Source organism: Aporhodopirellula rubra (assembly GCF_014192335.1).
GTDB lineage: Bacteria > Planctomycetota > Planctomycetia > Pirellulales > Pirellulaceae > Rhodopirellula > Rhodopirellula rubra.
Map to the genome: position 1 here is coordinate 101,816 of NZ_JACHXU010000010.1, position 57,671 is coordinate 159,486.

Here is a 57,671-nt window from a genome sequence, read left to right on the forward strand (position 1 = left end):
GCGACACATGGTCAACTCCTCAACCTCAAGATGTGTCGGCCTCCGGCCTTGGTCGGCTCGAGCTTTGAAACCGGTGGCTGACGCCACCGGAACGGATTCTGTCGGGCTCCGCCCGTGAGTTGACTGCATAGCCCCGAGGGCGAAGTAATCATTGCCGGAAGCCTGTGCCACGAATCCTCGCACCGAGCGATTTAGGTAGCGGCGACACCAGGCGTTTTGGAGTGGGCGTTCTGCGGGAAGTCGAAGGTCAACACCAGCGGTTCGGTTCCAGTGTTTTCGATTGGCACGCCACCGTTTGACAACGCCGCCTGAGTGATGAATCCGATCTCGGGGTAGAGCTCGCCGAGCTTCATGCCCTGGTGATATTTTACTTCGAGCTTTCCAACTCGGCCGCTTCCGCCATTGGTGTGGAACAGCGCGGGGCTCTCCGGGCAAAACTGAGTCTTACCGCCAGGCTGCACTGTAAGCCGCAGCATTGAACACTTCTGATCACCAAGGAAATCACCGTAGATGATCCACTTCGCATCGACACCATCACCTGTAAATTCTTCGGCGGTGATCGCAGGACGCCTGTTCTTCATGACGAAATCGGGATCCTGGTTGGCCGTGAAGTCGAACTTTTCAACCAGATACTCCCAGTCTTCATGACGATCCTTCGGATAGTCTTCGTCGCGGCAGGCGTAGAACGCATCCGCTGCGCCGATCTTTCCGTCGAGCGTCAGGTCTTCGGCCAGGAAGTGTTCGTCCATCGTGACGTGCAGTTCGTGCGTGCAAAGATCCGTCGGCGAGTGCAGCACGCCGTTGGGCATCACGAAGCCGTTATCAATATGCATCATCGTGTGCGGTGACAAATGCCGAACGCCGTTGTACTCGCCCTTTCCGAAACTCTTCATGCAAGCAAGAAATTGATCCTTGGTCACGAACGGGTACAGCCCCATTGCGGTGGTGTGATAGTGCGACGGACTGACACCCGGATTGTCGAACGAATTGATGTCGTACACTTCCCACTTTGACCAGTGAAGATGATGTGGGATCGGATTCAGGTTGTCGAACTTCTTTGAAACAATTGGCCAGGTCGGATCTCCGTACAATGATTTGGCAAACGCCGTCACCTTCTCACCCATTACGGATTCTGGATTCGCAGTGATCAGATCCTGCAACGAGATGACCTGCCCACTTGGAGTCAGCACGTGTGATTCACCTTCACGAAATGGTGCTTTGTTCGTGCGAGTATCGATGACGCCCGTGACGATCGGCACGGTGCAGCACATCCAGAGTTCATCCAGGCCCGTCCCGTTCATGTAATCTGGGTAGTACGATTTTTCATCAAGGCGAAGCCGTTTGCCCGGCGTACAAAATGTCCTGCCCGCGTAGCGGTGGATGAGCTGCAAGACCCCGTCGTTCTGATTGAGGCAGTCGTCGAGAATCGAATCTGAGCTTCCGCCGGATCCGTCAATTACTTCTTGCTGGGGGTACTCGTGCAGTTTGTCCGCGAGAATTGACACCATCGGTAATGGACCTCAATGAATTTAAAGAAGTGTGAGGCTCCAAGAAGTTCTTGGAGATCTGATAGGGGGCTGATTTGCTGACGCAAAACGGGACTGTCCGGCAGTCAAATGATCCAATGCGATAGCAGCGCCCGATAGCTTAAGGAAAAGAGGGGCAGGAGGGAATCAAGGGCCCTGCGACACTTCGTTTGTTTTTGTCGCTGAATGATGTCATCCGTAGCGGCAAAACCGACGGAATTTTGTTCACTTAGGCCATGAACAGAGGGGGCAATCCGAAGCGGCTCCACATCAATCGCAGAGAGATCGATCGTCATTCAACGTTCCAACAGACCACGTTGCAGGACGCATTCGCTCTTGCGATCAAGCAAGGTACGGGCGACGAGATGCTTCGTCGGGCAACCGTCGCAGAGAGTCTTCACGAAGAGAGTTGCGTCCGCCGTATTCTTCTTACGTCATCGACCCCGGATACGGTGCTCCTCAGCATGCTTCGAGAGGCAGACGACGATCGTCGTCTCGAAATCATGCGACCTACCCGGGACAACCGGCGTGCGGTTGTCCCGGCATCGCGAGACCTATTTCTTCAGTGTGATCGTCACCTTGTCGATCTTGCCGGTGTACTTGCTGCCCTCGCGGTCGTACTCGTCGGAAACTGTCGTTTCCATGTCGATGCCGACGCCAGCCGATTCGTCGGCAGAGAAGACAGAGAACTCGGTCTTTGGGACCTTCACGGAAGCCACCGACGCGCCATCGACGTACAGAGTTGCCGTGCCTCCTGCCCCTGGGGTCTCTCCGCCTTCGTAGGCAAAGTCCATCTTGATGGTCGACTTCCCGGTCGGCAGTTTCGCAGTGCTCGCGGCGACCGAATGTTCAAGACCGAGATAGTTGTACGTGTAACGCGGAACTCCGTCTTTGACGTGCAACGCCCAACCTCCGAAACGTCCGCCTTGCGCGACGATGACGCCGTTGGCCGGTTTGTCTCCGCTTTCAACTTCGGCCACGATCTCAAACGACGTGTTCTTGACGTTGATGAAATCGTTTTCGAGCAAACCATTCATGCCCTCATAGAGTGTCAGGCTGGTGCGTCCGAACATCAGGTCCGGCCGGCCGGCGATCTTGGGATTGAAAAGCTCTTGTCGGCGATCGTCCAAAGGCAACACTTTGTATTTGACGGCTTCGGCGAGAAACACCTGCTGCAGTTTGGCCAGAATGTCGGGGTGTTGTTTTGAAAGATCCGTCGACATGCTGAAGTCTTTGGCGACATGATAGAGTTCCCACGTGTCCTCGGTAAATCGAGTTTCGGGATTCGCCCACGGTTTGACGTGCAACGTGCCGGCGAACCAACCGTCGAAGTAAACACCGCGGTTACCGAACATTTCAAAATACTGGGTCGTGTGTTGACTCGGCGCGTTCGGGAAGTCCCACGTGTACGCCATGCTGGTTCCCTCGATCGGCCGCTGAGGCGTGCCATTGACGATTCGCGGTTCGGGCAGACCGGCGGCTTCCAAAATGGTCGGTGCAACGTCGATCACGTGGTGCCACTGATTACGGATTTCGCCCTTCGCTTTGATCCCGTTCGGCCAATGAATCGCCAATGCATTGCGGGTGCCGCCATAATTCGATGCGACCTGTTTGGTCCACGTGAACGGCGAATCAAATGCAACCGCCCAACCCGCAGCCATGTGCGGATACGTGCTCGGGTCACCCCAGTTATCGTAGTACTTCAACATGAAGTCGATGTCTGAACCCTGTGGTTCGTTGTTGAAGTACGTCATTTCGTTGTACAGTCCCGACATCCCGCCTTCGGCACTCGTGCCGTTGTCGCCTGCGATATAAAAAATCAGCGTGTTGTCGAGTTCGCCCATGTCTTCGATCGCCTGGATGACGCGGCCCGTCTCGTGATCGGTCATGTCGAGGAACGCGGCGAAGACTTCGGCCTGACGGGCATAAAGTTTCTGCTCTTTAGGTGAGAGGTCTTTCCAGTCCTTGATGTCGTCGGGCTTTTTGGCGAGCTTGGTGTCTTTGGGAATGACGCCGAGTTTCTTTTGCTGTTCATAGATCCGCTCGCGAATCACATCCCAGCCTTCGTCAAAATTTCCTTTCTGTTTTTCGATGTAAGATTTTGGAACGTGGTGTGGCGCGTGCACGGCGCCCGGAGCAAAGTAAACGAAGAACGGTTTGTCTGGCGTGAGTGCCTGTTGGAAATGTATCCATTCGATCGACTTCGTGGCCATGTCGTTCATGAAGTGATAATCCGGATCTTCCGGCGTCTCGACACGGTTCAGATTGTGATAGACCGCCGGCGACCATTGATTGGTTTCGCCACCCAGGAACCCGTAGAACTCATCGAAGCCTGTAAAGTTTGGCCAGCGTGTGAACGGTCCCGAGGGGCTGATTTCCCAAACCGCCGTTTCGTGGTGCTTGCCATATGCGGCCGTGCTGTAGCCGTTGAGTCGCAACGTCTCGGCGATGGTCGCGACGTCGTTGGGCAGCATCCCGGTCGCGCCGGGAAAGGCCGTCGCGACTTCCGTGATCTTGGCCTGGTTGCACGAGTGGTGGTTGCGGCCGGTGATTAGAGCCTGCCGAGTCGGCGAGCAGAGTGCCGTGGTATGGAACTGGTTGTACAGCAAGCCGTTCTTGGCAAGCTTGTCGAAGTGCGGCGTTTGCATCACGCTGCCGGTGGCGCTGGTGCCACCAAAGCCAAGGTCATCGAGCAGGATTACGACGACGTTGGGTGCATCCTTCGGTGCTTTCACTTCAAAAACCGGTGGCGCTACCGCATCGCGAGCGTCCACCGTGGTGATCGGAGGATACCAGGGCGCCTTGATGGGGAGTTCGGTGCGGTCGGCTTGTGACTTCTCCTGAGCCATGGCGTTCGTCGTGGCCAGGGCTGACACGAAGAGAACTGCAATGACCGCAATGATGCTGACACCGCGTACGTCGCACGCTATACGTTTCATGCGATTCCCATGATTCGCTAGACGGGTTGGTGCCGTTTGCTGTTTCATATCCATCTTGATCTTTCCCCGGAGTTCAATTGGTTTTAGAAGTTCATTCGCTCGGTCACTAATTCGTTCTGTCGAGATTTCCTGCTTCCGCATGAAGGTGTCAGGGTGGGTGAATGGTTCGTGATAGGGGGAGCCGATATCGAAATGAAATACAATTGGTAGCGGGGCTGGGGATTAAGTGTGCCCATGAAGTCGGCTTGGTTGCGTACCTCCTGATCGAAAATCGTGACCGGAAATTGGTCCTGTTCTTCGCTGCACGCGATCCGTATTGAGCCCAAACGGCCAGACCATTTCTACTCATCCAAGCATCCCTGAAATGCGATGCGGTATCAGGTTGGGTGACGCGAATGAATCGGTGACCTTTCGCCGTTGCCGAGACCAGGGTGAGAGGACGGCGTGTTTTTTTCCGAGTCGTTCCGCTATCGGCTTACGAGCAATGAAACCATGCGTTTGCTCAGGCGGGCGTAACTTGGTCAGCAGATCCGTGGTTGTGGCGGACTGGTAGATTGTCGGAGATTGCGTTTCCGCATCGCTTGCGTTGATCGTGACTTGCCTCTTCACGTTTTGTCGCCAATTTTGGTCGCATACCGCATGGTCTCGCGACGGGGAGTCCCCGCTACCCAAGAATGTCATTCTAGAGTATTTCGATGGGCGGCGTGCCCGATCGCTGTGGCTCGACACGCCAGGGTTCGTTTCCTCCAAAGCGTGAGGCACATCGACGTCGTCTTGTTAGAAGTTCTCACTGCGACAAAATGCCTTGGCAATTTTTAGTTCTAACGACGCCGCGTTCTGCTTTACGCAACCGAATTTCCGTCTTGCGTGATTCGTTTTTCTGTGGCGATTTCACGAAACTGAGATTAGCTACCTCGATTGCCCGACGAACGTTGCTTGCTGAAGATGCTTTGATTCGACATCGCAACGACGTGAACACTCATCGCATTGAACGTTTCGGTTCAGGGGCCTAGAGCGAAGGTGCAGAGCTGCTTCCGCTGTGCCAGATTTAACGCCGCATCAAAGAAGCGGGCTCACCAGCCGTAGTGAATTTTCTAGCAACCGATGAACGAACGGACGTCGTCTCCAGGTTTCGGTGTCGAGTCGATCGGAGTCGTCGATGTAAGTTTGCTGCATTGATCGGAGCTGTTTCGCAAACTCAGGTTCGTAAACGAACAAAGCAACCTCGTAGTTCAGCCAAAGGCTTCGCATGTCCAGGTTCACGGTGCCAAACATCGACATCGCACCGTCGACCATGATCGATTTGGTGTGCAGAAGGCCGCCACGAAAGAGATAAATCTCGACACCAACGTTCAGTAGATCGTCGTAGTAGGATCGGCTCGCAAAACGTGTCAGAAACGAGTCGACCTTTTCAGGCACGATCAAGCGTACGGTCACACCTCGCGCCGCGGCACCACGAATCGCTCGAAGCAGCGACTCGTCAGGCACGAGATAAGGCGTGGTCATCACCAACTCGTCTTTCGCTGCGTTGATCAGTGAAAGGATCATTTGCAGCAGCCCGTCACCGGATTGCCCCGGCCCCGACGGGATGACTTGGATGTCCGCAGGGCCTTCCGGTTTCACCAGGCGAAGGTCCGCTCGTGCGATCAGTTTCTCGAGTTGTTCGCCGGATTCGAGCATCCAGTCGCCAATCATGGTCACGGCCAGCGGCACGACCACGGAACCTCGCAATCGAACCATCGCGTCGACCCATTGGCCGACTCCAGAATCTTGTTTGAAGAACGCAGGGTCAACCAAATTCATGCTGCCCGTCCACGCCACGTCACCGTCAATCACCACGATTTTTCGATGCAAACGCAAATCCGTGCGTCCTACCAAAGTTCGAAACAGACCAACCGGCAAGGCGGGTTTCAGCTCGACACCGGCCTCTCGCAATCGTTTCGGTTGAGCGCTCTTCCACCAAGGTCGTGCGCCGAGGGAATCGATCAAGACGCAACAATGAACACCACGCTGGGCCGCCCGGATGACCGATTCCATGACCTCGTCGGCCAACCCGCCTTCGTTCCAAATGTAGAACTCCATTAGCACGCTCTTCTCGGCGGAGTCCACATCACGGGCAATCGCGCGAAGAATGGAGGGCGTATCCGAGAACATCTCAAAACTGCTGCCGGATACCGTGTGGCTGCCCGTCATTGTGAGCCCGAGTTGATCCATGCCCTCGGCGGCCGGAGCGTGACGTGACCAGTCCACGCGAGTCAGCCCCTCATCGATCGCGGCGTCGGCGATTTTGCGATAGTCGTTGTTGAGGAGTTCGATGCCCGTCGTGCGGCTACGCCCGATCCTGCGTTCGCCGATCAGCAGATAGATTATCGCGCCGCCGAATGGGAACGCGGCTATCAGCAGCAGCCAAGCAAGTGCCACGCCCGTCGCGGGACGCTTCATGATGACGCGAACACTCAAAAGCAAAACGGTGATCGCGTGGGCAATCCAAGTGATCGTCGATGGGTGAAACACAAAATCTTTGAGCATGCGACTGCGTTGGTGTTTTCGCGTGGAATGGCCGGCATGGAGTGCCACTGAGTGAAAAGCGTGGACTCAATCCGTCATCAACGTTCGCGCTCAACGGGACTCCGCAGGGGGAATCGTATCGCAATTGCGCGCGAGCGTTGCTCATGTGTACGCAAAAACACTCGTATCCGCATTCGCCAAAAAGTGACGTGGTCCACTCAAATGCTCTGCATTTCTGCAAAACACGTAGGTCGTCAAGGGTAGCTACGTTTGCGAGAACGTGGTCCACCTCCGAGTGGCTACAGCAAAATGGAAATGCTCTAAAACGAACATATCTGGGCAGAGAGAGGAAAGCACTCACAGGAGCGATTCGAGCAACCAACCTAACGAGAACGCTGCACGCGGCGTTATTGTTGATCCGGACCACGCACCCGGAGAGAAGGCTTCGTCGCTAGAGAGTTCTATGTGATGGTGGGCACGCTTGAATGAAAAATGTCGCCAAACTTAAGCTTTGAAAGACTGGCGACTTTTAAGAATTCGAGCCGTGGCATGCACGCTATTCGTAGGCGCCCTGCATTTTGGCAACGACTTTGCGAGTCAAGCTGCGCGGGATGAACCCGGTGGACGTAACGAGAAGCCGATTCTTCCAGCCTGGAATGACGACGTCCTCATTGTTGACATATCCTTCGTAGCCAGCCTCAGCCACAGCCGCGGCTGACATCGCTTGTGTCGAAAACGACTTGAGGCGACCCATCCCCGAGTCGTCACCAAAACCGGTTTCAGTCGGACCTGGTTCGAGACAGGTGACATGCAGTCCCGTGCCGCTGAGTTCTTCACGCAAGCCTTCGGTCAGCGATAGCACATAAGCTTTGCTCGCGTAATAGACCGACATGTTCGGGCCCGCTTGGTGTGCGGCGATCGAACCGACGTTCAAAATGCCGCCGCGTTTTCGCTCGATCATTCCGGGCAACAGTTGCCGGGCTAGACGTGTGAGTGCAACGACATTGACCATCAGCATGTCGGTTTGACGGTCAGCGGAGAGTTCGGCGAATTTGCCGAGTGCGCCAAAGCCAGCATTGTTGACGAGAGTGTCGACGCGAATCTCTCTTTCACGCAACTGATCGCACAACGCGTCAACCGCATCGGGCTTGGAAAGATCGCTGACGATGACGTTTGCGTCGACATGATGTTCACGTCGGATTTGTTCCGCGAGTTCATTGAGCTTGCCTTCGCTGCGAGCGACAACGACGACGTCGTTCCCACCGCGTGCGAATTGTTTCGCAAGCTCCCATCCGATGCCTGAGGAAGCACCCGTTACTAGAGTTGTCGGCATGAAGAGTCTTCCCTGAGCGGCGTTCGTCCGTAAACGGCCGCAAATATTGAGGCATTGGAATGGTAAATAGTTGCGTGTGCGATCAAGCAACGGGGCCGCGGCGTCCCATCAGCAGTCCGATAACGAACAGCACGAGGAAGACAACGAACAACACTTTCGCGATCGATGCTGCCGTACCAGCGACGACACCGAAGCCGAGGACGCCGGCGATCAACGCGATAATCAAAAAAGTCAAAGCCCAGCCTAACATGGCAATCTCCAAAGTTGAAAAGGGGTATCGCGTAGTCGTGAACGCCACTTCTCACGCGGTTGACTCACCTAACGCGATTGCTGTGCCAAGACGAAAGAGATAAGCGACGCAAGAAGACGCCGGTGCGTGTCCGTCAATAAGAAAAACACGCGAATTACGACGCCAAATGCCAGGAGAAGCATATTGCGAGGCAACGCAAGAAAACGAAATTGGCTCGCGATCAAGCAATCCGGTCGGTTCAACGCCAACCGAAGCTTCATCCGAACGCTGTTCCGAAAAGGAAGTAGGTTCTTAGAAAGTAGCTACGTTCACCAGAACGTGGGCCACCGTCCGGCCACGGTGGCTACATTAAAAATGGAGCTGCAATCTAAGCGATTACTGCTCGCGCACCCTGAGCGGATTCAGTGCACGCCGTTGGCCGAGACGCTCATCGGTTCGAATCCCCATCCCCGGAGTTTCATCGTCGCGAACTCGCTGAACTGTCCCGCCTCGATCGCCGCGCGAGCTTCACGCATGAGGCGACCGTAGTACATCAAGTTGTGATGCGATAGCAGGATCGGGCCGAGCATCTCGTTGGCGTTGAACAGGTGACGCAGATAACCGCGGCTATGCCGACATGCTAAGCAAACGCAGTCTTCCATCACCGGGCGTGTGTCTTCTCGGTGCACGGCATTGCGTAGCTTGATCGGACCTTCGTCCGTGAACGCCAACGCGTTTCGTCCGTTGCGCGTGGGCATCACGCAATCGAAAAGATCGATCCCGCGTGCAATGTTCTCGAGCAAGTCTCGAGGTGTTCCCACGCCCATCAGGTAGCGAGGTTTCTCCGGCGGCAAATACTCCGTCGTGATTGCCGCCGTGGCGTACATTTCCTCGGGAGTCTCGCCGACGCTCAGTCCGCCGACCGCGTACCCTTCAAACGGCATCGACGCCAGTTCGGTGGCGCACTGCCGACGCAAAACCGGATCGAGTCCACCCTGCACGATCGCAAAGAGCGCCTGTTCGGGACGATCGGCAACGTCGCGACAACGTTTGGCCCACCGGATCGATCTCGCCAAAGCATCTTCGACTTCCGTCGCCGATGCCGGCAGCGCGATTACGTGATCGAGCACCATCGCCACGTCACTGCCGAGGGCCTGCTGGATCTCGATCGAGTGTTCGGGCGTGAGTTCGATCTTCGCGCCATCGAGGTGCGACCGGAACGTCGCCGCGTGCTCCGTGACGCGATTGAGCGCGCCGAGCGAGAAGACTTGGAAGCCCCCGGAGTCGGTGAGAATGGGGCCGTCCCAGCCACACATTTTATGCAGGCCACCGAGTCGGGCGACGGTTTCGTGTCCGGGGCGTAAACGCAGGTGATACGTGTTGCCGAGGATCATGTCGGCGCCCGTCGCGGCGACCTGATCAATCGTCAGGCCTTTGACCGTGCCGACAGTACCGACGGGCATGAACCCGGGCGTTTGAACATCGCCGCGGGGCGTATGAAAAACACCCCGGCGGGCACCGTCGCATTCATGCTGCAGATCGAAGCGAAACACTCCGATCAATCGCCACGCATTTTCAAGCCGAGATCGCCGAGTTTCTCGCGAACTTCGTTCAGGCTCGTCACGCCGAAGTTCTTGCACTCGAGCATGTCGTCACCGGTCTTGCGGATCAGTTCACCGATCGTGTTGATTTGCAAACGAGTCATGCACTTGCGAGCACGGACCGAGAGGTTCAAATCGGCGATCGGTCGTTCGAGCAACGCTTGCTCGTCCGGCGACATGTGCGATGTGTCGATTGGCGGATCGTTGCTCTTCTTCTCGCCTGCGAATTGGCCGAGCGACAATCCCTTTTGGCTCAACATCTCGCGGATTTCCACGAGGCTCGTTTCGCCAAAGTTCTTACTGCCGAGCAGTTCTTGTTCGCTGTGGCGGGTCAATTCGCCGATCGTTTCGATGCCCATCTTCTGCAGGCAGTTTCGGCTGCGAACGCTGAGTTCGAAGTTCGAGACTGGCATGTTGAGGATTTGAGCCAAGCGATCGTTGCGACGTTGGGCTTCTTCGTCGTAGAGCATGTTGCCCGTGGCCGACGCGTCCTTCATGTACAACGCGGTGCGAGGGTGGCCCGGGAAGCAATCGAGAATCCGCTTGTAGCACAACTGTGCCTTGTCGTATTCGTTGCGATCTTCGTACATCACGCCCAGGTTGGTCAGGGCGCCGAGTCCGGTTGGGAACGCCTTGGCGGCCCGCTCGTACAACTGAAGGGCTTCGTCGTCGTTGCCCAAACGGTCGTTTTCGAGAGCCAAACCGAACAACGCACCGGCGTGGTTTTCGTCCGTTGCGACCGCACGTTGGTAGAGGTTGATTGCCTCTTCCATGCGTCCACCGATCAACGCTGCCGTTGCGGCACGTTGGTACATGTAGTCGGCGGTTTGTTCGGCGGGACCGAAAATGTCGTCGAGGATCGCCATCGCTTCTTCGATGTCGCCCGCATAACGCTTGGCTTCGGCGATGCCGATTTTGCACTGGTCTTCGTTGTAGCCCGAGATTTTTGCTTTCTCGTAGGCTTCGATCGAGTCGGCGTATTGGCCCAGCTCGAATCGGCAACGGGCGGCGTAGAACAACGCCATCGCGCTGCCGTCGGCCGACGAAAGGGTTTCGAGCGAATCGCTGAAACGTCCGAGCAAGAATTGGCAAACGCCCATCTTGGTGCGGTTGGCCGGAGTCAGGGCCGAATCCTGCTCCATTTCCTGAGTCGCGTCTCGCAGTTCACTGAAATGACCATAGTTTTCAGTGATGGCTTTGCGGATCTCAGCGACGTCGTTCGGGCCGAACGCGTTGCTAGCCAAGACCATTTGTTTCAAGTCGAGCACTTCGAGATCGACTTCGCTCATAGGTGAGATTCCCATACGGAGGAGACTTCGCGAGAAAACGGCGACAAGTCAGCCAATCAATCGACGAACAGAAAACGGATCCAGGAGGCACAAATGCCCCGAGAAAGACACTGTCGACCGAAATCGCACCCAGGTCAATCTGCCTGGGGGAGAGGTTTCGACAGGTTCAAGCCAGCGGCCGGATTTGAACCGGCAACCCTCGCATTACGAATGCGATGCTCTGCCAATTGAAGCTACGCTGGCGACTATTTCGGACAGATTATCGACATCGCAGCGAACACGTCAAGCGGTCCCTTCATTCAGAGAATTCCCTCCCACCGACGCCACCCTCCCCCGCATCGGAGCGAGGCGAGCGAGCTTATCAAAAAATTCACTCAAACGAGCCCATCCCCCTTGCCAAGGATCCCCTGAATCTTTACTCTTCCCCCCGCACCAGCACCCCTAGCTCAATTGGATAGAGCATCGGTCTACGGAACCGAAGGTTAGAGGTTCGAATCCTCTGGGGTGTATTTTCACAACGTGCCATCCAAGCCCCGGCACAGCGACAATTACCCGGCTAAGCCGGGTTTTTTTGTGCGCCGACGGAATCAGACCAGCATTTGGCGGCACCTTCCGTCTTTTTTGTGGCGTTCGTCCCATCTTGGAGAGCTCAAGGAAGAGCCGCCGTCAGCCGCGACGCGGGCAACGTCCGCGTGACGCCAACGCTAATGGTGTTCGTCGATGACAAGCTCCAACGCCTACTTCGCGGCGACGGCTTGCGAGCGTTCCTCGACCGCCGCAGATTCGGTGACAACGAAGCTCAGCCTGATAACGCCGATCTCAACCCGTGGGGCAATCGGAAGCGTTGGGAACGAGGCCCTCATCCACGACCGCATCGACGCCAAAAACGCTTTGCATGGTGCTGCTGGCCAAGTGGCTCGCCTTTGGCGCCAGGTCCGTCGCGATCATCCTTCCGTGGCTGATTGATTTGGCGAACCGTCCAAGCGACATCACTCCATAAGGGCGGTCCACGTAGTAGGACTCGACAGCGGACAAAAATGGCCGCGAAGCGGAATCTTAAGCGGAAACGTAGCGTTTAGACCGTTTCTTTCTTTCGGTAATGAAACGTTGTTGCTTTTGATCTAGATAGCGGTACTGCTGAGGAGGCTGGAAGCCCGCCCAGCGTTGTCGCAATTCTCGCAAGGAAACGGGTTTTGCGAAACTCTCGAACCCTTTGATCTCAATGCCGATGGCTTTATCTGCTTCGGCGTAGTAGGCATCAAATGCCTGGCGCGTCACCGAAGCCTGTTTGCCGTGGCTTCGCCAAATCTCAGTTGGCGTTTCAACATGGATTGCCTCGATGGTTGCCACACCGACAACTTCACACTCAGGTGTCGTTGCGTAGATCACGACGCGGGATCCGGGCTCAATGCTTGGCTTCCGCTTGCGCAACTCCACAGTTTTTCGCCCAGCAGCGATCGACCTGACATGTTCTGGATGTATGGAGAGAAAGAGCATGTCAGACCTTCTGTTCTGTGGATCGCGTATAAATCTCGTAGAACACCTCGGCAGGAATCGCGAACGCTCCCTGGAATGTTTGTCGCCTCATTCCATGCGACTCTAGCACCATGTTTACGTCATCGAGCGTCAGCATGTTCCGAAATAACTCAGTACCTGTAAATTCCATCGCAAGCCCTTCCGCTTCGGGGCTACCGAAATGCTCAATAAGGTGTTGATACTCGTAAACGCCAAAACGATTAAACTGGCGGTATAGATTCTTCACCCTTCCCGTGACACGTCTGGTCAAAGCGGAGCAGGCTCGGATCCGGCCACCGCCTTTGATTTTCTTTCCACTGACATACCAAAGGATTCTCCCGACGTCCTCGGTAGGGCTGTTTCGCGGCTTTTTGTAAAATACAGAATCCGGGTTGATGACGAGCGGCGTATCTGGATCGAATAGTGATAAATCCCACAGGCGAAAGTCGAAAAGTTCCTTCGCCCAGCGAGGCCGAATGGGAACAATCCACGTTTTCAGGTGGCCGAACGCGGCTTTGCCCGGGTGGATGAGACGTTCAATCTGCTGTGTTTCAGCCTCGCTCCCAACGGCAGCGTGATTTCTGTTCACGATGCTAAGTAAGCTTTCGGCACATTTCCCCACGTCTGCCTCCGCCTTCAGCTGAGACAATTCGTCAATCAGCTTTTCTTTCGGCCAAATTCCCGGTAGGGATATCCGAGCGTGCTTTTCTTCGGATTGAATCCAGCCACGGCGCGACAATGCATCCATCACAAGCGGCTCGGGGTTCGGATCAGTGATCGTCACGATCCGTCGCTCATCACTTTGCCAAGCTCCAAGTGGTTGATCCGCAATGTATTCGGCAAGAACCCGGCCCAATCGCGTACCTCTCAAAGTTCTGTTTATTCGCAAGCGGAAGATCTGGCGAAATCCGCCTTCCAAAACATGAATAGAGAACAGTGCGACGCTGTCATTCGTTGACGAGCTGACGCGATAGAGCTCCCACTCCTTGGGGTTCGCAAGCATATCCTTGAGCTGTGCCCGAAAGGATCGCAAGCCCTCACCGTTTTGTTGGTCGAGAAACGCTTCAAGGTTAAACTCATCGGTTGACTTGACCCTCGTTCGCTCAAGTCCGGAATTGGTGAGTTCGCGGTACTCGTAGCGATGAGCATTGATGACGGCGTCGTGCTGCGTAACCAGTTCTTCTGGCGATAAGATTCGCAATCCGAGTTGATTGAATAGTTCATCCCGGAAACCAATTACCGGGCCATCGCGTGTCACAAAAGCCGCTGCTTCAATCGCAGCCGATATCGCAATATGGCGTTGATCCGACTTGCTCGACTCGTCTTTCGGACTACCCATCACGTTGCAGACGATTTTCAGTAGTCGCTCGACTTCTTTATGATCCGCTGTAACTTGACCCCAGTGGTCGTCGATTGCATCGATAATGGCCGTCTTAAGAGATCCTTCCTGCCGAGCTAAATCAGCGAAGATTTCTGGTGTGACAGACAACGCGACTTGGTCAATTAACCAGTCCGCCTTCAATCCCATACTTCGTTCATGGCTTGGCCTCTTCGGAAACTCAATGTCAATAACGACATTAGCGTCGCATACAACGGTTGCGACATCGGCCTCTTGCTCGATGCTATCGAACAGTGGCATTTCGCTGATTGCCAAACTGAAAGCTATTAACTCACTTCCGTCGATCTTTTTGCCGGTAAAACGTCGAACAGCTTTGAATCCAAGACATCGCCACGCGTCCGCAGCTTCGTAGTCTACCCGGCAGTTCGCACGTATTCGTGCGTGCGTTGGGTGCGCATCTTTAAGGGTTGCAACTAGCCGCCGAGCAATCCCTCGCCTCCTGTGATGTTTAGCTACGCAAAGATGTGCGACACGCACTTCGTAGTTCATGTTCGTTGTGAAGAGCACGTACCCAGCGATCTCACTACTGTCACTCGCAATGAAAATTTGGCGTGATTCGGCTCTCTGTTCAAATGCGCCGTCCGGCATGAAGCCCAAGACATCTTTCTGTGTCTTGTAGAGTTCCATGACCGCTTCTAACTCGCTCGCAGTCTCAATTGGTTTGATCGCAACATCACCGCTGCTCACGAGGTTGCTCCCCGCATGTGACGCAACTCATTCTCAGCGACCGGATTGATTGGCCATTCGCGGAGCCGAACCTCGATTCCGTAGCGTTCGAAGCAGACCACTTGCCTCTTGACTTTGTGCTCCACCACTCGCACCAGTTTCGTGTAGCTGTTACCTGACCTAGGTATTTCTGAACGTTTCTCGTTCCAGCAATTCAGCATGTTGCGTTGACTACTCAATTAGGTGATTGAAGCGGTTCTGTCACAGTGTACTGATTGGAAGCATCCTGTTGGAGCCTGTATGTCAAAACGGCGTTGCCTCGGGCACCATCGAATGTGACGACGCTTTAGAGCAGGAAGCGTCTTAAATAATTGTTAAAAGTTGAAAGATGGTCTCCCAGAGGGCAGAATCTGCCCTTCGCAATTTTCCAATTTTCGTCGGGTGCAACCGACGGGGAGACCATCATGAATGAAGTTAGTCTTTTGCAATCTCTTGGGCAAGTTTCAGCGTCAGAAACCGGGGGAGTCTTTCGTGACTTCATCCGTGGCCACGTCCGCGTGATGATCAGTGTAGTGATGGCTGCTGAAGTCACGCAGCTCTGTGGTCCCAACCAGCGAATCTAACCCGACCTAGTAATGGGCGTTCAGGAAATTGCCAACGAGTGAGCCTTGGTTGGCCACGAGGTCGTTTCTAAATTATCACGAGATGAGGTGATCAGGAAGACTCTCCGAGCATCTCGACAACGTCATCGATCCACGAACTGGAAAGGTCACGAACCCGCTCGCCAGCCTCCTCTTCATGACCGGTTGTGCGGTCATCGCTGGTGCAGACATTTTCGTCGCCATTGCTCGCTTCGCCAACGCCGAAAAGGATTGGTTGGAGAAGTCTCTGAACTTGAGTTCGGTGGCCTTCACACGACCGATATCGTTCGATCTTGAAACCTATGAAGTCGGAAGAATTCGAACGCAGTCTGCTCGCAGGGTTGCCCGGCCATGCAGGGCTAACCCTGCCTCTCGGTGTCGGAATCTTCGCATATTACGTGCTCGGCATTGAAACGTTGCGGCACGATTTGCTCGTTCCCGCCGCAACTCTCGGTCTTCGGACTGGCCCGCCTGAGCAGGCAGGGGCCCTTGGTGGAGGGGGGTGGCGTCTCTCATTGCGGACTGGGGCTTTGGGCGAAGGGTGGGTTTTCCGTCATTTCGTGGGTTCGCTTGAGCGATGTGGCGAGAACGTCGTAACCGCGACTTAGAGTTTTTCGTTACATCGCTTTCGATGTGGGTACTGGAACTGAAAATGAATGACTGGGGCAAACCAACACTAACGGATGACGTTTTTGTCGAATCGACAAACACGGAGGTTCTTCGTGCGCGGAGGGTTTGGCTGTTCGCGTCTGTGATGAGCGCGACCTGGCTCTTCTTTGCCGTCTTTCTGTGGTTGCGTCAGTTTTCAATCGCGGCTCAGGAGTGCGTGTTGGCGTTCCTCGTGATCTCGGTCATCAATTTTGTGTATCGAAGAAGCGACAGGTACAGTCGCGTGATGAATCTGAATCTCGCGACCAGTGCAGTGGGGTTGTTCTCTGTATCGGTGAGCGACCCCGCCATGCACGGGACGATGCTGTTCTACCCTGTTTCAATCTTGGTTTCGTCGCAGCTTTTGGGGGTGCGATCGGCCTTGATTTGGTTTTGCATTAATCTGATTGCGATGACGGGTTTCTTTTTGTCGATTGACGGAATCGAGGGGCTATTCAGTTCGACGAGGTTCGATGAGTTGGTGCTTTTGCTCGGAGTCGCTACTTGTGTCTATTTTTGTTGTCACCAAGGCGAAGAATACTACCGCAGGCGAACCGATGGGCTGATCAATTTAAGCCAAGACCTGCAAGCCAAAAGTGAGACGCTTCACGCTCTCGCTACCACCGATGCGCTGACCGGTTTGATCAATCGATTCGAATTCCAGGAACGGCTTCGACATTCGGTTCAAGAGTCTGTTGAAACATCAACGCCCATGGCCGTTTTCATGATCGACATGAACGGGTTCAAGGAGATCAACGACACACTTGGTCATCCCATTGGCGATGCGGCGTTGGTTTCCATCGCGAACTTATTGGTTGATCGATTTGGCGACGATACCGAAGTGGCGAGGCTCGGAGGGGACGAGTTCTGCTTGCTCAAGGCCGAAGTAGGCGGCCCGGAGGAGGCCGATCTGATCGCGGAAGAGGCTCTGGAACTGTTAACGCATCGATGTGTTTTGACGAACACTAGTTTTCCACTGAGTGCCAGCGTTGGCTATTGCCTTGTTCCCGAACACGCAACGTCGGACGAGGACGCGCTCGCGTTCGCAGACACTGCGATGTTTCATGCGAAGGATCATCGGTTAGGGTACGCACGCTATGAGCGAGAAATGACGGAAAAACTGATTGAGTATCGGTCCGTCCAGGAGAAACTCTCGTTGGCACACCAGCGAGATGAGTTCTTTCTCGTCTATCAGCCACAGGTCTGTTTGGATACCGGAATGGTAACCGGTGTAGAGGCCTTGTTGAGATGGAGATGCGACGGCAACGTTGTGCCGCCAGGACAATTCATTCATTTACTGGAACGAAGTCGCGAAATACTGCCTGTCAGTAACTGGATCATTCATGAGGCCTGCCGCCAGCTGGCTCTATGGGATGCTGAGGGGTTCTCTATCAGCATGTCCGTTAACGTGAGTGCGTTGCAATTTGCGGACCCGGATTTTTACGCGACCGTTGTCGACGCGATTGATACGTTTGGAGTGGACCCAAGGCAGCTCGACTTTGAGATCACGGAGGGCTTGTTAATCGACGACGTCGACGCCGCAGTTGAAAAACTGAAGCAGCTCAAAGATCTGGGGGCGAGTATCAGTATTGATGACTTCGGAACCGGCTATTCTTCCCTGGCGTACTTGCGTCAATTTCCCATCGACCGGCTAAAAATCGATCGCGCTTTCATCAAAGATTTTCCGGATGCCGATGATGGGATGATCGCGACAAGCATTGTTGTGCTAGCGAAGTCGTTGGGACTCAAAGTATTGGCGGAAGGCGTTGAAACGAAGGAGCAACTTGAATTTCTTCAGTATCACGATTGCGGCGAATATCAAGGTTACTTTTTCAGTCGACCGGTGTCACCCGAAGAGATTGTGGAGCGTCTTACACGTATGAAGCAATCATCCTTGATGGAGTCGCACGCCGTCGTCTAACTCCGATTCGATGCCCGCAAATGGAGTTGCACGGCAGAGATTCTCTCGGTCAGTTCTTCGAGACGAGAGCGTTTGTTAGCAATCTCAGTTCCGTCCGTCGTCGGATTGATTGTTGTTCCGCGTTGCCTGCCAAGTCCTTTTCTTGGCCAAACGGCCAATCAAGTAGGCCGGATCAAGGAGAGAAGCGACGTAGCTCCGGCATCGGGGCTGGGAAAACTCCTGTCATTGAAGTTCGTGCTTGATCGAGGGCATTCTAGAAACGTTGTGGGTTCGAGTAAGACCTGCGGGCCATTTCAATTCCCTTCGTCTTGTTTTTAGCCGAGAGTTCGTTGACGAAAATTCGTCTGGCCACGCGTGCGGTATACGTCAGTCAACCGTGGCGGACTTGGTGATACTTGCGGACCGCGATAATTTGATGGAAATGCGCGCGTGATGGCGAAAGGGTCATGCCATTTTGTCGCTGTGTCTCCGAATCCGACGCACCGATACTCGGAAGCAGTCCGTCGAAGAATTACAATCAACTGTGAGCAGATACCATTCGCAAGTTCAATACTCAATTCGCCAAATGACACGAACCGAAACCATGTCGTTCGAGTCGGAACACGATGTGCCTCCGAACGGTGCGTAGTTTATTTATCTTTCTAGTCGCGACAAGATTTTCAATCGGAAAGGAACCGCATGACTTCTGATCAGGCTGCGCGTAATCAAAGTAAACGCGCCGATATCAGCAAGCGGAAAAGGCTGGCAACACGCTGTCACCGTCGTTGGCGATTCGAGCAATTAGAGTCACGATGGATGCTCGCTGCATCAATCGTCGGTGAACCAATCGCAACTTCCTCTGTCTCGATGCCGGTTGCGGAGGCAGCCACGCTCGAATTTGAATCCGTTTTCGACGGTCGCGACTTGCAGATTGCACGCGCAGGGAAGCAACAGGATGATGGATCTGCCAATCGTTTCTTGATTCACGTTGACACCCATACTGAACTCTCCCTGTACATCGATACACAGGAGGCCAAGCCGCAATATTCAGCACAGCTATTGGACATGGATGAGAACAGAATTGACTTTGAGTACGACTCTCATCCGTCGGAGGTGATTGAACTCTTCGCTCCCAAAGCGGGCGATTATATCATTGAACTGTTTGGATTAGATTCGGTTGATTATCAGGTGCGTGTGCTGCAGGGAGACCTGCCGTTTGAGCCCACGCGTGTTGCACGGACGAGGCGGACCGACCCAGGCGTCATCAATTCGAGCTTCGCAGGGGTGATCACGAGTGGATTGCGAGACGAAGACATCGATACCTATTCGCTGGGAATTGTCGAGGGTGGCACTGAAATTGACGTGTTGGCGAGTATCCCGGTCGACGGGACCGTAATTCCGATTGTCGAAGTATATGGCCCGAACGGAATTTTGGAGGATGAAGATCCAGCCCGAGAACGCGTCCGAAGCGTCGCGACGGTTTCAGGCCAATACGAGGTGCGAGTGCGCAATGAAGCTGTCACGGGGGACAGTCGCTATACAAAATCGGATTTGGGCACCTGGCTCGAGGCCGAACAGACGGCGCAGACTCTTGGAGGTCACCTTGTTGCGATCAACAGCCAAGAGGAGCAATCGCTCATCGAATCGTTTGAATTGGAAACTTGGCTAGGGTTGAGACTCGAAGAGCACGCTCTATTTGACTCGCTTCAGTGGACCAGTGGGCAGGATGTCACCTATTCGAACTGGTCTTACAACGCTGGTTCCTCATACGGTCCGGCGAAGATGAGCCATAACGGTCAATGGACATTGGACGGTCGCTTTTCCTACCAAGAGAACTGGGCCGTACTGGAGTTTCCTCGAACCGAAGCAGATCCCGTTTCATCGCTATCGGGAGCGGATGGTCTTTATTTGATCGACGTTACCCTCAAAGATACGACGGCGCCTCAGTTCGCGAGCGTATACGGAATTCCGACTCATGATTTGATCGCAGATACGCCGCTAGCTCATTTGGCAATCAAGTTCAGCGAAAACGTCTACTTCAATGGGGAACCAAGCGATGCGATTGACCTTCGTGAGGCGGGCACTGACGGTGAGTTCTTTACGGACGACGATCGAGTTTTCGAGGTCACGATAAATAGTTCGCTTTGGATGGGCCCATGGCTAGCGATGGATGTCGCGGACGGACCTCTGTCAAACGGTCACTATCAAGTATCCGTTTCAGACCAACTGGTAGATTTTTTTGGAAATCCATTAGCCGACGGTGATGGATTCAGCAGAGCGTTTGAAGTTGCCTACGATACGGAGAAGCATATTTTCGAAGGATTTGACAATGACACGATCGCTACCGCGACTCCAATACCACTGACGAGTGATACGGACGGGACGGGCTTGTTCCACAGTACGCGAACCGGGATCGGATCCAATTACACGAGGGACGACGTTGACTATTGGTCGTTTGAAGCTCCAGCCGGTTCCCATGTCAGCGTGCGGTTCGAGAGCAAACCGACGTACACGAGCGATTTGCTCGATGCGGATGGGAACGTTCTCGCATCAGGTGTGTATGCGATCGACGCAACGATTCTTCCTGATTCATCCCGATACTACTTGCGTGTGCAAACTAAATTCAGGTTGCACGGCAACGCTCCGTATCAAATTTCGCTGGATGTATCGCCTTCAATTCAGATGGAGTCTCATGCCAATCAATGGCAAGGGAATGGGGCGGTCGAGTCATTTCGGTTCGAACAAACCACGAACCCGCGAGTGGCTGAAATCACGGGAGCCCTGTCCTCTGAGTCGGGCATTCAGTACGACACGTTTTCTCTCGGTTTGCTCAATGCCGGTTCGATCGTCTCGCTCCGTTCTCGCTTTCCTCATTGGAGCGAACTGAAACCGTTTGTTGAGCTGCGAAGCGATTTTGAAAACGTCGTCGATCTCGAAGACTCCGAAGATAGTTTTCAAGGAAAAATCGTTTATGATGCGGAGTACTACGCAGTCATTCGAGCTGACAGAGGCACCGGATTACACGGACAGTATGTCCTCGATATTGAGGTTGAAGATAACGTCGTCCCGCAGCTCACAAGTGCATTTGCTCTGCCTCGTGAAGGGGAAATAGGCGACGAACTCATTAGCTGGTTCGGATTGACGTTCAGTGAAGCCGTTTACCTGACCGGTGACTCAATTGAACTCCGAGAGGCGGGCGATGACAAGGTTTTCGATACGAATGATGACCGAAGTTACGATGTCAGGCTAGCGAGTGACGAATTGTCTTCTGAGTTCATCGTCGCCGTGATGAACGGTCCGTTATCGACAGGTCGATTCCGATTGGCGTTGTCATCGAGTGTGATCGATCAATCCGGAAACGCTCTTGGTGGTGGGATTCCCAGTTTCTACTTTTTCGAAATCGATGCGTTCGACAGCACGCAGCTCTTTGAAGGTTTCGATAATGATACGTCTGAATCGGCCACTGCACTGTCATTCGAACGGGATCCCAGTGGAACAAGCCTGTCTCGTACTCAACGAACGGGCGTCGGCGCGTTAGAAACTCTTGATGATGCCGATTGGTGGCGCGTGGAGGGGCGGGCCGGAGAGAGTGTACGTATTTCACTCGAAGCGAAGCAAAGTGACGGTATCACTTTCGAAGTACGCGATGCTGATCAGGAATTGGTCGATCTAATTGAGAATGCTCATTGGGATTGGGATGGTCAGTTAGCGCTCGCTCGCTTTGACATCTCACGAGACGAAGAGTATTTCATACGCGTTGCGTCTGCATCGAGTCCACCTAACCCGTTTGAAAGCCAACGGAATTACGCATTGCGTGTTGATACTGTCGCGGGACATCAGATGGAGCGCCGTGAATGGTCTAACGATAGCAAATCAAACGACAACTCTGTTTCTTTCCAGTGGACTCCCGAAGGTTTAAGACGTGGTTCCATTGCCGGCACACTGCTATCAAACGACAAAGACACCGTTGGGATCGGCCGTCTTGGAGAAGATCTTGAAATTCGGTTTACCATCGATCGTCCCGAATGGAGCCAAGTCGAATCACGCGTCTTTCTGCTTGAATCTCCGTACAATGTCACCGAATTGTTTCCAGAGGAGGATGGAACGTATCGTGTGTTGACCTTATCCGAGAGCGAGTATTATTTGCGGATTACCGCGGGGGCTTTGAACACAGGTGCTGGATTAGACGGGCAGTACTTGTTGAATGTTGAGATCGTTGACACCGTTCCGTTGACAGTCGTGGACGTGCGGGGCATTCCAGTCGATGGTGGTGAAACTCAGCACCTGTTGTCGGAGTTCGATATCACATTCAATCGTGTGCTAAATGAAGAACTGGCCATGAACCTGAAGCCGTTGTTGGTTGAGGCCGGGGCGGATGGAGAGTTTGGTACTGGCGACGATCAGTCTTACTTGCTTCAACATGAGTTCGGTTCTACCCGCGGTAGGACCCAGTATGACAGGCTCCATTTTAGACTTGCCTCGGGGGTGAATGTCTTACAGGCGGGCAAATACCAACTGCACTTGCCTGGATCACTTCGATCCTACTTCGGTAGTCCGCTCGGTGAAGGAGAGGGATACTCAACCGCCTTTTCGATCGGTGAATTACCTGAGGGTTATCGCTTCGAAACTAGCTTCAACGATGATCCTCTGGGGGCCGTCCACTTAGAACCTGAATCGCCTGGGTCAGGATGGTTGACGCGGGGTATCGGTTCATTGGAACGAGATGATGATGTCGACTACTGGAGCATTGACGTCAACGCCGGTGATTGGGTAACGGTTTGGACGCCCAGCCGATCCGGCGATTTGATTGTCGAGATAAGTCTGAGCAATGACACCGGTGAGTCCCTGCTTCCCAACATCGTGTACTGGGAGTTCTTTGGGAGAGGGACGTTTGAGCAGTTTCGTGTTTTCACCGAGGGGAAATACTATTTGCAGGTGAAAGCGAATATGTCGGACTTCCCCGATGATCGTTTGTACGAAGTGTGGGTCAACATGACGCCGAATCCTGGTGGTCAAACAATACCCGACGATGCTGATTCGCGCTACCCTTTCTATGCCGCCACTTCGCAAGGGACGACGGCGATCGTTTCAGGCCGTTTCGAGATCGGCGATGCGGGCCCGCCCCCTAACTATATTAACGATGAGTACGGCCTGAATCATGTTCCCGAAAACACGGTTGTCGAGTTGGACGTTCGATCGACGACGTGGACCAACGTGGACCCATACGGCGTGATTGATCCTCTGATGAATCCAATCTACAACGGTGAGGTGTTGACGGGATCCATCACAGACAGCTTGCTTACGCGACTGATCGTTCGGCCGCGCAGTCGTCATGACGTAGATCCTATCGAGGCATTTTGGAATGTCGACTACATCGCCGAACTAAAAACGATCGATGTGATCGCTCCTTCCGTATCGTTGGAATCAGAGGAAGACGGCACCACTCGAATCGTTCACGTCACAGCAGTCGACGGCGACAATGAGTATCGATTCGGTTCTGGCGTCGTGGGAATGTCATTGTTCGCGATCGAAGACGGGGCGTTGAAATATCTCTTGTCGAGTTCGTCAGCGAAGATCGATCATGCGATGCCGGACGTTGGCGAGGCCTTGTTTTTCGCGGCGGCGACCGATCGGGTCGGAAATCGATCGAAGCTTCAGCTTGCTGGATTCGATTTGGGGACTGTCGTCATTGACTCCTCCATCGCAAGAGATCGCGACGTTACCTTGCCATCTCGCATCGTCGTCGGGGCAGGAACTCATCTCGAGTGGGCCGGGCATTGGGACGTGTTACCGCCCTACGTTGAGGCTGATCGCACTATCCACCAAATCATGACGGGCGAACGGGTCATCGAGTTTGAGAACACGAACAAAGATCAAAACCCCGTAACTCCTCATGATGTTGATCGGAGTGGGAAGGTTTCCGCCTTAGATGCTCTGATCGTGATCAACCATCTCAATCAAAGCACAGCGGAGCCGGTTCACGGTCGCAGCGAGGAAGGCTATTACCTCGATGTTAATGGTGATTCGCGATTCACCCCGCTCGATGCACTGAAGATTATCAACCGGTTGTGGTATGACGATCATCCGTTAGCGGAACCGGAGGTGTTAGGCTCTGGACTCATCGCCAGTGAGGATGCGACGCTCTCTCGAGTCCGATCCGATGAGCGCACGAGGATTGAGATCTCAGCACCGTCTAAGATCAAAACGGCGGCTTCTCCGGTAAAGAATTTCTCGTTTGTTTCGGATCGGAAGGCGACGGTTCAGTTGGATGCCGGACATGAGGAGACGACTGAAGACGCAGGCGAAACGTCGCTGGATCCATTTTGCGTCGACGAGGTGCTTGCATCGACGATCAGTCGTTCCGTTTGAAAACGTAGCGCTCGTGGAGTGATGGAGTGGATGGTTGCGTGGCGGCAGATGCGGTGTTGTTTGCAGGAAGTGCGGCTCGTTCAATCCGGTGGTGGGGACTGCCGGAACGGCGCTTTCGCTTGGTCCGGCCTACGGGGCGTGGTGGCGATCTGCTTTGTGGGGTTTTCGAATTCTTTTTTTGTGCGTTGCATTTTACGTTGGTTTCCGTCCTTCCATGGGTGTGGGAGTTGCCTCGCAATTTCCCGCTTCTCTATTTGGATCCTTTCGAGGGGGACGTTTTATGGCTGCCAAGCATCGGTACGAACTTGCTGGGCTGCTGATTTTTTCTCTCGTCTTTGCCACTCATGTGATCGCTCAAGATGCAGTCGCGGGGCGTGAGCTGTTTGAACGCGAATGGGAATTTGTCGATCGTGGAGCGGGATTTGGAGAGTGGGAACCAATGCTTCGGATGCCCCATGGTCGAGAACGCGGGCATGGTCGAGGGATGGAGCGGGGGATGGAGCGAGGAAAAGACCGGGGGCCTCGGCCGGAACGCGGAGGGAATGAGCGAGGTTGGGGTTCGGCGATTGCCGGTGATGGAGCGGGCTTTGTCGCTCAGGACCAGGGCTTTGCGGACGACGGGCAGGAACTGGCCCCGGATGGATTGGGGCCTCTGCACAATGCCGTTTCTTGTGCGGCATGTCACCCAGGTGGTGGTGCGTCGGGGGTGAGTCATAACGTGACGCGGCTCACGGTTGATCCTCGCTCGCCATTTTTTGAGCAGCCGATGGAACGTGGTGGACGCGGTGGCAGGGATCGTTCCGTGACGGAGCTCTTTCCCGGGCTGGTCTCAGGAAACGAGTTGTCGTTTAAGACGATCGTTCATGATCGGTCGACGCGGCCGGGTTACGATGTCATCCGTCAACGTTTGTTGTTAGGCGTACCCAACGGATTGTCGCCCGAGTGGTTCAGTCCTGATGTGCGGACCGTCGAAGCTATCGCCATGCAGCCGGTTGTCGCGGGACGGTATCGAACGCTCGACTACTATCTCAGTCAGCGCAACACAACGCCGCTGCATGGCATGGGAGAGATTGAGCGGATTTCCATTAACCGATTGAACGCAGTTTCCCTTTCTCAAAATCGATTGTCCGGCGGTGTGGTCTCCGGTCGCGTCGCGGGGAAGTACGGATGGCGAGGGCAAGTCAGCACGTTGTCTGACTTCGTTGTAGGAGCCTGTGCGACTGAGTTGGGTTTGAACGTGCCCGGCATTGCGAAACAAGCCGATGATCCTGCTGATCCTCGCTACGTTAACTCGGCACCAGACATCTCAACGGCGCAGATCGCGGATCTAACGAGCTACGTCGGCGGTCTGCCGGCGCCCAAGAAAGCACTGTTGTCGTTGGACGAACGCAAGCGGGTTCGCCGTGGAGAACAGGTGTTCCATTCGACGGGGTGTGCCGTTTGTCATGTCGCAGATCTGTTGCCCGCGCGAGGGATCTACAGCGATTTGTTGTTGCATGATATGGGGGCTGAATTGCAGGATCCTTCGCCGGCGCCCGCCTACGAGCAGGCCGGAACCCGAGCAGCCATTTACGACGGTCTCTCCAGAAATCAGTACGGGCGTGATGCGACATCCCATTACCGGTCAGGGCGTCGTCCCGATCGTGGACGCTCTGCCCAGAGAGAATCCGACTCCATTGTCTTAGCGAGTGCGCCCCAAACGATTGCGATGGACGATCCTGTGGAACCGCAGTTTCCGCGAGGTGAGATCAGTGACGCGGACCTGCAGGGGCGGTACCGATTTTCATGGGATGCTCTGCAGCGGGAATGGAAAACGCCGCCGCTTTGGGGCGTTGCAGATTCCGCACCCTATCTTCATGACGGACGCGCCGAAACGCTGACCGACGCGATCCAGTGGCACGGCGGGGAAGCAGAAACGTCCAAGCGAAGATTTCTCAATCTGAACAAAGATCAACAGCAATTGCTGCTCGCGTTTTTGGGTAGCTTGAAGTCACCACTCGAGTGAACGAGATTTCGACGGAAAGGCTGGCGTCGCGGGGGCCGGCATGCGTGGTCTCGTGAGCACATGAGTGACGTGACGCTGGTTGATTGAGGGATGCTGGAACTGCGCGTTGCTCGGTCCGCCCTACGAGGCCAACGGAAGAGTGTCGTGTGGAATGGGTGGTGTTTTGTTGGCTGGAGTGTTTAGGGATTTGTTGAACGCGCCCGTTCTTCGTGGTGATGAACTCTTGTGAAGATGCGTTTGAAATGCGGAGAGTTCGACGGGACTGTGGCCGTGAAAAACATCGTTTGATGTGAGCGGTGATGAAGTGAGCTGGCGCACGACTTGCTTAGGTCGAAACGCTAAATGGAAAACTTTTCCTTCCCACTTCAAAATCGAAAGGTCATGTATGTTCTATCACGATGGTGGCAAGCTTCAGTATCCCGTTCGCGTTGAGAAACCGAGTCCGATCTTTGCTAAGGCGTTGCAGCAAGCAATTGGCGGCGTCCAGGGTGAAGTTCGCGTTTGCTTGCAATATCTGTTTCAGGCTTGGGGGGCGCGGGGCCCGGCGAAGTATCGAGACATGCTGCTGGAAACGGGGACCGAAGAAATGGCCCATATTGAAATGCTGGCGACCGCGGTGGCGTTGAACTTGGAAGGCGCGCCTTTGGAACAGGAGGAAGCCGCGAAAGACCCGGTAGTGATGGCGGCAATGGGCGGCATGAACATCCAACATGCCATTGGTACCTGCATGGCCGCCATGCCGGTCGACAGCGAAGGCGTGCCGTTCAATTGCAGTCACGTGTACGCCAGCGGGAACGTTGCGGCGGACATGTTAGCCAACGCGACTGCGGAATCGACGGGACGCATGCTCGCGGTTCAGTTATGGAAAATGACCGACGATCCCGGCATGAAAGACATGTTGAGTTACATGATCGCACGCGACACGATGCACCAAAATCAATGGCTCGCGGCATGGGAAGAGTTAGATGGTCCGGAGAATCATCCGATCCCGAATTCGTTCCCGCAAGAGAACGAGAACAGTGATTACGCATACGCGTTCATGTCCTTCGGAATTGGCGACGACTTTAAAACGCCCAGCGGCGAATGGACCAAGGGCAAGTCGTTTGACGGAAAAGGTTCCAACTCCGTGGTCAGAATGCGACCACTGGGCGACAAACCGCAGTTGGGGGCCGCTTCGCCGAAGTCGGCAGCACAAAAAGGTCAAATGAAGAAATGAGTGTGAGCTCTAACCCGTAGTCGAAAACTTCGAAGGAGAGATGATGAAAAGTGGTATGAAACGGCGGGAAGCGGTCGGCACGTTGCTGACCGCGGGCGTCGGTGGATTAGCGGGCTTTCTCGCAAATCGGCCGGTGCAAGCGTCCGACGGGAGTGCTTCGGTGACGGACGTGTTCTGCTCGGAGCTAACGCTTTCCCCGCAAGCCGATTCGCAGGACAAAAAGGCGAATCTGTTGCAAGAATTCGTGCCAACGCGCGTTCGGTCTGGACATGTGTTCTGCACGCTTACCTCGCAAGACCCTAAGAACCCGGCAATCACTTCCGTGTACGCGGCGCCAGTCGTGCGTGATGGCCAGCCCGGTGCGGAGATCACGATTCACTTTTTGGGGCAGCCCCAAAGTGACGTGCATCTGAGCCTGTTGCATGTGGGCGTGTCTGCGTAGAGTTTTTTGGCGAACAACTTAGGTTTGCGAGATCGTGTTGCTCGCCAGAACGTGGTCCACCGCCTGAAGCAGTTGGCTGCAACAACAATTAAAATCCGTCACGATCGTTTTTGGTCGTGGCGGATTTTATTGCTATCGATCGAGGCCGTTTGTGTCATTCGAACGGAAGCGGATCTGCAGCGTGATGAAATGACCGGTTTTTCGCTCAGTCGCCGTTCATTGATCGTGCAGAGTGTGATCACGCATATGGTCGATCGTGCAAATGGTGCCCAATCATCCCAACGGAAATGGTCGCAGTGCGATCAGAGTGCGTAGTAGACGATCAATCCCAGCGAATTCACCACCAACACGCAGGAGGAATCGACGCCCATCCCCAGAATCGTTTTGTCGCGTCGTTCCAACATTCCGCTCAGATAGACACTGGTGACGACGATTCCCGGTGACGCGATGAACCCGGTGGTTGGTTGCAGTGCATCAAAGATCACGCCGTCTCGAGAAGCGATATCCGCGGGCGATAACAACGATATTTCGAGACTGTTGGTGTCCTGAATAATTGCTGCTGGCATGCGGTACGCGCCGAATCTCTCGGCCGAGAATGTTGTGCTGAATTCTGGCAACACTGTTGTTGCCGAAGTGGACCGTTCGGAAGACATCGCGGGATCAGTTTTGCCACTGATAACCCACCCGATTGCGATGTGATGCGCCGCCAGCCATGGACTCACTGGCATTGGATCCGTGAACGACCAGGTGCCCGTTCTGGCTTCGCAAAGCGAGACGTATTTGAAATGTTCCTTGCGGGCGATGGCAACTGGGTTACACGGGGATTCCATTACGAGGCGGATGGATGGGTTGGGGGGCGTTTGTGACAGAATGGGAGATAGTGGGCAGGCATGAGGTTTGTTGTGATCAGAATACGTCGGCGGCCTAACGGACTGATTGTCTTGACCATTTGCGTTGGAGCGATGCGAATAGCAGGAAGGTTGTGCTGAGCGGAAATGAAGATCAGTTGCAGTGGTTCGCGGTTGCCGGAGCGGTGTCGCTTTGCTGCTCGATCCGGCCTGTTCTGTTTCTGGTTTTGTGTGATCAGAAGGGGCTGGTCCTTGCGAGTGTTGTGCTGGCCTGCCCGTGCGGGGGCTTTGTGATAAGCTGGCGAACTTGCTCGGTGGAGCATGGGCCGCGAAATGAATTGAGTTCACAATATTTGGTGGATGTCAGTACAGCCCTCCGTTTTCTCTGCCACGATCACGCACCTCGCACAACTCTTTGACGGGTAACCGCTTCATGATTCGGGTCTTTACTGCACTCCTGCTGACCATCACTTTTTCAACGTTGCTGGCTGCTGAGGATTGGCGCGTCTGGCGTGGGCCGACTCTGGACAATCACACGCCGGCCTCGGCGGCAGAGTCCATTCCGGTGTCGTGGTCCGAATCAGAGAACGTGCTGTGGCGCAGTCCTGTTCCGGGGAGTTGCCACGCGACTCCGATCGTCGTTGACGACAGCATCTTCGTGCTCACCCACGAGTCTGACACCAAGACACTTTCGCTGTTGCGGTACCGCCTCGACGACGGCGAGCAGCTAAGTCGCGTCGTGCTTCACGAGGGCGTCGAGCCGCCGAGTTACATGCACAAGAAGAACACCTGTGCTCCGGGGACGCCTTCGAGCGACGGCACGACGGTCTTCGTATCCGCTCAAGTCAACGATACGATTCAAGCCAGTGCGATCTCGGTTGACGGAAAGATTCTTTGGCAGCGAATCGTGGCGCCGTATGAGAAGAGCAGCAAGTTCTGGTTCGGCTACGGTGCGTCGCCGTTGTTGCTGGAAGACTCGCTCGTCGTTGCTGTGGATACCGACAACGATCAGTCTGGACTGTATGCTTTGGCGAAGGACAGCGGCGAGCAAGTTTGGAAAACACCGCGTCCCAAAGCGGCGAGCTATTCATCACCGATCCTCGCGACGATTGGAGGCCGCCCGCAGATCTTGATCAGTGGCGGTGATCAAGTCGCTTCCTATGACCCCAATACCGGTGAACCGATATGGACGGTGAAGGCCACTAGCGAAGTTACCTGCGGGACGATCGTGTGGAAGGATTCGATGGTGTTCGCGAGCGGAGGTTATCCGGACTCGGGGACGTACGGCATCCAAGTAACCGGGAACAGCGCCAAGGTTGTTTGGCAGAACAAAGCGAAGTGCTATGAACAGTCGATGTTGGTCGCGGGTGATTATTTGTATGGCATCGCAAACAACGGGATCGGGTATTGCTGGCGAGCATCGGACGGGGAGCAGATGTGGCGTGAGCGTATCGAGGGGCCACATAGTGCGTCTCCGTTGCTGATCGGTGATCGCATTTACGCGTCCGATGAGCGAGGTGAAACGTTGGTGTTCCGTGCCTCGCCGGACGGCTTCACGAAGCTGGCCAGCAATCGTTTGGGCGACAGTTCGTTTGCATCACCTGTCTACGCCAACGGCAAGTTGATCCTGAGGCACGCGTCCAACGATTCAGGTCAGCGGGAAGAGTTTTTGTACGCGATCGGCAAATCTCAAACGAGTCCGTGAACGACGCCGAGAAGCGGGCTGGTTCGCGTGGTATCGCAAGGTGATCCGATGGATATCGGTCGGGCAACACTTCGGGAAATACCCTACGAATCCGATTCAATTGCGTTGAGTACGTACGCCTTTTGTTGCTCGACCAACGCGTCGAGGGATGCGACATCAAATTGGGTGGTGTGGTCGATGACGGCGGAAAGTTTTGAAGCGTCGTTGCTGTCGGGCTGGTAGAAACTGGCACCGAACAGCGACGCACCTCGAAGGTCACAACCACGGAGGTCGGCCCCGGATAAGTCGGCGCCTTCGAGGTCCGCGTTGGCTAGGCACGCTCCGCGAAGGTCGGCGAGTTGGAGGTTCGCGTTGGAGAGATTGGCGCCGCGGAAGTTCGCATCTTGTAAATTTGAAGAACGGAAATCCGCGTGTCTCAGTAACGCCTCGCTAGCGTTCAGTTTGGTCAAGTCGCGATGTGCCGCGTTGATGCTGCGAAGATCTCGCCCGCTGAAGTCACGGGCCTCAATGACACGCAACGCTTCTTGTTTCGTCAGCGTCGGGGCCATGTAGCGTTCTTCTCGCCAAGGATCGGCTCCGTTGTGATAGCCTGCCTCGGATTCCCAATAGCCGAGTCGTTCTTCGCTGAGGAATTCGATCCGCCGGACCCACTTCACGCTCTTGTAAAAATACTTGCCCGGAACAACCATTCGTATCGGGCCGCCGTGTTCGGTCGCGAGTGGACTGCCATCGGCCTGCAAGGCAATCATCGGATCAAGGTCCAGCATTTCGTTGAGCAACAGCGACGTTGAGTGATTGCGTTCGCTTCGTGCCACGAATGAAACAACTTTTGCTTTGTCGGTCCAGAGAGGTGTGTCGCCGTCGTGCAGCAAATCGTGCAGTTGCACTCCCGTGAAAGTCATTGCGGGTTTCGACCATCGCGTCACGCAATGAACGTCGATCTGACGTGTTACATGCGGCATCGCCAAAATCAGGTCGAGGGAAAACGTGAGCGAGCGGTGGACGCATCCGCAAATCTCGAGCGTCCACGGTGAGTCGGTCTCACCGGGGTGCCGTTCGCCGACGACGGGCCAGCGGTCACCTCGGACGAGTTGCTGGTTCGGAGGGAGAGGATTGTTAGTCATGGCGGCATGTTAACCGATGCGTGTGTCGGCGACACGGATGCCATCGTCGCTCGAAACGTGATGCGGGAATACGAGCCAACAGAATCGATAAATTGGCGGAATGTCCGCGATGACATCAATCAACGTTGTTGTGACGGACACTCGTTTTCGTGGTGTAACGAGCGTTTCGACACTGTGCCTGTCGCGTTTTCGATTGGGGATCTGTTTGATTGACGCGTCATGGGGGGCGATGAGTTGACGATCGAGGATAATCGCGTGTGTTTGAACGAGACGTGTCTGTTTCGTTATGCGACGGCTGCTTTCTGCGGCATGATGCCGAGATGGATCGTTGTCGGTCGTTACAGAGTTTTGAATTTGAAAGATTGCAAGGGAGAGTCTCACCGTGGCAAAAGAACTGGCCGGTAAAGTCGCGTTGGTAACGGGGGCGTCACGTGGCATCGGGCGTGCGATCGCCGAACGTTTGGCGGGCGATGGTGCGTCTGTCGTTGTCAACTATGCGGGCAGCGTTGAGGCCGCTGGGCAGACGGTTGCGTCGATCGCCGATGCGGGCGGTAAGGCGGTCGCGGTTCAGGCGGACATTAGCAAGACGGCTGAAGTGCGACGACTTTTCGATGAAACGGTTGAGCACTTCGGGGGCATCGATGTGTTGGTCAATAACGCCGGGGCCTTGTTTACAAAGCCTGTTGTGGACGTTGAAGAGGAGGAGTTTGACCGGTTGTTCGGCGTGAACGTGAAGGGGACGTTCTTTTGTTGTCAGGAGGCGGCGAAACGAATGAACGAGGGCGGGCGTATCATAAACCTGTCATCGACGACAACGGCATTGATGTTGCCCGGTTATGGAACCTATGTGGCGACCAAGGGCGCCGTCGAGCAACTGACACACGTGCTCGCCAAGGAACTCGGTTCACGCGGAATCACGGTTAATGCGGTGTCGCCCGGGCCAACCGACACAGTGTTGTTCAACGAGGGCAAGTCAGAGGAGCAAAAGCGATCGTTCGCGCAAATGACAGCGTTGGGCCGATTGGGGCAACCGAGTGATATCGCCGATGCGATTGCCATGTTGGTCAGTGCAGATGCGGGTTGGATCACGGGCCAAAATATTCGTGTCAACGGCGGACTGATGTAGTGCCGCGACAAGAGCATTCTGAATCGATACGTGCCGGTTCTAGTCGCTGGATTTGAGAGAGCGTGGGACGCCGTTTGTTGACGGTGGTTGCGACAACATGGAAACGGCTTTAGCCGTTGGGGGCGGTAATGGGGCGTGGGGTGGGGAGGCTCGTAGTGATCAATTCTTCGAGTTCACCTTTGGCGGCAGGTTTGACCACAAAGTGATTGAAACCGGCGTCGAACGCGAGTTGTTTCTCGCGTTCTTCGCAGCGTCCGGAGAGTGCGATCACGAGGCCCGTGTAGCCGTGATTGCGGAGTTCACGGACGACTTGGCGTCCTTGAATGTCGGGCAGGCCGAGGTCCATCACGACGCAGTCCGGTGGCACGTCCGCGACGATGTTTTTGGCCGCCGTGCCGCTGTGGCAGATTGTCGTTCGATAGCCCTCGAGGTTGAGCAACATTGCCGTCGCTCGGGCAGCATCGACGCTGTCGTCGACGACGAGCACATGCACGCTGCCGCTGCCGTACTGAGCTTCGTTTCGGAGTTCTTCTTTGCGGCGTTCGCGTTGCGACCGGAGGGCATCGATCGAAAGAATCTCGGCGAGCCTGCGAACTTTCTCGATCAGTTCTTTGGCATCGACGGGTTTGGATTGATAGTCGTCACATCCGACTTCGAGGCAACGTTCTTTGTCGCCCGCCATCGCGTCCGCGGTCATCGCGATGATGGGGCGTTCGAAACCGGTCGCACGCAGTTCCGCGGTCGCGGCGTAACCATCCATCTCAGGCATTTGCATGTCCATGACGACGACGTCAAACGGTTGGCCGCGTTTTTCGGCCGCACGAATTGTTTCGATGGCTTCACGACCGTCGGTAGCGGTCGCGACAGTCGCGCCTGCGCCGTCCAAGATGTGTTGTCCGACAAACCGGACGTCGCGTCGGTCGTCGACCAGCAACACATGGCAATCGAGGCAGACGTCGTTGCGCGGGCGCTGGGTTTGGTGTGACACCTTATCGATTTGCAGTTTTTCAAACGGCATCCCGTTGAGGTCACCGACCGGAATCTCGACGCGGAAGGTTGAGCCGACGCCCTCTTCGCTTTCCACGGTGAGTTGGCCGCCGAGCATGGAAACGAGGCGTTTGCTGATCGAGAGCCCCAGACCGGTACCGCCGAAACGTCTCGAAACGGAAGAGTCCGCCTGCGAGAATGGTTTGAAGAGTTTGGACATGTGCTCTTTCGAGATTCCGATGCCGGTATCCTGGACGTCAAACCGGATTCGGTGTTCGTTGTTGCGTCGAATGTGCGACGCCAGCAGTTTGACTTGGCCGTGTTCGGTAAACTTGATCGCATTACCGATCAAATTGATGAGCACTTGTTTGAGCCGTTTCGGATCGGTTTCGATGGTCGAGGGTAACGTGCCTTCTCCGATGACGCTGAGGTCGATCGTTTTCTCTTCCACTCGGACCTGCATCAACGACCAGATGTCCTGCAGGATTTCAGTGAGATTGCATTTCTCGGGTTCGACGTCGAGTTTGCCGGCTTCGATACGTGAGAGGTCGAGGATGTCATTAATGATATCGAGCAGGTGGTTGCCGTTTCGTTTGATCGTTTCGACACATGCTCGATTGTCGACATCCTCGATATGAGTCAGCAGCACGTCGGCGTGGCCTAAGATCGCGGCCATCGGGGTACGGATCTCGTGGCTCATGTTTGCCAGGAATTCGCTCTTACTGATGCTGGCTTGACGGGCCTTCTTCTCACTCTTTCGCAGTGCCTCTTCGGCTTCGCGTTGGTCGGTGATGTCCGTGTTGGTTCCGAACCATCGAAGGATTTTTCCCGACTTGTCTTTGATCGGGACGGCGCGGGATAGGAACCATCGATAGTTGCCATCTTTCCCCCGTAAAGGAAACGTGTCGTCCCAGACTTCGCCGGTTTCCCGAGCACGCATCACGCTCTCGCGAACACGGTCAACGTGATCAGGATGATGGACCTTAGTCCATGCCCAATCTCGCATCTCTTCGAGCGTCGAACCCGTGTAATCGAGCCAGCGTTGGTTGTACCAATTGATGCTGCCGAGGTCGTCGCACGTCCACGCGAATTGACTCATGTTGTCGGCGAGCATGCGGAAGCGTTCTTCGGATTCGCGAAGGGCTTGTTCGATTCTGGCTCGTTCGACGATCGCCCAGGTTCGTTCGGCGGTGTCTTCGACGAGAACGATTTCGTCAGCGGTCCATTGGCGCGGCGATGCGTTTTGGACGCCGAAGACGGCGACTAACCGTCCGGCCTTGAGCAGTGGGACGGCGATAAACGCGCGGATTTGCAGACGCGGATAGATCTCACGATCGCCATCGCCGATTCGCGGATCGTTTTGCACGTCATGAACGACTAAAGTCCGACCGGCGTGGCATTCAACGAACACCAGCGGGCCGAAGTCGCTCAGTTCGTATTCGCCCACGACGCTCGGCACGCCGAAGGTGTAGTCGCGGTGGATAACGATGTGTGATTCGTCGGGATCGACGTCAACGTAGAGTGTGCGGCTGACACCCAGGTGCACGCCTAGGACTTGAGCGGCCTCGGCCTGGATTTCGGTAGGGTCGGCGAGCGTGCGCAGCGAGTCAGCCAAGGCGACCCGGAACGCGTCACGAGCGGCGGTCAAGCTGAGTTTTTGATTGAGGTCTTCAACGAGTTTGCGATCGGCGACGGCGTCTTCCATCAAATTCAACGCCGCGGTGCGAGCGTCCTCGAGTTCGTCGACACTATTACGGAGTTTCGTTTCTCGCTCTCTCAGCCGTTCGCGTTCCGATTCGAGTTTGACGACCATGTCCAACGTTGAGTACGCCGCCGAAGCGAATTTGCTGAGGCTCGTCAGCAGTCGCACGTCCTCCAAGTCAAACTCGCGGTGCTCGTCGTGAGAGACCGCCCACACGGTCCCAACCGCCTCTCCGTTGAGATAGAAAGGGATCAGTAAGCTTTCGTGAATGGGCGGCAACGCGGAGGCGAGGTACGGAAAGTATCGCTCGGGGCGACGAAACAATTGTTCGGAATCTCGCTGCATCACGACGGCACACGGGCCAAAGTTTCGTGGGGTTCCTTTCCCGATGTGAGGGCTCCACTGGCCTGCGATCGCGGGCCAGTAGAAGTCGCCAGTTTCCTCGGAGATCAGACTGACGCCTGCCGAACCGACACGGAGCAATTCCAACGTCTCGGTGGCAATCTTTTGGAGAATGTTGTGTGGCGAATTGGCGAGGTGCTCGGCGAGTGTCAGTAGGACCTTGGCCTCCGTTTCATGATCGGTCGCGCGTGACGTGCGGTTTGCGAGGGCGTCGGTATGAAGGATCGATTCGAGCGTGACGCCCGGCGGAGGTCTCAGGTGTGCCGGGTCGAATCCGCAGCCTTCGCGATTGATTTCTGACTTTTGCGACATCTTACGCCTTGGCCGATTCTTGTCGTGTCTCGAACTCTAACGGAAACCGCTTGGGGTCCCCCACTCGTTGGCACAACTCGTTGATTTGTCGTTTTAGTTCAATCATGCGCATTTCGCGTCCGACGGCGGCGCGGTTAAACCTCGCGAGTTCTTCGTGTTTGTTGCGTAGTTTGTCTTCGGCTTCCTTGCGATGTGTGACGTCGCTGGCGGCGCCGAACCACTCGACGATTTCGCCACGTTCATCGAGAATCGGGATCGCGCGGGAATAGGTCCATCCCAGCGTACGGTCGCCCCGGAGTACGCGATGTTCGAGTTCGAAGATACTCTTCGACTCGATCGCTCGGTTGATCATTTGCCTAACTTCCGAGCGATCCTCGGGTGGGATGAACGTTTCCATCCAACTCTTTTTGGGGCGGTCGGCATCGGCGGCGTTATCGCGATTTTCGATTTGTCGCAGTTCGGTCCAGTCGGCGTTCATGGAATAGACGACATCCGAGGTGGCGTTGGTGAGTGCCCGGAAACGCTCTTCGTTCTCGCGTAACGCGGCCTGAGCACGTGGACGCTCGATCGCGATACCGGCGAAGTGTGTGATTGCCTCCAACGCGATCAGTTCTTCATCGGTCGGCGTTCGAGGTGTCGAGAAATAGACAGCGCTGGTGCCTAGTAGCTCACCGGTGCTGGCGCGAATCGGTTGTGACCAGCAGGCGGCAAGATCGTGCTCCTGCGCGAGGTTGATGAAATCCGCCCAGAGGCGATCGGTGCTGATGTTTTCGACGATGACGCGTTCCCCGCGAAAGATTGCAGTTCCGCATGAACCGGAATGCGGACCGATCTCGATTCCATTGATCGCTTCACTGTATTGACGTGGCAGTCGGGGGGCAGCACCATGACGCAGATGTTTGCGATCGGAAGATAGCAGCAGGATCGAACCGATCGCGCCGGGGATCTGAAGTTCAATGAATGAAACTAGCTCGGAGAGTATTTCATCGAGCGGTTCTTCGGAGGTGATCATCTCGAGAACGCGAACCTGGCCTGACCGGAATTCCTGAGAGATCTTCCGTTCGTGCACGTCGATGACCGAGCCGATGAAGCCCAAGAATTCACCTTGGTCATCGAATCGGGGGCGTCCGGTGTCGATCGCCCAACGGTATTCGCCATCGGGTTGGCGTAAACGGTAGTCGATCGAGAACGGAACATGACGTGAGTTGGCGTGGAGGAAAATCCGTTTGGCGGAGTCTTGGTCGTCGGGGTGAACGGCGCCGAGCCACCCGTACCCACCATTGCCAAGACTTTCATCTTCGGTTTGGCCGGTGTAGTCGTGCCAACCGCGTGAAAGAAACGAACAGGCACCGTTGACGTCGGTGATCCACAGCATTGTTGGAGCGTTGTTTGCCATCGTGCGAAAATAGGATTCGCTTTCTCGGAGGGCCGATTCGGCTTGCCTGCGCTGGGTGATGTCACGAAACACCAGCACGCAGCCGACGACGTCGCCACGGTTCCCGCGAATGGGGGCGGCGCTGTCGTCGATGGGGACTTCGCTCCCGTCTTTGCGTATCAATGTTGAGTGATTTTCGAGAGTGACGACGGTGCCCTCGGCCAACGCTATCACCGCAGGGTTCTCTGCCGGTTCGCCGGTCATCTCATTAACGATTCGAAAGACATTGCTGAGCGGAAGTCCAGCGGCCTCCTCGAGCGTCCACCCGGTCAATGACTGCGACACCGGGTTCATGTTCACAACATGTCCGTCAGTATCGGTCGTAATGACAGCGTCCCCGATGCTGGCCAACGTCACGCTCAGCATGTCACGTTCTCGTCGGAGTGCCTCTTCGGCGTTCTTGCGATCAGTAATGTCTCGCGTGAGGGCGAGTTGCAGCGGATTGCCGTCGGGGCCTGGCAACGGGACCGCGTGTGTTTCCATGTGTCGGCGTTTGCCAGACAGCCCGATGATGTCGAACTCAAGAATGCCTCGTTCACCACCGCAAATACGTTCATTGAATTGATGAAACGCCTCGCGAAACTCCGGTGCAATTAAGTTGTAAACGCATTCGCCGGTGACAGCGTCGGGTGAATCCGCACCGACCATCGCGAGCCCAGACGGGTTCATCTGCAACAGTGTTCCGTCAGCGGCGACCAGTTTGATGCATTCGGGAGTCGTGTCGACAATCGCTTGCAGGAATTGTTCGCGTTCACGAAGTGCCTCGTCGATGCGTTTTCGTTCCGTGATGTCGATCACGATGCCAACGATTTGTGTCGCGTCATCGGAATCGGAGGTGACAGCGTGGCCGCGTTCCTCCAGCCAGAGCGTTTCGCCATTGTCGGGGCGAACGATCCGGTACTGGCTCAGATAGCTTGCGCGGTTTTTGATCGCGTTGGTGACTTTCGTTCGATGCTGTCTGGCATCGTCAGGATGAAGCAGTGCCAAGTACTCGCGATGCGTGTGAATCGTTGTTTCTTGATCGAATCCGAACATCTCGGCAACATTGTCCGAGAACACGATTTGGTCATCTGAAGGATTCCGTTGCCAGGCGACCATGCGTGCGGCACCGAGTGCCATGCGAAGCCGTTCCTCGCTTTGGCGAAGTGAAGCGGCCGACTCAATTCGCATCTGAGCAATTTGAAGGTGCGCGCCGACTCGGGCTAGCAGTTCGCGTGCGCTGAAGGGTTTGATCAGATAATCGTCGGCCCCGGCTTCCATCCCCTCAACGCGACTTTCCTCGCCCGCTCGAGCGGAAAGCATGATGACCGGCACGGCGGAAAGATGGGGATCGTTGCGAAGTTCACGAAGCAACCCGAAGCCGTCGAGTTTCGGCATCATGACGTCGCAGAGGACAAGGTCCGGTCGGTTGAGGCGAGCGGATTTTAGTGCGGTCACGCCGTCCCCGACGGTGGTCACCTGATAACGTTCATCGAGCAGCCTCGAAACATACTGACGCATGTCGGAGTTGTCGTCGGCAACTAACACATGCGGCCGCGTGTCGGTTTCGACTGCCACGTCGGATTGAGCGGGCACGAAATCAGGGGCGGAATCACCGGTTTGTTGGGAGGCAGTTTCCTGGTTGCCTCGCGTGGTCGCGGTGTCATCGGGGAGCCAACGGAGGGCTTCTTCGACGAACGGTGTCGCGCCCGCTCCGGTTGGTTCGATGGCTCCTTGCTCGACGAATTGATCGCTCGGCAGGTGATCTTTACCTATGGGAATCGTTACCGTGAAGGTGGTGCCTTTGCCGAGGCGGCTGGACGTGGAAATCGATCCGCCGTGGAGTTTGACTAGTTCCTGCACCAACGCCAAACCGATGCCGCTGCCTTCGTGAGTACGCCCTTGGGCGTTTTCGATCCGGTGGAAACGTTCGAAGATTCGCGACAGGTGTTCCGATGGAATTCCGGTGCCGGTGTCGCGGACCACGAGCTCAACGGCGTCGTTCGTTTGACATTGAGTGATCGAAATCTCGCCATCGAACGTGAACTTAAACGCGTTGGACACGAGGTTGAGAACGATCTTTTCCCACATGTCGCGATCGACGAAGACGGGATGTGTGATCTTTCGGCAGTCAACGTGGAGACGCAGGCCGGCGCGTTCGACGGCGGATCGAAAAACGCTCGCTAGTTCCGACGTGAACTCGGCTAGGTCGGTCGGTTGATAAGCGGCGCGAACCCGTCCGGCTTCGATGCGAGAAAAATCCAGCAGCGAATTGACGAGACGCAGCAAGCGGACACCGTTGCGGTTCACGGTTTCGAGTTGGTCGCGAACCGATGGCGACAATTCGGCCGGGTGGCGAGACAACATGTCTTCGACCGGACCGAGCATCAGTGTCAGAGGCGTACGGAACTCGTGACTGACGTTGGAGAAGAACGCGGTCTTGGCACGGTCGAGAGTCGCTAGTGTTTCAGCGCGGTGTCGTTCTTCTTCGTACGCACGCGCGTTCGCAACCGCCGTCACGATTTGCCCGGCGAGTAAGTCGATGAAGCCGCGGTAGTTGTCGTCGAACGCCAAACGAGGACTGAGTCCCGCGACGAGAAAACCGAGAGGACGTGCGTGCCCCGCTTTTGCGAGCGGCAGCACGACAGCCTGCTTTGGTGGTTCGGGCCATGCGCCGACGGAGAGCGGTCCGATGTCTTCGATCAGATTTTCAACCGCGACGCTGCCGCGTCGTCGCAGCACTTCTGCCAGTGGCCACGGGCAGACGTCGTCATGGAGGTCGATGACCTCGGGGCTGGTCCGCATGTCTTCGGTCACACCTGAAATGCCGGCGCGGTGGGCGTGTTGGCCGTCGTCGTCGAGCAAGTAGATCAGTGCGAAGGGAAGATCCTGTGGGTTTCCTCCGATGGCAAATGCCGCGTTCTGGCAGGCCTCTTCGGCGGACGTTGCCTCCTCGCTGGTTCGGGCGGCGAGTTCTCGCAGCGTACGGAGTCGCCGTTCGCCGATCGTCCGTTCGGTGTCCTCGGTGACGACGCACAACATCCCGCCGACCGTCCCATCGTCGGACGGCAAGGGGCTGTATGAAAACGTGTGGTAGGTCTCTTCGGAGAATCCACGGCGTTCCAAGAACAGCAGTAGACTTTCGTCCCAGGTCGCAACGCCGGTTTGAAGAACGGACTGGGCGCGAGGCCCCACGTCATCCCAAATCTCCGGCCAGACCTCGGCCGCGGGTTTGCCCAATGCCCAGAGGTGTTTCGGCCCGAGCGTCATTTTGGCGTACGCATCGTTGTAGAAGAACGTAAATTCCGGTCCCCAACCCAGCCACATCGCATACCGCGATCCGAGCATGATGTTGACGGCTGTCTTTAATCCCTGCGGCCATTTCGAGGGAGGACCGACCGGAGTTGTCGACCAATCGAACTGACGCGTCCGGCGACTCATTTCGCCGTCCCCGGATAGAAAATCAAACGCATCGCGTTGTTGGTATTGCGACTCGCTCATAGGCTTCTTCATCTCCCGTTGATTTTCCGCGATCCGAAAAGTGAAAAGGTCACGAATGTGAAAACCGTCAGAACGTCACAATGTGGCGGGGCATTATTCCATCATTGAAATCCCGCTAAATGGCAAATTCCGATTTGGCCAATTCTATTTTTTCTCGCGCGTTGAAAATATCAAATTGAATCGTGACTCGCGATCGGGGGCCCGGTTCAAAACAGCGTTCCATATCCGAGTGAGCCTGCGCGTTGGGAACGCCTCGAGGAAGCGGTCTGCATTGAAATTCTCACTTTGGTAAGGCACCTATGATGAAGCACGTTGCCGCGGTACCGACTCTCGTGCTGGCATTGGGGATTCGTTGCGTCTGAGGTTGCTCTGGACGCTATTGGTCTACGTGTCTTCACTTGCTGAATCGAGGAACCTGATCTCCAAATGCAATAAAACCGATCGTTAGTCGTGCGGGCAATGTGTTCGAAACGAGATGGCGATTTCGGAGACAATGCGTACAGCGTGCCAGCCCCATTTGTCGGTCTTCATTTTTTTGACGACACCGTGTCGCTACGATAGATGCGTGACGTTGAACAGTTGAAACGGTCGGCCTACATCAGCGCTGGCCGCTAATCGCTCAGTTGGTCGTTTTTCGACCAGTTGTTCGTGTGTCGCCCAAGGCACGGCGATCGCATCAAAATTAGGCTGACAAAATTAGATTTTCGAGGAAGTCAGTGTTCAAGCCTGCTTGTTCTCACTTCTGTTTGAAGCTTCCCTTGGTCGTGTCCCGCTTGAGGAGCGTCGTCACATAACGCGGATGAACGTGAAATTCGCCGTCGCGTTCTTCGTCCGAATGCGGCTGGCATCGTCGTGGAACACGACATCCAATACCCAGTGCATGGACTCCTCGCTCCAGTGACTCCGGACACTGATTGCGAACTCTCCTACCCGTGCAGGTCGACTGAGCAGGAAGTAACGAACCTCGACATGGCACTTCCCATTTTGCTCGGTTTGCGTGATGGCTTTGTCGATGATCGTCGCACCTGCCCAGTGATCTGTCATAGCCTTCATCTCAGGTGGTACCGGCCACACTGCGTAGAGTCGTTCTTATTGTCGCCCACGCTTTTTGCCGACCGTTTTCTTTGAGTTCACTCCATTGGCTTTCAGCCCTTCCTCGTGAGCTGACTCGCAGTGTTCACGGATGGCATTGGCTAACTTGGGATGGCTGTCCTTAATCGCAAAGATGTGGCCGCCATTGCAATGAGTCTTCTCGGCAATCGACTTCTGGGCTCCGATCGCATCGAGAGTGTTGATGGTGCTGCGGACATCAATGAAGGCCAACAGTGTATCAATTGCTGTGACTTCGTTGTTTTCTGAATCCAGTCCGGTTTTCCCAAGAGTGACTCCATGTTTGGAAGCCCCAACGGATACAAAGTGAATTGCGTTTGATTTCTCAGCGTTGGTGTTAGAACCGCGTGCCGTCTTGCCATCGATCGCGACATGGACGGGCAGTGATTCATCTTCGTCGCGATCACGCTTGTTTTCGGAGTTGCGATGTTGCTGGCAAAGTTGTGTGTGCCAGTCCAGTAACGCCTGCGGGAACTGCTTTGGCTTGATCAGCGACAGGACTCGATCGATGGTGTCGTGCGAGGGGATACCGTGTGGGAAATCTGCAAAGCGACTGAGCCAACCGAGTCATTCATTTCCAAAGCACTCGATCTCTTCGGGACCGTCGGCATCGGCGATCGTCGCAGCAACCACTGGGAACAGGATGGAGTTCAACGGATGGGTGGTTCGTCCTGGAACGCGAGGGTCTTCGACTTGATCAAAGCAGTCATGTAACACATCGATTCGCGAAAGCATTACCGCCTCCATAGCAGGGCATGATTCAAACGAGTTCACGTAATCTTTCGGAAACCGGCCTTCACCACGACAACCGGCAAACGAATACTTCTTCCGAAATTTGATGCGATGGACGTGAAGGTAAACCAAGCCTTGGTTGTGCTGCCGGACAGATTGTCCTGGCCGGAATCGAGTCACTCATTGGAGCGAACTTGATCTGCAAAGGCTTCCAGGTCGCTGTAGTTCAGTTGCCATGTGGTGTACATGAACCCTTTAACGTTTCTGATGCCACGAGCAGCTTGCTTCCACTGTCCAACATTCTTCTTAACGTCATCGTCATAATATCCCGCGATGATCTGCTGGTGACCGCGGTTCGCAAAGAAGGATAAAGACGATTTCGCATTGCCGCCGTTCCAATTGACCACGCTGACCGACTCGTCGAGTCCTTGCCACGAACCAGCGAGTGTTCCATGCACAAGGTAGTAATGGTCGTGCGCGTTGTGATTGGGGTCGAACATATCCGACCAGACCATGACTTCCGCATTGGGGCAAATTTCGTGAATCAGCTTCTCACAGCGATGCACGTTGTCGGCCAGTAGCTTGCCCGATGGGCGTCCTTGAGCCAGTTCGTCCCAACCCGCTACGCGAATTTCGTCATGAGACATGAAGTACCGTTTTGGCTTGAGGTACTGGTCGATTTGGATGACCTCACGGCGGAGTAGGTCGAACACTTCCTCAGCAACCAAACTGCAGCATACTTGACTGTCCTGAATGATCGCTGCGTGGTAGTACGAAACACCCAAGACATCACCGTCGCGAATGCGAGATTGGTTTGTCAGTCGAATCGGGGGTGCTTCATGATCATCATCGTATTCACCGGCATACGGCACACGGCCCAGCAACGGATCTTCCCAGCGGGTAAAGTCAAGACCCTCCTGATATTCGACCGATCCGTCGCCACTGCGAACTCGTAGCGGGCAGCCTTCGCGGCGCAGCAAGTTGATCCCGCCCACTTCCTCCAATTGGACGTCGTCGATCCAGACTTGGCCGGACTGGGCGCCCCACAATCCAAGATAAACATTGACTTCTTTGTGCTCGAGGGAATTGAACACAACGCGATGACGTGTCCAGTCCTGCGTCGACTTGATTCCAAGGTTTGCATGATTCAGCGCCCTGCCACCCTCGTCTATTGGCATGAACTTGAATTCGCTGGTCTGCAACCCGTCCGACTTTACCCATAGCGTCAGCCGGTATTCATGGAACGGCTTCAGCGTCACGCGACGAACGACACGGCAGTTGCCGCCACTGCCTTCATCCTTGCGCGACGCATCCATTCGCAGCGACGACCGACCGGAGTGTTTGATACTCGCATCGAGTTTTGAGGCGGTACCGAAACCATCGATCCAATCCCAGCGTTCTGGTGCGTTCTTGGATGCTGCCTCGAAATCACCTCCATCGAGAAAGTTTTGTTTCGACGCCGGCCTTGCCTCATTTTGCTTGACCACAAACTTGCAGTCTTTGACAGGCAAACCAGCCGCCAAGTTTGGATTGTTCTGGAGTAGGCTGTTGGAGTATCCAATCTGCATCACCAACGGAATCAGCTCGAGCTCCAATTCCTCGGCCACCGTTCGCGTTCGCACCAGATTGCGATAATAGTTGTCTGGGCGTTCATCCAGCTTGCCGAATTTGAAGTCGGTAATCGCCGCACCGTTGTAGCCGGCCTTCTTCGCTCGTGCGAGCAGTTTGATCAGTCGATCAACATCCTGATCGACCTGGAAGTTGACCGGTGCGTATACCCACAGCCGATGGGCGTCGTCAGCAATGGATGGGCTTACCAGTAAGGTGGAACACAAACACCCGAAGGCGACGATCTTTATTAGATTCATTGGCATCGTGACTCATTCCGCTGTATCAAACAGACGCTGCGCGTACACTCAACTAAACCGCACATGAGGAATGTTCCCGGACTCGCTTTCCCGGGTGCACTTCGGATTAGATGGGAAAGAGCTCGCCACAGCAAGAATACAATATACAGCACCCCAGTGGCGCCATGTTGTACATCGAACTCAGTTAGAATCATGTTCCTGTTGTCAAACAAACAATCTGCGGCGTAATCGACGGCGGCAACTCTTGACCTGACTCTCGACCAAGAACCATTTACGAAAAATGAAAATCCACATCGCACTTGTGACTGTGCTGATTGCAGCAACCTGTTCTGCTGATGACGTTTCCTTCGCCAAGACCGCGGCGGAAGTGCAGCGGATCTCGCTATGGAACGGTCAAGCACCCATTGGGGAGAATGCAAACGAAGATGCCGAGGCATGGATCACCTTGCATCAACCGGTGGCTCCCAATGGCACAGCGATTGTGATCTGTCCTGGCGGCGGGTACGGCGGATTGGTGGTGGGTCCCGAAGGTCATGGGATCGCTGCGTGGCTGATTCAGCATGGGATCACCGGTGTGGTGCTGGAATATCGGCTCCCGGCAGGACGCCATGCGGTGCCGCTGCTTGATGCGCAACGAGCCATTCGTACAGTGCGTGCGAACGCGAAGCGGTGGAAGGTTGATCCCTCACGAATTGGAATCATGGGATTCTCGGCCGGTGGGCACCTTGCCTCCACAGCTGCAACACATTTTGACAAGGGTGATGAAACCGCGACCGATGCGATTGGTCGAGCGAGTTGTCGTCCCGACTTTGCAATCCTTGTCTATCCTGTCGTCTCGTTGGGGCCAAAAGGGCACTCTGGAACGAAGACAAACCTGCTGGGCGAGGAGCCTTCTCCCGAACTAGTGAAGTTCTATTCCAATGAGTCGCAAGTCACACCGAACACGCCACCGATTTTTCTGACGCACGCTCTGGATGACAAAGTCGTGTCGCCTGAAAACAGCCGACTGCTGTTCGCGGCTCTCCAAGCGAAAGGCATCGCTGCTAAGTACCTGGAACTACCCTCGGGGGGACACGGACTCAACGGATACAAAGGCCCCATGTGGGACGCTTGGCAAGAGCAGGCACTCGCCTGGTTCGGAGATCTGAACCGAGCAAACTAGATTTCGGTTGTGTGTTGATTTTGACATTCGTGGTCGCGAACGATTCACCGAGTCCTTGCTGAGTGAATTGCCGCTGGCTCGTCTATTATCAAATTGGCCTCGTGGTGAATGAACCGTCTCGCGACTGTGGACGGTTGTTTACGATGTCGCGGAAGCAGAACGTGACATTTCGCACTGCCCGCTGAGTTACAAAGACGACATGCTCGCGTAAGATGGGGAGTTGCAGGCGCTGCTAGAAACGGCCGACTTTCATGGTTGGTGGTTTCCCTCGTGCACCCGATAATTCAAAACCAACTCATACAAAACCTGAATATGAATTCACACCTGAAATCGTTGCTTGTGTTCATTGCCGCCTTCGCCGTGATGGCAGCTTTCCCACCTTCCGGACTGGCACAAGCACCGGTCGATCGTGATGTGGCTTACGATGACAAGCATTTATCACAATGCGTTGACGTCTATTTGGCTAAGTCTGATAAGCCTACCCCAGCGGTTATATATATTCACGGCGGTGGATGGCGAGGAGGTTCCAAAAAGGGCGTGCCGGGATGGTTGATGAGATTCGTCAGCGACGGCAAGCTTTCGGTAGTCGCGGTGGAATACCGATTCACTGATGTCGCGATACACCCTGCTCAGGTCAACGACTGTTTGCGAGCGATTCAGTTTGTCCGCCAGAATGCCGAAAAATGGAACATTGATCCACTGCGACTTGGCGTCACCGGCGGTTCGGCGGGCGGACACTTGTCAGCGTATGTTGCCTTGCACGACGACGTTGCCAATGCGAAATCAACCGATCCGGTGGAGCAGCAATCGTCACGGGTTGCCTGCGCCGTCAGCTTTGCGGGCCCGACAGATTGGTCGCTGTTGAGCAGCATTGCACATGGCCATCCGGCCTATCGTCAATTGATTGGATACGTACCTGGAACTCCGGCTTCCGAACTGAAAGCGGAACTCGTCAAAGATGTCTCGCCAATTACCTTCGTCAGTGAAGATGACCCTCCAGTGATGCAAGTTCATGGAGACAATGACGACATTGTCCCGTTGGAACACGCATCAAACCTTCATGAGCAACTTCGGTTCAAAGGTGTGACGTCTGAACTGGTTGTCATTCCCGGAGGCAATCACGGAGTCGCCGGCGCCGGAGATCAGGTCTCAACCCGTGCGGTCCAATTTGTTCAACGATATTTGCTGGCGCCTTAGCGAACTCGCAATGCACGCGCACATGCGACGCTGGAGTCATTCTTTCTCGCTGTTGGAATTCGCCACAATAAGTTGACAGTGGAACGATCTTAACGCGAAGGCAAGTGTTCCAACCTGATGATCGGGCTGAAGTCAATGAGAGAGACCGCGTGAAACTTTGCTCGAATTCAATCATGGAGAAAGTTGGCATGTAGCGACGCCGCTACAAAGGGGTATCGTGGACTTTGGTCCTTGCCGTGAATGCTCCCATCGCGTGATGCTTGACTTTGCGTTTCCAAATTCGGTTTCCGCTAAACGCAAATAGCGTGTCCCCATCCTTGCCACCGAGGCAAACGCCGCTCACGCGATCGAAGTCAGGCACAGGAAGCATCACTTGAGTGGGGCCATCGGCGACAACCTCCCAGTCCTCTCCAGGATTCCAGATATTTTGGCGCGCGGGGCACGTGGCCCCACCGGACATGCAGCGATCATTTCCATCGGAAGAAAGATTCAAGTTGAACTCCTTGGCGACAAACGACAGCAAGTTTTCAACCAATAGACGAAGGTTGTTGTCGCAGACGGCAGCAACCTGGAACTGTACGAGGGCCTGATCGAGTAGAGGTCGCCACCCTTTGAAAAACACACCCCTTTCTGGTTCGCAGCCGTATCCGAAGCGGCGTCAATCTTTCTAGAGTCGATTGAAATCGGAACAATCGGCCGCGTAATCTTGCTCTCAATCAGCGACTATTCGGTCACTTCGAGGATCCGGATATTTCGGAACTTGAGATTGTTTGGCTGACCGTGATCTTGAAATCCAATGTAACCCGTCAGCGGTCGGTCCTTCATCGGTGTCTCATCCAAGTCGCAGTGCACGATCGACTCACCATTGAGCTCGACTTCGACGTCCGTGCCGATGCATGTGACAACCATTCGATTCCAAACGCCCGGTGGCTGCGACATGTTCTTGGAAGCCGCCGATTTTGTACCGACGACTCCACCGTGATCGTGCGAAGTCAAGGAGCCTTCCTTAGCCGATGAATCAAGGATCTGAACCTCGATGCCTTTGTTGACTGGATCGTTGCGATCGCCCACGCGGAAGTAAACGCCGCTGTTTCCACCAGGCGGGTAGGCATATTCAAGGTCCAGGACAAAGTCCTGGTACTTTCTTTCTGACCAAAGATACGCATCCCATCTCGACCACCCCTGTTCCCCATCTCTCGGTTGGATCAACAGTGAGCGGTCATCTTGGACGATCCAATTTCCGGCGGTCTTCCAACCAGACAAATCTCTACCGTTGAAAAGCGAAGTGAACTTGGAAAGATCACGCAGCTTGAGGTTCCGCCATCGTACTTCGTATGGCCCTTGCCCCTTGCCGATGCCATGCACTTGCAAGCCAATGAATCCTTTCGGGTGCGACTTGTATCGCTCTTCGTGAATGAGATCAGAAATCTGTGTGCCGTTGATCCAGGTTTCGATCCTATTGCCAAACGCCACGACTCGATACGAGTTCCACTCACCATCTTGAAAGGTGTCGTGTGGTGTGCGATCGGAATCAGGCGTCATCCACCCGCCTGCAGATTCGCCATAGACATAGCCCGCCATTTTGTCGAGTGAGATTTCGACTTGCGGTCCGTTGACTCTGCCATCCGGCTTGCTGCCTTCGCTTTGCGATCGAATTTGAACGCCGGAGTTCAGGGCCGTGTCGACCTTGACATCAAATGACAGTTCAAAATCCCCGTACAACGTGTCAGTGCAAAGGAACGAGTTAGGGCTGCCCTCATTGGTTTTGCCGACGATCGAGTCACCTTCAACTCGATAGGTTGCAGTGCCGTTCCGCTGCGTCCATCCGCTCAGGTCTTTGCCATTGAAAAGATCGATGAACCCGCCGGCGTCTTGGGCCGAAGTGACCGAGGTAAAGCCGAGCAACAAACAGGCAAGAAGACAGATACGTTTCACGGTGGGGACTTTCGTTTGAGGTGGAGGGGATATTTTACGCGACAATCGTTCTACGGTAGTTCGAGGATTTCTAATTTGCGAACATGGACCATGCTGCTGGGAAGATGCTGCGGAAAAGCAACAGGGGCCAATCTGGGAGCAAGCGTTCCCTCCTTGATTTGCTAAACGCTGTTCTCCTTGCCACCTTTCTCTCATTCGTGCATCGGCTGACCGCTGGACAACAAAAGCCATTCGCCGTTCCGGCAATCGGATTGCCAGGAGGACGGACCCGACAATAAAGGATCGAAGCGAGGTAGCGAATACAATGGGCAGTTGGTGAATGATGGTAGTCGAGACACTCTTTGCGAGAGAATCGCAACGGCTCCAGGTTAACAAACTCGCCAATCTGCCGCATCTCGCCCGCCCCTTCATGCTGGAATATTGACAAAGTTTGCAATCCCTTGCAGCCGCCTGCCCCGTGACGCTTGGAAGGGAGACGACGAGGGCTCGCAGATTTTTAAGCGTGATATCAGCTGTCTGTCACCAAGTGGCGACGCATGATAATGCAATCAATTCTGATCTTTGAGCGCGTTGGCATAGTAGTCAGGCAAAAAGCAGAACCGCTGTCATTGGGTGGTTTCGGCATGCTATGAGCGGCGGTGTGCATGCGGTCACTTGGGTTGGGGTGGAAATCTCAAGAATCTACACGCACCCTGAAACCAGCGGCGTTTGGCGGGAATGCTCAGCGGACTCGGTAATATGACAGCCATTCGGCTAGGTTCACCTGTTTGAGTTCATGAGCAGTAAGTCCTTCTGTCACTCAATTCTGAGCTTTGATACGGAAATGAAGGTTTGGTTAGAATTCGTTAGCGCGTTGTTCGGCTCCATCGCTTGGCCGGCGGTTGTCATTGCTGTGATTCTGGAGTTACAAAAAACGCTCGCAGAACGGATTCCTCGGGGGCGTTCCTTCACAGGCAAGGTTCGCAAGGTGGTGAAATTTTGCTGTCTGAAAACGACGCTGAGGCGATCGTGCGGGATAACCTCGATGGCATCGACGATGGTGATCGAAGGCATGCCCGAACAAGAAAAGGCAGTCTTTGCGAAAAACAATTGATCCGGCTTCAGGAAGGAATCACGTGGGATGGCAGCAAACGCGAAGAGATCAGACCCTTCGAGCGGTTGGTACTCAAGTTGCGGGGCAAAGGTCTTCGGCGATGATTGCGATCGACTCGCGTGCTCACGATTGCGTTCGATTTCTCAGCGTTGGTGTAAGAACCGCGTGCGGTATTGCGATCAATCGCAACATGAATGGGCAGGGACTGCTCTTCATCACGATCACGCTTGTTTTCGGAGTCGCGATGTTGCTGGCAAAGTTGTGTGTGCTAGTCCAGTAACGCTTGCGGGAACTGCTTTGGCTTGATCAGTGACAGGCCTGGCCGATGGTATCGTGTGAGGGGATATTGCTGGGAAAATCTGCAAAGCGACTGAGCCAATCGAGTCGTTCGGCTCCAAAGCACACGATCTCTTCGGGACCGTCGGCATCGGCGATCGTCGCAGCAACCACTGGGAACAGGATGGAGTTCAAGGGATGGGTGGTTCTTCCTGGAACGCGAGGGTCTGCGACTTGATCAAAGCAGTCATGAAACACATCGATTCGCGAAAGCATTGCCTTCTCCATAGCAGGGCATGGTTCAGACGACTTCACGCAATTTTTCGCAACAGGTCCTCGCCAAGACAACCGACAAATGAATACTTCTTCCGAAATTTGATGCGATGTCCGTGTCGCTCAAGGCAACTTTGATCGCGAACGATCTCCTTGACGTAAGTTGCGTTTAAACAACGAAAATGCTTTCACTGCGATCGACTATGCTCACGACGTGCAGGATTATTGTTTTTGCTTCGCCGGCCAATTCATCAAGGGTTTGCCTTCCCCGTTTAAGAGTTGAAGGTTGGCGATGACTGCGGAACCGGGGCCGTCGCAGACATCGATTCGCAGCCCGTGAAGGCGTTGGTCGGTGTTCAAGGGAACGCGAATGGATTGCGCGTCCATGGCTCCCTGGACGTCAAAGGTCAGCTTGGTTCCGTTGGGTAACGTTGTTTGGGCGTCAGTCGTCGTGAAGACCTCGCCCGTGGCCGCGGTCGGTGACGTCAACTCGAATGCCAACAGGTAGGGACCCTCAGGCAAATCGGCGCGGCGAAGATCGAAGGCCAGTCCGGGATCGTCGCCGGTGAACGTGAGTCTGAGTTCACCGCCTACGATTTTCAGCGACGTGTTTTTCCTTGCTCGGATGTTTGCTGGATTACTACTGCTGGCTGACGCACGGCTATTGCGGTTTTTCTTTCGTCTCACATATTCATCAATGTCGGTCGTGTCGAAATTGGTCCACTCGCGATGCCGATGGGTGCCCGTGGATTCGCTGACCTCAGAATAGGATTTCTTCGGTGCGTGCAAGACATTCTTGGTCATGTCTTCCCAGGTTGCGATCATTGCGTTGAGCCGTTCAGGATAAACCTCGGCGAGGTCGTTCAGTTCCGACCGGTCGTCTGCAACGTTGTAGAGTTCCCAATGTTCACTTTGAAAACTGACCAGTTTCCAATCCCCATCACGGAGACCGCGATCGAGCGAGAAGAGGAGATGAATCGGGGGCCGTTTCGCGATCAGGTTTCCATCAAGGATTGGTTTGAGCGAAATACCTGAGACGGGACGCAAGTCACGATTCTCCCACGACTCAGGAATGTTCGACTGAGTGATCTCGGCCAACGTGGGTAGCACGTCGATCAAGTGTGCGGGTTGATCGACTACGGCACCGGCGGGTTGTTTCAATCCGGCGGGCCAGTGAACAATGGCGGGCGTTGAAATTCCGCCTTCGAATTGATTTTGTTTGTAGTAACGGAACGGGCTGTTGCGTGCCCACGACCATCCGGTCGAATCCGCGAGTGTCGTTTTCGCGTCGGTCGGTTCGACATTCAAACGTGGTTTTTGGCGATCGTAGGGACAGGCGCCGTTATCCGCGACGAAAAGGATGAACGTGTTTTCGAGTTCGCCGTTGCGTTTCAAATCCTCTATCAGCCGGCCGACTTCCTGGTCGACCCGATCGATCATGGCTGCCAACGTCGACATGCGATTGGCTTCGTAGTCGCGTTGCCATTGTGTTAGGTCGTCCCACGCCGGAATGTGTTCGGGACGTGGGGACGGTGTGAGAGAGTCGGGGATCACGCCTTCTTGCTTCTGTTTGGCGATCCGTGCGTCGCGAGTTACATCCCAACCCTTGCTGTATTTGCCTTTGTACTTCGCGTAGTCTTCGGGCAAGGCATGCAGTGGGGCATGGGGGGCGTTGAAGGCGACGTACAAATACCACGGTTGATCGACCTGTCGTGCTTCATTTAAAAATCGCAGGCCGTAATCCACATTCGCGACTGTGGTGTAGAAACCCTCGGAGGGAACGTTCCATGGTTTGCCGTTGAGGCGAAACGTGTTGTCACCGGCGAAGTAATTGCACGCTCCGCTGAGGTGACCGAAATACTTTTGGAAACCGAAGTCGGTGGGCTGTTGTTTGAGATGCCATTTGCCCGTCATGGCAGTGGTGTAGCCCGCTTTGGCGAGCACTTCGGCCGACGTGACCGCGTGCGACAGCGAGACGTCTCCGGCGGCGATGCAGTATTGACCGGTTAACAAGCTCACACGAGACGAATGGCATTTGGCTGTGTTGTAAAACTGCGAGAACCGAAGTCCGTCGCCGGCGAGTGAATCCAGATTAGGCGTATCGATCTCGCTGCCGTAGCAGCCGATGTCAGAAAAGCCGAGGTCATCCACCATCATCACGAGAACGTTCGGGCGTTCGGCGTGAACGCGAGTGTGAGCCTGCATGACGCAAGCGAAAAGGAACAGGCATGCGGATACCAAGAGTCGCATCATTTCCGAACTTTCAGGCGAGGTAGGATATCGGCGGGAGGCGATCGTCGGCGGCGAACAGCAACACGACGGTCGCGGGCGAGGCAAACGTGAACGCCTACTTTACCATGACCGGCGAAGAAAACTCACGCAGTCGATCGATTTTCGCGGAGACGGCGGAGTGACGTTTTGTGCCGCATTCGGCGTCGCTGAGCGCAGTGGGTGGCGACTTAGGCTAGCGGAGCGAGGTTGCCTCGAAGTTCATGTTTTGCGGGGTCTCCGACAAACCGTCCGCACTTTGAATCCTCTGTTGCATCGGATTCATCAATGGGCGGGTCGGCGGTATCTCGCCGTCGACGACCGCAATGGAAAGGTCGTCGACCCAAATTCGTCCGCCGCCGGTGAGGAGCGCGCCGAAGGTGATCACCGACGCGTCATCGGGAACGTCAAGGATGATTTCCACCTCGTGCCAATCGTGAGTGCCTGCGACGCGGCGTGATTGCATGTTGTCAAATCCAACGGTGCCTCGTTCGGCCGAGTCGATCCGCATCCACAACCCCGCGGCTTCGGCGTCGTGAGTTTTCAGATATCCGTTGAACCGAATGCGTTGGCCGCAATAGTTCTTCGCTTTGATTGCTTGGACGATCGTGCCAAACAACGGTTGGTTGTTGCGGCTGGTGAGTTCGAGCGAAGCACTGAAATTGCCACCGTGTTTCACCGTCTCGTCGACGAGCACTTGATATCCGCGAGGCCCACCACCCCAGTGCATCGGGAATTGGCTTTGGGAGCTTGATGCGCTGCTCGGGAGGCTGTTCGCAGTCCGGCTAGAGTTCGCACCGGGTTGGTTGTGCTCGTTGGAACGATACAACCGGTTGCGATTTTTACTGGTCATTTTGGCTTTGTCGAACTGAGCGACTTCTCCCGTTTCGAGATCCTTGAGTTGCAAGTCGACCGTATCGCCGGGGAAGTCATCCAACGTCCATAGGACTTCCACCAAGTCTTCGCTGAGTCGTTTCTTCCACTTCGGGCCGTATTGTTCTTTGGTGTGTTGGACGAGATCCTCGATTTGAAAGTGGTTGACGCTCACGAGTTCGTATGGTTTGGAATCGAATCGAACGAGCACCTTTCCGTCATCGAAGCTCATTTGTGTGAACGGTGAAATTTTGGGTGGTTCGTTCTTAGGCGGAACACTGTGGTCGTTCGTTTGAGTTGTTTCCACGATCGGATCGGTCTTGGTGGAGCCCGCGTCCGTGACGGTAATCTTCGCAACCTCGGTCTTTCCGCGTTTGATGACGACGGTGTTGTTTTGGATTTCGTACTCGTCGATGTCACTGGCAATTTCGATCACGTAGGCTCCTGTTCGAACGTTGACCGAGGTCCCGCCTCCGGTCACGGTCAACTCGTCGACAATTTGATTGTCTTTGCGGATGACGATCGGCACGTCGGTGTCCGCGTTGCTTTCGATCCGAAGCGTGCCGTGATCGTTTTGAATGATAATGATGGTTGCGGCCCAGGCCAAAAAGCCGGCGAAGCAGGTCGCGAGAATCCAGGGCCATTTGCGGGTGACATCGAAACCGTGTGAGCGAATGCGTGGGCCCGCGGGCGATGGAGATTCCGTTGGTGGCGCGGGCACGGTGGTCGGGGCAGACAGATGGGCCTGCCACGCTTTGAGCAAATCGGCGACGTCGGAGGCATTCTGGAAACGGTCGTTTGGGGCCTTGTTCAGCAATCGCATCACAATGGCGTTGAGCCAATCCGGTGTGTCCGGTTGAACCCCGCAGATCGAACGAGGCTCGTCGTTACCGATTCGATTGAGGACGCCCATGGTCGTTTCGGCGCGAAACGGGCTGCGACCGGTGAGTGTGAAATACATCACGCTGCCTAGCGAGAACAGATCGCTGCGATGGTCGATCGCGTCCCCGTGTGCTTGTTCGGGTGACATGTATTGCGGTGTGCCAGCGATCACGCCGCTGCGAGTCATGCTGGCGTCGTCGATCGCGCGAGCCAATCCGAAGTCAGTGATTTGAACCCGTTCGACGCTGTTTTCTAAGAGGATGTTGGCGGGCTTGATGTCACGATGAACCAACCCTTGTGCGTGGGCGGCGGCGAGGCCTTCGGCAATTTGGGATGCGACACGAACGGCTTCGATGGCTGACATCGGTCCCTCCTTGTCGATCCGCTCCTGAAGGCTGCGTCCCTCGACGACCGGCATCACCAAGTACGGTAAACCGTTGTGTTCGTCGACCGTTTGAATCGGCACGACGTGCGAATGGACGACTGCGGCGGCACTGCGGGCTTCGCGTGAAAACCGTTTACGCGCCGCGGCGGAGGTCGCCAATTCGGGGGACAGGACTTTGACGGCACACTGACGCTGCAGCGAGGTGTCAAACGCACGCATCACGATTCCCATGCCACCGCGACCGAGAATTTCCTTGATCTCATAGCGATCGAATTTTCCCACCGAATCGTTGTCATCGGATTCGTCGAGGAATGCGAACGATGCCGTTGATGATCCATCATCGAACGAAGTGTCGCCCTCGGGTGTTGCGGCTTGCGGATGTTCGTTGATTCGTTCACGCAGTAGCACGCCGATGTCTTCCTATGCCCAATTGTCGTTGACCATGTTTTCGATGCGTCGTTGGCATTGGGGACAGTTTTCGATGTGAATGGTGACATCCTGACTGTCGGAATTCCATCGATCGTGGAGATATTCGTCGAACGTTTTGGTGTCGTAATGTTGTTCTTCGTTTGAAATTCGTGCGATCATTCGTCGGTCTCCCATTGGCCGGACAGGTTGAGTGCTGCGGTTTGCAAACGTGCCGTCACACGGCATTTTGCCATTCGTACCGCTCCCTCGGACTTGCCGAGCGAACGGGCGACATCGGAGATCGATTTGCCTTCCACGGCGGTCATCCAGAACGCATCCCATGTATCCGGTTCGACCAAAGGACGGACCTCGTCGGCTGCGCGTTGCAATTGCTGACGATGCAGTTCGAGGTCGAACAGGCTCGCCGTTTCGTTATCGCGTTCGGGTTGTTGCGACAGCCATTGTTGAACGTGGCTGTCGCCGGATCCGACCGGGCCTTTGCATCGAGTCAGTTGGTTGACCACCAAATTGCGGGTGATGCGAAACAGCCAAGCACGAAACGAGCCGCTCCCGCGACTTCGGAATGATGTGATGGACCGTTTGACGATGGAGAAGACTTCTTGAGCGAGGTCTTCGGCATCTGCGTGCTGCAGTCCTTTCGCCATCGAAACCCGGATCACGAGCGGTTGATAGATCGTTACAAATTCTCGCCAGACTTCTTCTGAAGCCGGTTCGTTGAGTTTGCCGATCAGGGTCGTTCGTGTTTCTGGGCCTTGCAAATCATGTCTCCTGTCCGTCCAAACACAAGGAAATCCGGTTTGTCACACCGTATCGATAGGAAACCACCGAAAATTTCTTTTGCGTTACATTTCACTATATCCGGATTGAATCTCGCCTTGGGATTCGCGAGGTGGAGGTTGGTGCCGGAGCGGCCGGTCCGTTGGCGGGGTTTTCGTGTGCCGTGATTTTAAAAACAAGCGTCCGGGTTGGTGTCAAAATCGATTGACAGCGATGGCAGTCGCGATTGAGCTTATGATTTCAGTCGGTGAGCTCGGATCACGTCGAGGAAGAATGCACAAAGAGGTTCCAGTGGAAATCGTTAAGCATCTATTGCGCACGCTGATTCACATTGCGGTGCTCGCGATTGTTTTTGGGGGCATCATCGTGCTCACGATCAAGCTTCGGTTGCCGATGATGATCATCCCGGTCGGAATCTTTGTCCTGCTGGGCGGCTACATCTACTGGTCCGCTCGATGGCACGCGTATTGGGCGCCGGTGTCGAAGAAGGTGATGGGCAAAAAGTGGAATCTCGCGACGGGCGAGGCGATGGAAACGGTCGTTGAGAACGCGATCATTCAGGCGGGCAGCTCGGTCCAAACGGTGACATTACGTCTTTCGATCTACAACCTTGAGACGGGCCGCCGCGTCTTTCGACGTTGTATTGGCGACGACGTGGTCTTCCTCGGGGTGCACGGGATGGGAATTTGGTTCTTTATCGAGGACCGGTTCCATGCACGACGCGACGGATTGGTGTGCGTTGACGTGCAGACGGGCGAATGGATCTATCACGTACCGAAGTCAGAAATCCGCTCGATCGAGAAAGGAAAGAAGAACGGGCAGGTCTTTGCTGAGATGGCCGACGGTGAGGTTCGTGAATTGGCGATTGCGGAGGTGACAGGTAACTAATCGCTAATTCACTTGCTTTTTCGGCGGGCGAGTTCGGAGGTGTCTTCTCGTTTGAAGATTTTGCGAAACACTCGGCTGTGTAAACTGCAATAGCTGTCATCGACGTAGACGAGGTCGTCTTGGAGGGCGTCGTGCAGTTTGGGGAGTGAGTAGAACGGGACGCTCGGGTAGGCGTG

General features: G+C 55.0%; 34 protein-coding genes, 2 tRNA genes and 4 pseudogenes (1 of these 40 cut by a window edge). 15 read left to right on the forward strand and 25 right to left on the reverse strand.

Annotated features, from left to right (window positions below; translation table 11 throughout):
- Positions 1-191: 191 nt before the first annotated feature.
- The 8 genes from FHS27_RS14865 to FHS27_RS14900 all read right to left on the reverse strand — a co-directional run bounded on the left by FHS27_RS14865 (position 192) and on the right by FHS27_RS14900 (position 11,668).
- On the reverse strand, positions 192-1,508 hold the full coding sequence (locus FHS27_RS14865; protein ID WP_184305705.1) for a hypothetical protein: 1,317 nt from the start codon (positions 1,506-1,508) through the stop codon (positions 192-194).
- 572 nt (positions 1,509-2,080) lie between these two features.
- A complete protein-coding gene (locus tag FHS27_RS14870) occupies positions 2,081-4,465 on the reverse strand; it encodes an arylsulfatase (RefSeq protein ID WP_246419816.1) in 2,385 nt (794 codons plus the stop codon).
- A 1,059-nt stretch (positions 4,466-5,524) separates the two neighbouring features.
- Positions 5,525-6,994, reverse strand: coding sequence for a cardiolipin synthase (gene cls / locus FHS27_RS14875; RefSeq protein WP_184305707.1), 1,470 nt, complete (start codon positions 6,992-6,994; stop codon positions 5,525-5,527).
- Between the two features lie 535 nt (positions 6,995-7,529).
- A complete protein-coding gene (locus FHS27_RS14880; RefSeq protein ID WP_184305708.1) occupies positions 7,530-8,306 on the reverse strand; it encodes an SDR family NAD(P)-dependent oxidoreductase in 777 nt (258 codons plus the stop codon).
- 82 nt (positions 8,307-8,388) lie between these two features.
- The gene (locus FHS27_RS14885) at positions 8,389-8,556 is read right to left on the reverse strand and encodes a DUF1328 domain-containing protein (RefSeq protein ID WP_044256742.1); all 168 of its coding nucleotides are present in this window, start codon (positions 8,554-8,556) and stop codon (positions 8,389-8,391) included.
- A gap of 401 nt (positions 8,557-8,957) precedes the next feature.
- On the reverse strand, positions 8,958-10,088 hold the full coding sequence (gene tgt / locus FHS27_RS14890; protein WP_184305709.1) for a tRNA guanosine(34) transglycosylase Tgt: 1,131 nt from the start codon (positions 10,086-10,088) through the stop codon (positions 8,958-8,960).
- 5 nt (positions 10,089-10,093) lie between these two features.
- On the reverse strand, positions 10,094-11,425 hold the full coding sequence (locus FHS27_RS14895; RefSeq protein ID WP_009103157.1) for a DNA-directed RNA polymerase subunit alpha C-terminal domain-containing protein: 1,332 nt from the start codon (positions 11,423-11,425) through the stop codon (positions 10,094-10,096).
- Positions 11,426-11,594: 169 nt separating this feature from the next.
- A tRNA-Thr gene (locus FHS27_RS14900) sits at positions 11,595-11,668 on the reverse strand.
- Positions 11,669-11,860: 192 nt separating this feature from the next.
- Between FHS27_RS14900 and FHS27_RS14905 the strand changes: the two genes are divergently transcribed.
- Positions 11,861-11,934, forward strand: a tRNA-Arg gene (locus FHS27_RS14905).
- Between the two features lie 547 nt (positions 11,935-12,481).
- On the opposite strand, the gene FHS27_RS14915 is transcribed toward FHS27_RS14905, so the two are convergent.
- Together FHS27_RS14915 and FHS27_RS14920 are read right to left on the reverse strand one after the other, a co-directional pair.
- Complete coding sequence (locus FHS27_RS14915; RefSeq protein ID WP_184305711.1) at positions 12,482-12,922, reverse strand: ASCH domain-containing protein; 441 nt, start codon at positions 12,920-12,922, stop codon at positions 12,482-12,484.
- A gap of 1 nt (position 12,923) precedes the next feature.
- Complete coding sequence (locus FHS27_RS14920) at positions 12,924-15,026, reverse strand: GNAT family N-acetyltransferase (RefSeq protein ID WP_184305712.1); 2,103 nt, start codon at positions 15,024-15,026, stop codon at positions 12,924-12,926.
- 350 nt (positions 15,027-15,376) lie between these two features.
- Here FHS27_RS14920 and FHS27_RS14925 point away from each other — a divergent pair.
- The 8 genes and pseudogenes from FHS27_RS14925 to FHS27_RS14960 all read left to right on the forward strand — a co-directional run.
- Positions 15,377-15,613 (forward strand): annotated as a pseudogene (locus tag FHS27_RS14925) (IS256 family transposase); the annotation flags it as partial.
- A 133-nt stretch (positions 15,614-15,746) separates the two neighbouring features.
- Positions 15,747-16,058, forward strand: a pseudogene (locus FHS27_RS31650) (transposase family protein); the annotation flags it as partial.
- Entirely contained in the window at positions 15,949-16,254 is a 306-nt protein-coding gene (locus tag FHS27_RS14935; RefSeq protein ID WP_184305713.1) for a hypothetical protein, read from the forward strand. The pseudogene FHS27_RS31650 and the gene FHS27_RS14935, both read left to right, overlap by 110 nt.
- 146 nt (positions 16,255-16,400) lie before the next feature.
- Positions 16,401-18,215: a putative bifunctional diguanylate cyclase/phosphodiesterase gene (locus FHS27_RS14940; protein WP_184305714.1), complete on the forward strand. Its 1,815-nt coding sequence runs from the start codon at positions 16,401-16,403 to the stop codon at positions 18,213-18,215.
- 678 nt (positions 18,216-18,893) lie between these two features.
- Positions 18,894-24,563, forward strand: coding sequence for a dockerin type I domain-containing protein (locus FHS27_RS14945; protein ID WP_221225124.1), 5,670 nt, complete (start codon positions 18,894-18,896; stop codon positions 24,561-24,563).
- A 280-nt stretch (positions 24,564-24,843) separates the two neighbouring features.
- Complete coding sequence (locus FHS27_RS14950; RefSeq protein WP_184305716.1) at positions 24,844-26,568, forward strand: di-heme oxidoredictase family protein; 1,725 nt, start codon at positions 24,844-24,846, stop codon at positions 26,566-26,568.
- Between the two features lie 385 nt (positions 26,569-26,953).
- Positions 26,954-27,784, forward strand: coding sequence for a manganese catalase family protein (locus FHS27_RS14955; protein WP_184305717.1), 831 nt, complete (start codon positions 26,954-26,956; stop codon positions 27,782-27,784).
- Positions 27,785-27,839: 55 nt separating this feature from the next.
- Positions 27,840-28,226, forward strand: coding sequence for a hypothetical protein (locus FHS27_RS14960; RefSeq protein WP_184305718.1), 387 nt, complete (start codon positions 27,840-27,842; stop codon positions 28,224-28,226).
- 302 nt (positions 28,227-28,528) lie between these two features.
- Here FHS27_RS14960 and FHS27_RS14965 read toward each other — a convergent pair whose 3' ends face one another.
- Positions 28,529-28,792 carry a hypothetical protein gene (locus FHS27_RS14965; protein ID WP_184305719.1) on the reverse strand — a complete coding sequence of 88 codons (264 nt, stop codon included), beginning with the start codon at positions 28,790-28,792 and terminating at the stop codon, positions 28,529-28,531.
- A 715-nt stretch (positions 28,793-29,507) separates the two neighbouring features.
- Between FHS27_RS14965 and FHS27_RS14970 the strand changes: the two genes are divergently transcribed.
- The gene (locus FHS27_RS14970) at positions 29,508-30,779 is read left to right on the forward strand and encodes an outer membrane protein assembly factor BamB family protein (RefSeq protein ID WP_246419818.1); all 1,272 of its coding nucleotides are present in this window, start codon (positions 29,508-29,510) and stop codon (positions 30,777-30,779) included.
- A gap of 83 nt (positions 30,780-30,862) precedes the next feature.
- On the opposite strand, the gene FHS27_RS14975 is transcribed toward FHS27_RS14970, so the two are convergent.
- Positions 30,863-31,903: a molybdopterin-dependent oxidoreductase gene (locus FHS27_RS14975; protein WP_184305720.1), complete on the reverse strand. Its 1,041-nt coding sequence runs from the start codon at positions 31,901-31,903 to the stop codon at positions 30,863-30,865.
- 9 nt (positions 31,904-31,912) lie between these two features.
- Positions 31,913-32,284 (reverse strand): hypothetical protein, encoded by a 372-nt coding sequence (locus FHS27_RS14980; RefSeq protein WP_184305721.1) that lies wholly within the window; start codon positions 32,282-32,284, stop codon positions 31,913-31,915.
- Position 32,285: 1 nt separating this feature from the next.
- Between FHS27_RS14980 and FHS27_RS14985 the strand changes: the two genes are divergently transcribed.
- Positions 32,286-33,029: an SDR family oxidoreductase gene (locus FHS27_RS14985; RefSeq protein WP_184305722.1), complete on the forward strand. Its 744-nt coding sequence runs from the start codon at positions 32,286-32,288 to the stop codon at positions 33,027-33,029.
- A 109-nt stretch (positions 33,030-33,138) separates the two neighbouring features.
- Here the strand turns inward: FHS27_RS14985 and FHS27_RS14990 are convergent, their stop codons facing one another.
- From FHS27_RS14990 to FHS27_RS15005, 4 genes and pseudogenes are all read right to left on the reverse strand, one after another.
- Complete coding sequence (locus tag FHS27_RS14990; protein ID WP_184305723.1) at positions 33,139-36,432, reverse strand: response regulator; 3,294 nt, start codon at positions 36,430-36,432, stop codon at positions 33,139-33,141.
- A 1-nt stretch (position 36,433) separates the two neighbouring features.
- Positions 36,434-41,347 carry a PAS domain S-box protein gene (locus tag FHS27_RS14995; RefSeq protein ID WP_184305724.1) on the reverse strand — a complete coding sequence of 1,638 codons (4,914 nt, stop codon included), beginning with the start codon at positions 41,345-41,347 and terminating at the stop codon, positions 36,434-36,436.
- Positions 41,348-42,083: 736 nt separating this feature from the next.
- Positions 42,084-43,204 (reverse strand): annotated as a pseudogene (locus tag FHS27_RS15000) (ISAs1 family transposase).
- Between the two features lie 161 nt (positions 43,205-43,365).
- Positions 43,366-45,063 (reverse strand): hypothetical protein, encoded by a 1,698-nt coding sequence (locus FHS27_RS15005; protein WP_221225125.1) that lies wholly within the window; start codon positions 45,061-45,063, stop codon positions 43,366-43,368.
- A gap of 274 nt (positions 45,064-45,337) precedes the next feature.
- On the opposite strand from FHS27_RS15005, the gene FHS27_RS15010 reads away from it, so the two are divergent.
- A complete protein-coding gene (locus FHS27_RS15010; protein WP_184305726.1) occupies positions 45,338-46,219 on the forward strand; it encodes an alpha/beta hydrolase in 882 nt (293 codons plus the stop codon).
- Between the two features lie 312 nt (positions 46,220-46,531).
- On the forward strand, positions 46,532-47,416 hold the full coding sequence (locus tag FHS27_RS15015; protein ID WP_184305727.1) for an alpha/beta hydrolase: 885 nt from the start codon (positions 46,532-46,534) through the stop codon (positions 47,414-47,416).
- A 202-nt stretch (positions 47,417-47,618) separates the two neighbouring features.
- Here FHS27_RS15015 and FHS27_RS15020 read toward each other — a convergent pair whose 3' ends face one another.
- Together FHS27_RS15020 and FHS27_RS15025 are read right to left on the reverse strand one after the other, a co-directional pair.
- Positions 47,619-47,909 (reverse strand): hypothetical protein, encoded by a 291-nt coding sequence (locus FHS27_RS15020; RefSeq protein WP_221225126.1) that lies wholly within the window; start codon positions 47,907-47,909, stop codon positions 47,619-47,621.
- A 230-nt stretch (positions 47,910-48,139) separates the two neighbouring features.
- A complete protein-coding gene (locus FHS27_RS15025; RefSeq protein WP_315854576.1) occupies positions 48,140-49,351 on the reverse strand; it encodes a 3-keto-disaccharide hydrolase in 1,212 nt (403 codons plus the stop codon).
- A 775-nt stretch (positions 49,352-50,126) separates the two neighbouring features.
- On the opposite strand from FHS27_RS15025, the gene FHS27_RS15030 reads away from it, so the two are divergent.
- Positions 50,127-50,444 carry a hypothetical protein gene (locus FHS27_RS15030; protein WP_184305729.1) on the forward strand — a complete coding sequence of 106 codons (318 nt, stop codon included), beginning with the start codon at positions 50,127-50,129 and terminating at the stop codon, positions 50,442-50,444.
- A 127-nt stretch (positions 50,445-50,571) separates the two neighbouring features.
- On the opposite strand, the pseudogene FHS27_RS15035 reads toward FHS27_RS15030, so the two are convergent.
- From FHS27_RS15035 to FHS27_RS15050, 5 genes and pseudogenes are all read right to left on the reverse strand, one after another.
- A pseudogene (locus FHS27_RS15035) lies at positions 50,572-51,008 on the reverse strand (transposase family protein); the annotation flags it as partial.
- Positions 51,009-51,215: 207 nt separating this feature from the next.
- Entirely contained in the window at positions 51,216-53,198 is a 1,983-nt protein-coding gene (locus FHS27_RS15040; protein WP_184305812.1) for an arylsulfatase, read from the reverse strand.
- Between the two features lie 259 nt (positions 53,199-53,457).
- Complete coding sequence (locus FHS27_RS15045; protein ID WP_315854577.1) at positions 53,458-55,809, reverse strand: serine/threonine-protein kinase; 2,352 nt, start codon at positions 55,807-55,809, stop codon at positions 53,458-53,460.
- Positions 55,810-55,821: 12 nt separating this feature from the next.
- Positions 55,822-55,989, reverse strand: a complete 168-nt coding sequence (locus tag FHS27_RS31125; protein WP_246419823.1) for a hypothetical protein — start codon at positions 55,987-55,989, stop codon at positions 55,822-55,824.
- Positions 55,986-56,588 (reverse strand): RNA polymerase sigma factor, encoded by a 603-nt coding sequence (locus FHS27_RS15050; protein ID WP_184305730.1) that lies wholly within the window; start codon positions 56,586-56,588, stop codon positions 55,986-55,988. The genes FHS27_RS31125 and FHS27_RS15050 overlap by 4 nt, the downstream gene beginning before the upstream one ends.
- Before the next feature lie 232 nt (positions 56,589-56,820).
- Between FHS27_RS15050 and FHS27_RS15055 the strand changes: the two genes are divergently transcribed.
- Complete coding sequence (locus FHS27_RS15055) at positions 56,821-57,495, forward strand: hypothetical protein (RefSeq protein ID WP_184305731.1); 675 nt, start codon at positions 56,821-56,823, stop codon at positions 57,493-57,495.
- Between the two features lie 8 nt (positions 57,496-57,503).
- Here FHS27_RS15055 and FHS27_RS15060 read toward each other — a convergent pair whose 3' ends face one another.
- Positions 57,504-57,671: the final stretch of a fatty acid desaturase gene (locus FHS27_RS15060; RefSeq protein WP_184305732.1), read on the reverse strand. The gene runs 813 nt beyond the window's last position; 168 of the gene's 981 nt are visible here — the last part of the coding sequence; its start codon lies off the right edge, out of view; it ends in the stop codon at positions 57,504-57,506.

Coding starts and splice junctions, on each gene's coding strand:
- FHS27_RS14865 (WP_184305705.1), bottom strand. CDS start 1,508: ATGGTGTCAATTCTCGCGGACAAACTGCACGAGTACCCCCAGCAAGAA.
- FHS27_RS14870 (WP_246419816.1), bottom strand. CDS start 4,465: ATGAAACGTATAGCGTGCGACGTACGCGGTGTCAGCATCATTGCGGTC.
- cls (WP_184305707.1), bottom strand. CDS start 6,994: ATGCTCAAAGATTTTGTGTTTCACCCATCGACGATCACTTGGATTGCC.
- FHS27_RS14880 (WP_184305708.1), bottom strand. CDS start 8,306: ATGCCGACAACTCTAGTAACGGGTGCTTCCTCAGGCATCGGATGGGAG.
- FHS27_RS14885 (WP_044256742.1), bottom strand. CDS start 8,556: ATGTTAGGCTGGGCTTTGACTTTTTTGATTATCGCGTTGATCGCCGGC.
- FHS27_RS14895 (WP_009103157.1), bottom strand. CDS start 11,425: ATGAGCGAAGTCGATCTCGAAGTGCTCGACTTGAAACAAATGGTCTTG.
- FHS27_RS14915 (WP_184305711.1), bottom strand. CDS start 12,922: ATGCTCTTTCTCTCCATACATCCAGAACATGTCAGGTCGATCGCTGCT.
- FHS27_RS14935 (WP_184305713.1), top strand. CDS start 15,949: ATGAAGTCGGAAGAATTCGAACGCAGTCTGCTCGCAGGGTTGCCCGGC.
- FHS27_RS14940 (WP_184305714.1), top strand. CDS start 16,401: ATGAGCGCGACCTGGCTCTTCTTTGCCGTCTTTCTGTGGTTGCGTCAG.
- FHS27_RS14945 (WP_221225124.1), top strand. CDS start 18,894: ATGACTTCTGATCAGGCTGCGCGTAATCAAAGTAAACGCGCCGATATC.
- FHS27_RS14950 (WP_184305716.1), top strand. CDS start 24,844: ATGGCTGCCAAGCATCGGTACGAACTTGCTGGGCTGCTGATTTTTTCT.
- FHS27_RS14955 (WP_184305717.1), top strand. CDS start 26,954: ATGTTCTATCACGATGGTGGCAAGCTTCAGTATCCCGTTCGCGTTGAG.
- FHS27_RS14960 (WP_184305718.1), top strand. CDS start 27,840: ATGAAACGGCGGGAAGCGGTCGGCACGTTGCTGACCGCGGGCGTCGGT.
- FHS27_RS14965 (WP_184305719.1), bottom strand. CDS start 28,792: ATGCCAGCAGCAATTATTCAGGACACCAACAGTCTCGAAATATCGTTG.
- FHS27_RS14970 (WP_246419818.1), top strand. CDS start 29,508: ATGATTCGGGTCTTTACTGCACTCCTGCTGACCATCACTTTTTCAACG.
- FHS27_RS14975 (WP_184305720.1), bottom strand. CDS start 31,903: ATGACTAACAATCCTCTCCCTCCGAACCAGCAACTCGTCCGAGGTGAC.
- FHS27_RS14990 (WP_184305723.1), bottom strand. CDS start 36,432: ATGTCGCAAAAGTCAGAAATCAATCGCGAAGGCTGCGGATTCGACCCG.
- FHS27_RS14995 (WP_184305724.1), bottom strand. CDS start 41,347: ATGAGCGAGTCGCAATACCAACAACGCGATGCGTTTGATTTTCTATCC.
- FHS27_RS15005 (WP_221225125.1), bottom strand. CDS start 45,063: ATGCCAATGAATCTAATAAAGATCGTCGCCTTCGGGTGTTTGTGTTCC.
- FHS27_RS15010 (WP_184305726.1), top strand. CDS start 45,338: ATGAAAATCCACATCGCACTTGTGACTGTGCTGATTGCAGCAACCTGT.
- FHS27_RS15015 (WP_184305727.1), top strand. CDS start 46,532: ATGAATTCACACCTGAAATCGTTGCTTGTGTTCATTGCCGCCTTCGCC.
- FHS27_RS15030 (WP_184305729.1), top strand. CDS start 50,127: ATGAGCAGTAAGTCCTTCTGTCACTCAATTCTGAGCTTTGATACGGAA.
- FHS27_RS15040 (WP_184305812.1), bottom strand. CDS start 53,198: ATGCAGGCTCACACTCGCGTTCACGCCGAACGCCCGAACGTTCTCGTG.
- FHS27_RS31125 (WP_246419823.1), bottom strand. CDS start 55,989: ATGATCGCACGAATTTCAAACGAAGAACAACATTACGACACCAAAACG.
- FHS27_RS15055 (WP_184305731.1), top strand. CDS start 56,821: ATGGCAGTCGCGATTGAGCTTATGATTTCAGTCGGTGAGCTCGGATCA.